The sequence below is a fragment of the Streptomyces sp. Je 1-4 4N24 genome, assembly GCF_026239515.1.
Classification (GTDB): Bacteria; Actinomycetota; Actinomycetes; order Streptomycetales; family Streptomycetaceae; genus Streptomyces; species Streptomyces nigrescens.
In genome coordinates this window covers 7,989,434-8,047,104 of the sequence record NZ_CP110836.1, presented here as the reverse complement: position 1 = coordinate 8,047,104, position 57,671 = coordinate 7,989,434, and the positions used below count along the sequence as shown (strand labels likewise).

Below are 57,671 nucleotides of genomic sequence, written 5' to 3'. Positions count from 1 at the left end.
GCCGAACTCACGACGGTCACCAGAAGTACGGTCCCGGGCAGCACCCGGCGCAGCTGCAACAGCAGCCCGGCAGCCAGAGCGACGGCCACGGTCTGTACCGCGCCCCCGCCGCGCAGGGTCTCGATCCCCGCCGCCAGCGTCCCCAGCACCACGCTCAGCAGCAGTTCGCCCGCGATGCGCCCGGGCGGCCACATCCCGGGATCGAAGAGAGTCCTGCCCGGATCGGCCAGCCGCCGGAACGCCCCACGCAGCCTCGCCGCCGGCGCCTGGCGAGCGCGCCTCACCCGCTCCATACCTTCCACACCTGTCACGCAGCCACGTTAAGCAACCCCTCCTGCCGGCGACACCACCTTTCGTCGCGATGTACCGCAACCAAAGTCGCACGCTCTTGTGCTGGGGAGGGTTCGTGACGTGCCGGCAGGGCAGGCCCGCTCGCTGAGCCAGGGCGGCACGGATCGCCGCCGGTATGGCAGTGGCGACGACGCCGGCGTCTCACTCCGTCAGTCGGGCGAGACGGGTGAGGTAAGGACAGCGCGTACGAGGTGATCCGCGTACGAAACGGTCAGTTGGCCCGGCCGGAACAGGATGCGGTACATCATCGGGGCCACGACGTGGTCCACGACTGCTTCGACGTCGACGTCGGGAACGGTCTCACCGCGCCCCCTCGCCCGGGCGAGGATGACTTCGATCTGGTCCGCGGCGTAGGCCGAGCACTGGCCGGCATTACTGCCGTCAGGGTCGCCGAGGAGCGCGTCGCGAATGTAGGCGCGTCCCGACGGTGACGCCATCTCGTCGAGGAACTGCCTGGCCCAGGACTCCAGATCCGTGTGGAGGCTTCCGTGGTCGGCGGGTGGCTCCTCGGGGCGCAGGCGTTCGACCGCCACGTCGGACAGGAGCTCGTGGAGGTCGCCCCAGCGACGGTAGATCGTCGACGGGGTGACGCCCGCGCGGGCCGCGACCGCCGGTACGGTCAGTGACGCGCGGCCCTGTTCGGCTTCGAGTTCGCGCACCGCGGCGTGCACCGCCTCCTGGACGCGGGCGCTGCGCCCACCGGGGCGAGCCATGGCCTTGGGACTCATGACACCACCTTAAAGCAAAATCGTTGCGTCAGGGGGTGGGGGCCCTCCCTCACGCCCCTTCTCGGCAGTAGCAGCCCTCGCCCACAGAGAGCCCAGCCTCCGACGAGGGCACAGGCGCACTTGCCGCCGAACCGGCTGCCGCACACAAGCACGCCCTGCGTCCGCCCCTCAGGCCGTCACCGCCGCCACCTCAGCCGGCTCACCCCGGACCGATTCGTAGGCATGCCCGGCCCGCAGCACAAGGGCTTCCCCCATGGGCGGCCCCATCAGCTGCATGCCGATGGGCAGCCCCGCGTGATCGCGGCCGACCGGCAGGGTCAGCGCCGGGACCCCGGTGATGTTCGCGGGCGCGGACAGACGGACATAGGCGTCGGAGACACTCTCCGTCGTACCGTCCGGCCATGCCACGGTGTCCTGGCCGGCCTCGGCGGCTGTCATCGGCACCGTGGGCGCAGCGATCACATCGACCTGTTCGAACAGGCGCCCCCACTCCCGGCGCATGAGGGTACGGGCCCGCTGGGCCCGCAGATAGTCACCGGCCGAAAGGAGCTCGCCGGCCTCCAGCAGCACCCGGACGTCCGGCCCATACCGCTCCGGGGCCGACCGTAGTGCTCGTTCGTGGTAGGCCGTCGCCTCCGGGACCATCAGGCCCCATTGGAGCGCCTGGATGTAGCGGGCCATCGGGATCTCGACCTCGACGAGGTCGGCCCCGAGGTCCGACATCTGGGCGATGGCGCCTCGTACGGCGGTTTCGACCTCGGGACCGACCCGGTCGAAGTAGTAGTTGGCGGGCACTCCGATCCGCAGGCCCTTCAAGTCCCTTTCCCGAGGGAGGGGGTGCTCGGGCCGCGCCGCGCCGAGGCCGGCCGGATACTCGTCGTGCCCCGCCAGCGCGGAGAGCACCAGCGCCGCGTCCCGCACCGTACGGGTGAGCGGACCGACATGATCCAGGGACCAGGACAGCGAGGTCACACCGTCCCGGGAGATGAGGCCGTAGGTCGGCTTGAGCCCGACGACTCCGTTCAGCGCCGCGGGTACGCGGATGGAACCTCCGGTGTCCGTACCCAGGGCGAAGGTGGCCGCTCCCGCGGCCACGGCGACCGCGGAACCACCGCTCGACCCACCCGCTACGCGGCCCGGGTCCCAGGCGTTGCGCGTCTGGGGTGTCGTCAGCCCGTAAGCGAATTCGTGCGTGTGCGTCTTCCCCAGGAGCACCGCGCCGGCATCGAACAGGCTCCTGGTCACCGCGCTGTCGGCCTGCGCGACATGCCCTTCCCTCACCCGGGAACTCGCCGTGGTCGGCAGGCCGGCGACATCGATGAGGTCCTTCAGCCCGAACGGTATGCCGTGCAGCGGGCCGCGGTACCGGCCGGTCGCGATCTCGCGCTCCGCCAACGCGGCCGACCTCCGCGCCACTTCGCCCGTCACGGCCACGTACGCCCCGAGCCGTTCTTCGACAGCGTCGATGCGTTCGAGCACGGAACCGGTCAGCTCCACCGGCGACAGCTCCCCGTTCGCCACGGCGTCGGCCGCCTCGGCGAGGGTCAGTTCAAAGGGACGCATCGTCGGCCTCCTCTTCAACGATGTGAGTGGCGGGGGGTGTCTCCCCGAAGTCCAGGTCACGCAAGGTGCTCACCACGGCGTGGATGTGGTTCGCGGCGGCGGCCACGTCGGCGTGACGCTCGCTCTCCAACGGGAGCCCGGCGCGGAGCGCCCATCGGGCGGCCTCCGCTGGGGTGAGTTCGACGGCGCTCATGGATGCCTTTCGTGTGCGTGCAGGGTGAGTTACGGAGCGGCGGTCCGGCGACCACCTCGTCAAAAGCAAAAGATTTGCCTTAGTCGACGGTAGAGGCTAGCGTCATCTAAAGCAAATAAATAGCGTTTACGGTGGAGCGGCCGAACCCACTGGGACCCCGTGAGGCCCCGTCAACGCTCACCGCCGACTCCTGCGTCTCCCCAGCAACAAGAGCCCGCCGCCCGTGCCCGTCCTGAACCCCACGACCACACCGCCACCTGCCCCTCCGGAGCCGGGCACCACCGGCCCTCACCGCCCCGCCCCCGACCCACATCCCAAGTACGAGCGAACGAACGGAAACGCCGCATGCCCAGCCACTCGACACCCTCATCCAGCAGCACGTCTCCGGCCTGGGACCTGGGGGACGTCAGCGTCCACCGCATCGACGAGGTGGCCCTGCCCCCGCAGACCGGCCCCTGGCTGCTGCCGGCAGCCACCCCTGACGTGGTGGCCCAAGCGCCCTGGCTGCGGCCCGACTTCGCCGACGACGCCGGCACCCTGCGGCTGAGCAGCCACAGCTTCGCGTTCTCGGTCGACGGCCTGCGCGTCCTCGTCGATACCGGTATCGGCAACGGCAAAACCCGCGCCAACCCCGCCTGGAACAACCTCGACAGCGATTACCTCGCGCGCCTCGACGCCGCCGGCTTCCCGCCCCGGACCATCGACCTCGTGATCCTCACGCACCTCCACACCGACCATGTCGGGTGGAACACGTATGCCGACGGCGACACATGGAAACCCACCTTCCCCAACGCCCGTTATCTGACGGCCCGAACGGAGTGGAACCACTGGGCGACGGCAGACATGGACGAAGCCCGGCGGCAGATGTTCCGGGACTCCGTCCACCCCATCAAGGACGCCGGCCTTCTCGACCTCGTCGACATCCCGGAAGCGGGCACCGAGATCGCGCCAGGCATCCGCCTGATCCCCACCCCCGGACACACCCCCGGCCACCTCGCCGTCGAACTGCACGGCCGCACGGCCACCGCCCTGATCACCGGCGACTGTATCCATCACCCCGTACAACTGCTCCACCCCGACATCGGCAGCTGCGTGGACAGCGACCCCCACCAAGCGGCCGCCACCCGACACCACCTCCTCGCCTCCCTGGCCGACACCGGCACCCTGATGCTCGGCACCCACTTCCCCTCCCCCACGGGCGGCCTGGTGCAATCCCACGGCGACTCCTACCGACTCGCCCCTCGCCCCGCGGCCCCGGCGCACCACTCCCCCACACCCCACTGACATGACACGGGCCTGGCGCTGGCGGGGCAGGATTGCGGCGCATTGGGGTGGCGTGAGATCGGGGCCGCCGTCGTCGGGGTGATCGAGAAGCGGCGTCAGCGTGGTGGAGACGCCACTCCAGGGGTGTCGTACCTCAGCGGCAAAAAGGGGATCGGTGCCCTGCCCCGGTGTGTGGCACCCAGGCAGGGCGCGTCCTGGTCAGCGGTTTCCGGGGCGTCCAGGCTTGGTGGCGAAAGGGACGGGCAGCGGGCGGGAGGAGGGCGTCGTGCCGCGGGCAGGTGAGTGCGGCGTTGACGCTTGCTGTCGTCTGGTCTGACACGCCGAGCGCGGGCGGTACTGCCCCAGCGCACCACGGCCGAGAGAGGGGACGACACCACGATGACCGGGCAACGGCTGGACGGCAAGGTCGCGTTGATCACCGGGGCGACGGGAGGAATCGGCGCGGCGACGGCCAGACTGTTCGCCCGGGAAGGCGCGCGGCTGGTTGTTACCGATGTCCGGCAGGAGCGGCTTGCGGCGCTCACGGAGGAGTTGGAGGAGACCGGGGCGGAAGTCGTCTCCGCTTGTCTGGATGTATCGTCCGCCCAGCAATGGGATGGCGTGATCACCACCGTCCGTGAGCGGTTCGGCGCTCTGGACGTTCTCGTCAATGTCGCGGGCATCCTGGACTGGCCGGGTATCGAGGACACCCGGGAAGACATGTGGGACCGCGTCATCGACGTGAACCAGAAGGGCACCTGGCTCGGGATGAAGGCTGCGTTGCCCCTGCTGCGCGCCGGCGGCAACGCCTCGGTGATCAATACCTCGTCCGTCCTGGGGCTCGTGGGTAGCGGAGCAGCCGCGGCCTACCAGGCGTCCAAGGGCGCGGTGCGTCTGCTCAGCAAGACCGCGGCAGTCGAGTACGCCCGTCAGGGAGTACGGGTCAACTCCGTCCACCCCGGTGTCATCGCCACGCCGATGATCCAGGAGCTCCTGGAGGAGCAGGGCGACCAGCAGCCGGACATCGTGCGTACCCCGATGCGCCGCGCGGGCCGCCCCGATGAGATCGCCTCGGCCATGCTGTTTCTCGCCGGCGACGAGTCCTCGTTCGTCACCGGTACCGAGCTGGTGGTCGACGGTGGTCTCACCGCCCACTGATCCACACGGCCCGTCCGCGACCGGGGAACGGTTCGGCGCGGACGGTGCCCGCGCCGAGCCGTCTAGGGGACGTCAGTCGAGATCCTCCGAATAGTCGGTCGTGGAGCAGCCCTCGATTTCGCCGTCGTCCGCGGTCTTGCCGGGGGGAGCCTTGAAGTCCGGGGTGCAGTTGAGGAACAGCAGCCCGGCCTTGAGGAGTTGATGCCGCTGGTCGTCGCTGCTCGGGTCGACGACGAAGTCGTCGCCGATCATGAGCTCGTCCTGTTCGTCGTCGTCCCCCTTGACGGCGGTCTGGAACGCCTCCATGTCCTCGATGGTGAGGAAGTCGACGTCACCGTCGTCGCCCGCCGGGTCCTTGCACTCGCCACCGCCGTTGATGCCCGTCATCCCCATGGCTTCCACCCGCTGGACCTCGGGGGGTGAGGCGATGTCGATGCTCTCGCAGTGGAGCGTCGACTTGAGGAAGTCCCCCGCTTCCTGGGGTGAACCCGCGGAGGGCAGGCCGCAAGCCGAGACCGACGCCAAGGCGACAACGGTTCCTGCGGTGGCAAGTATTCGGGCGAAACGCATGACGTTCCTTTTCAGATGTGGCTTTGAACCGGGCGCGCGCCGACCGGATACGGCGGGCGTGCCTCGGCTTCGAGGGTGAAGAGAGCCATCTGCTCTCTCCCCCGCTCCCCCGCCGTGAGCAATTGACGGGGACATGTTAAGCGGAGCGGCGCGTCAGAGGGGCACGTCGGAGCAGCACGTCAGAGGGGCGCGGTCACTTGGTGTGCCGGCCGCCGAGGGGGGCGCCGAGCCGTCGGCTGCAACTGTCCGGAGGTGCCGCAGTTCCCCGGTCGTGGTCGCAGCGCCATGACAGCGATGGCCGTTTTTCTGCGGATTCAAGGCTTGGATGGACATTCCCCTGCACCTCTCCGGAGATTTGCGCCGCCCCCTCGATAGTGGCGCACGCACACCGCCGACACGCTCCGGGACGAGAGGCAGACAGCAATGAAGGCACTGGAACGGAACCCGCTTCCGCTGGAGGGATTGCTGGGACGGGTCGAGCGATTGGTCAACCGGCTGCCCAATCCGTTCGTGCTCTTCGCCGGCATCTTCGGGCTGGTCGCCGTGGTGTCCACGGTGGTTGCCGCCTTCGACGTGACGGTGCAGGTGCCGGGGGAGAAGAAGCCGACGCCCGTGCTCGGTGCGCTGACGCCGGAGGGGCTCAGTCATCTTCTTGGCACGGCCATAGATTCGTTCATGGCCTTTCCCGCGCTCGGCCCGGTGCTTGTCATCGCGATGGGCATAGGCGTCGCGCAGGGTACCGGCGCCCTGGAATGTCTGATGCGGTTCGCGTTCCTGCGGGTGTCGCGGCGCTGGGTTCCCTACCTCGTCGCCTTCGTCGCCTGCCAGGGGCACGTACTGGCCGACTCCGCCTACATCCTGCTGCCGTCGCTCGCCGCGATCGTCTTCAAGGCGGTGGGACGGCACCCGGTGGCGGGCCTGCTCGGTGCCTTTGTGTGCGTGGGGAGCGGCTACGACGGAGGGATTCTGCTCGGCACTCTCGATGTGACCACGACCGGTATCACGCAGAGCGCGGCGCAGCTGCTGCCGGGCATCGAGGGCTATCACGTCCATATCGCCATGAACTGGTTCTTCACCGCGACGGCCGGACTGATCCTTCCGCTGGTCGGCGGCTTCCTCATCGACCGGGTCCTCGAACCGCGGCTGGCGGCCTGGAACCCGAAGCACGATCCGGCGCATTCCGGTTCGGAGGGGCCGGCCGCCGAGACGCTGGCGACCCCGGCGCAGCGCCGGGCGCTGCTGATCAGCGGCGGGGTGACGCTGGCGGTCGCCGCCGCGCTCGTCACCGCCTGGCTGCTGCCGGGCAGCCCGCTGCGCGGGGAGGACGGGGTGCTGGCTCCCTCCCCCTTCGTCGACAGCCTCGCCCTCGTGCTGTCCGGGCTGTTCTTCGTCTTCGGCGTCGTCTACGCCCGCTGTGGCGGGGTCGGCAAGGAAGCACGTGCCGTCTATCCGCACCTCATCGGCGCGGTCCGGGACATGTCCGGGTTCGTCGTGCTCGTCTTCGCGATCGCGCAGACCATCAATCTGCTGACGTGGAGCAACTTGGGCAAGCTCTTCGCCATCGGTCTCGCGGACGGTGCGAAGTCCGCCGGGCTGGGGGGCTTCGGGATTCTGCTCGCGGTCGTCCTGGTGACCTCGCTGCTGAATCTGCTGATCACCTCGGGCTCCGCGCTGTGGTCGATCCTGGGCACCGTCATGGTGCCGGCCGGGATGCTGCTGGGCCTGTCTCCCGCCGCCATGCACGCGGCCTTCCGGATCGGCGACTCCGTGACCGGGGCGATCACGCCGATGCAGGTCTTCCTGTATTTCGCGCTGGTCTCGGCGCAGAAGTACCAGCCCGAGCTGAGACTCGGCACGGTCATCTCCCGGCTGGTGCCGTTCGCCCTGTCCTTCGCGACGGTCTGGACCGTCATCCTCACCGGCTTCTACTTCCTCGACCTGCCGCTGGGCCCCGGCGCCCCCATCCATCTGCCGTAAGCACATCCCCCATCGACCAAGGCAAGGACTGCTGATCTTTGTGACCGAGAACGACCTCCTGTGGCTGCCGGCCCGGGAACTGGTGGAGCTCCAGCGGCGCCGTGAGGTGTCGGCGCGCGAGATCCTCGACGCCCACCTCGCCCAGATCGACGCGGTGAACCCGAAGGTCAACGCGATCATCACGCTCGCCGAGGACCACGCCCGTGCGCTGGCCGCCCGCGCCGACGCCGCCGTCACACGAGGAGAGCTGCTGGGTCCGTTGCACGGCCTCCCGGTCGCGCACAAGGACCTCGCCCCGACCAAGGGCATCCGGACGACCTACGGTTCGAAGCTCTACGCCGGCCATGTGCCGGACCATGACGCGCTGGTCGTCGAGCAGTTGGTGAACGCGGGTGCCGTGACGGTCGGCAAGACCAATGTGCCCGAGTTCGGTGCGGGCATCCAGAGCACAAACGAGCTGTTCGGCCCCACCCGCAACCCGTACGACCTGAACCTGACGGCCGGCGGCAGCAGCGGCGGTGCGGCGGCCGCCGTCGCGACGGGCATGGTGGCCCTGGCCGACGGCGGTGACACCGGCGGTTCACTGCGCAACCCGGCGACCTTCTGCAATGTCGTGGGGCTGCGGCCGTCGGTGGGCTCGGTTCCGATGTGGCCGGCCAACGATCCGTTCGCACCGCTGAGCATCCAGGGCCCTGTCGGCCGTACCGTCGACGATGTCGCGCTGCAGATGTCGGTGCTGACCCGGGCCGATCCGCGGTCCCCCTGGGGCCTCGGTGACACGTCCCGGTTCAACGCCGGTCTGGAGTACGACTTCTCGGACGTACCGGTGGCGTGGAGTGCGGACCTCGGCGGCCAACTCGCTGTCGACGACGCCGTGCGCACCGCGATGCAGCCGGTGCACGAGGCCCTGGCCGGAATCTCCCGCAAGGTCGCCGTCGCGGCCCCGGACATGACCGGGGCCGACGAGGCGTTCCGCACGCTGCGCGGCTGGTACCGGGCGCTCAACTACGGTGACCGGTACGCCGCGAACCCCGAGGCCTTCGGCATCAGGGTCCGCCAGGACATCGAGAACGGGCTGGCGACGACCTCGGCGGGTCTGATGCGCGCACACAAGCTCCGCGGGCTGCTCTTCCAGCGGTTCGCGGAGTTCACCCGCGAGTACCGCTATCTGGTGACGGTCACGACCCAGGTGGTGCCGTGGAGCGCGGATCAGCTGTGGCCGGAGCGCATCGGAGGCACCAGGAGCGAGAACTATCTCGACTGCATGCGTTCCATGTACTGGTTCACCGTGCTCGGCGTACCCGCCCTGTCGGTGCCGGCGGGCTTCACCGCGGACGGGCTGCCGGTAGGGGTGCAGATCGTCGGGCGCAGCGGCGACGACCTCGGCGTCCTGCGGCTGGCCCGGCAGATCGAGCGGGCGCTCGGTGCGGGCCTGCGGCGGCCGGCCGTCGCGGTTCCCGTGGTCGGCGGCCGTACGGGCACCACCCGCCTCACCGGCTGAGGCCGCTGGGACGCCAGATGTCGAGGGGGACGACGCCACGGCTTCGTCCCCACGCATCCAGCAGATGACCGCACAGCTTGTCCTGGCGCAGCACCACGGAACGGTCCGCGATGTCCGCGTACGGGAGCGCCTGGCGCAGTTGCACGGCCCAGTCGTGGAGCGCGTCCACCGAGTGCAGGGTGACCGTGACCAGCAGGTTGTTCGCGCCGGAGAGCGCCGCGCAGCTGCGGGTCTCCGGGAAGGCGCCGAGCGTACGGCCGGCCTCCTCCAGCCGCTCGTCCGGGACGTTGAGCCACAGCACGGCGCCGGTCGGCCAGCCCGCGAGGGGCTGCGCGACATCGCAGCGCAGGAGCAGGTCGCGGTTGCCCAGCAGCCGGTTCAGCCGGCGCTGCACGGTCCGGGGGGTGACACCCAGTTCCGTGGCGATATCGGTGTAGCGGATCCGGCCGTCGTTGCTCAGCGCGACGATCAGTTCGCGCTCCCAGGTGCTGTACGCCGTGGCCTCGGCACTCTGCGGTTCCGGACGGGTGCGGAGCAGGGCCCGCTCCTGGCGCTGGTTCAGCACGCCCAGGCGCCACTGCGATCCCGTACGGAAGTTGCGTGTCACCAGGTGGGAACGGACGCGGACGACGCCCTCCTGCCGGGGCAGGCTCGTGAGGAGGTAGTCGGACATCGAGGCGAAGTCCGGGGTGAAGGCGATCGCGAACAGGTCGTAGGTGCCGGCGACATGCTGGATGGTGAGCAGGTGGGGCTGACGGGACAGCTCGGCCGACACCTGGGCGGCACTGCCCGGTTCGCAGTGGATCTCGACGAAGGCCCGGCAGGTCCGGTAGAGGAGTCCGGGGCCCAGCGCGGGGGTGACCCAGGCCAGGCCCTTGCTGCTGAGGCGCTCCCAGCGGCGGGCCAAGGTCACCGCGTCCTGTCCGAGGACCTTTCCCAGCTCGCTCCAGGTCGCGCGGGGCGCGGCCTGGAGGGCGTTGGCCAGCAGCAGGTCGCCCTCGTCCAGCTGCTCCGGACGCGGCACCTCGGTTTCGCTGCTCACCGTTCGAGTCTATAGAGGAGGCACTTCCCTCTCCAGGCTGCCGCCCCGTGTGAGCGGCCCTCATTCCGCCGGGAAGGAAGGCGGCCCGCCCGCGGCGATACGGCGCGACCGGTGGAAAGGAATTCCCGTACGCAGAGTTGCCGGCCGGGCGGGACTGAAAGGGCGCAAAATACGCCGCGAACTCGTGGGCCAGATACCCCTGTATCTCCTTCAGGGGGTGTGCCGGAGTCTGCGGGTCCGGTTTTGTGAAGCCGGGGTCGGTAGGGGTTGCCGCGCATTGTGCGCGGAAAATAGGTTCCCACCGGGGAATACCGGTGACCGACGAGGAACTTCGTACGGCGCGTGCCGCCACTCCAATCTGCGGGAACGCCGACCCGAGTGGTACCGGGATCCGCTCCGACCGCGACCGATCGAGAGGTTTCCTCATGACCTTGGCCAGTTCGGAACGAGTGACCATGTTCGTACCGGATTTCCCGTTCGCCTATGACGACTGGCTACGACATCCGGCCGGGCTCGGCACCGTGCCCCGGCACCGGCACGGCACTCCGGTGGCGGTGATCGGCGGCGGGATGTCCGGGATGACCGCGGCCTATGAGCTGATGCGGCTCGGGCTGCGGCCGGTGGTGTACGAGGCCGAGCAGCTGGGCGGGCGGATGCGTTCGGTGCCGTTCCCGGAGCATCCCGAGTTGCTGGCCGAGATGGGCGCGATGCGTTTCCCGGTGTCGGCGACCACGTTGTTCCACTACATCGACGAACTCGGCCTGCGTACCTCCCCGTTCCCCAACCCGCTGGCGCCCTCCACCCCAGCCACCATGGTGCATCTGGAAGGACGCGCGCACCGGGCGCGGTCGGCGGCCGATCTGCCCTCGGAGTTCCAGGAAGTCGCGGATGCCTGGGCCAAGGCGCTGCAGGACCGCGCCGAACTCTCCAGCATGCAGGACGCGATCCGCCGCCGCGATATCCCCGTGTTGAAGGCGATATGGAATCAGCTGGTCAAGGAGTACGACGACCAGTCCTTCTACGGATTCCTCGCCACCAGTCCGGCATTCGCCTCCTTCCGGCACCGGGAGATCTTCGGCCAGGTCGGTTTCGGCACCGGCGGATGGGACACCGACTTCCCGAATTCCATCATCGAGATCCTCCGTGTCGTCTGCACCGCGGCGGACGACGACCAGATGACGATCGAAGGCGGCGCCCAGCAATTGCCCCGTGGGCTGTGGACGCACCGGCCCGACCGGCTCGCGCACTGGCCGGCCGGCACCTCGCTGGCCGGTCTGCACGGGGGGTCCCCGCGGCCCGCGGCCGTGCGCATCGGACGCGATGCCGAGGGCTACGAGGTGACGGACGCCGACGGCCGCCGGGACCGGTATCCGGCCGTGGTGTTCAGCCCGCACGTCTGGGCCCTGCTCAATCATGTGGACAGCGATCCGGACCTGCTGCCGACCGGCCTGTGGAGCGCCGTCGAACGCACCCACTACATGGGTTCCTCAAAGGTGTTCGTGCTGACCGACCGGCCCTTCTGGCTGGACACCGATCCGCACACCGGCCAGATGGCGATGGGTATGACCCTCACGGACCGGATGCCGCGCAGTGTCTACCTGTTCGACTCCGGACCGGACCGGCCGGGCGTGATGTGCCTGTCCTACACCTGGAACGACGACTCGCTGAAGTTCGCCACCCTGTCGGCGGAGGAGCGGCTGGAGCTTCTGCTGGCCAAGCTGGGCGAGATCTACCCCGGGGTGGACATCCGTTCGCACCTCATCAGCGCACCGCTGACGATCACCTGGGAGACCGAGCCGCGGTTCATGGGTGCCTTCAAGGCGAATCTGCCCGGTCACTACCGCTACCAGCGGCGGCTGTTCAGCCACTTCATGCAGCACGAGCTCGATCCGCGGCATCGTGGCTTCTTCCTGTGCGGCGACGACATCTCCTGGACCGGTGGGTTCGCCGAGGGTGCCGTGACCACCGCGCTGAACGCGGTCTGGGGTGTGGTCGACCACCTCGGCGGCAGCACAGCTCCGGAGAACCCCGGACCCGGCGATGTCTTCCACGAGATTGCGCCGGTCCGGCTTCCGGAGTGAGCGTGGGCCGGCTCCGGGCCGCATGAGGGGGGCCTGCACCGCCTGGTGCAGGCCCCCCTCATGCCGCCCTACCTTCTTGAGTGCGTCCCGGGAGTTCGCGACTCTGGGACAGCGCGGGTGGGGCAGGGATGGTTTTCATGCTGGCTGCCCTTGATGGCTTCGGTGGCTGATCCCCCTGCCCCGCCACTTCTTCCGGACTGCTGATTAGGCTCTGCGGACCATCGCTTGGTAGGGCGAGGACAGACGGAAGGAGTCGCGCCGCACGTTGTTGCACGGCGAGGGGAGCGTCACCATGTCCGCCCACGCAGGATTCGACATCGCCAAGGAATTCCACTGGCTGACGGTCATCGACGACCGCGCCCGGCTCCTGCTGCATCACCGAGTCGACAACGACTCCGCCGCCATCACCGAGGCGATCGAGGAATTCAACGCCGTCGAGGCCGAACACGGCCCTGTCACCGTCGGCTTGGACGTGCTCGGCGGCATCTCCGGCCTGCTGGCCGCGATGTTGCTGGCCCAAGGCTTCCGATGCGTCCACGTCCCCGGCCTGGCGGTCAACCGGGCCCGCCGCGGGACCCGGGGCGGGGAGAACAAGTCGGACCCCCGCGATGCCAAGGTCATCGCCGAACAAGTCCTGCTCCGTGACGATCTGCGAGTGGTCGAACTGCCCGAAGAGACCACCGTCGAACTGCGGCTGCTGGTCTCCCACCGCACCAATCTCGTCAAGGACACCACGATGCGCATCAACCGGCTGCGCGACCTGCTCACCGCCATCCACCCCGGCCTGGACCGTGTGGTCGAACCCCGGCACAAGGGCAGCCTTCTCCTGCTGTCCCGGTACGTCACCCCGGCCGAGATCCGCCAGGCCGGAACAGCCCGGATCACCAGCTACCTCACCCGACGCGGAGTCAAGAACACCACCGCGCAAGCCCTCGCCGAAGCCGCCGTCACAGCAGCCCGCAGCCAGCAGCTGGCCGTGACCGGCGAGCGCCGCACCGCCGCGCTCATCCGCGAGTTCGCCGACGAACTTCTGCTGCTGCGAAGCAGGCTCAAAGCCCTGGAGAACGAGATCGGCCAGCTGGTCGAAGCTCACCCTGACGGGGCCCTCATCCGCAGCCTGCCCGGGATGGGGGCCACCCTCACCGCCGAGTTCCTCGCGGCCATCGGCAGCATCCGCCGCTTCGCCGGCGGCGACGCACTCGCCGCCGCATCCGGCCTGGCCCCCGTCCTCACCCAGTCCGGCAAGACCCGCTACTCCCGCAGCGCGACCGGCGGCGACAAGACCCTCAAACGAGTCTTCTACCAATCCGCGTTCTGCGCGATCAAGAACGATCCGGCCTCGCGGACCTACTACGACCGCAAGCGAGCCGAAGGAAAACGACACACCACCAGGCTCTGATCGCCCTGGCCCGACGCCGCGTCAACGTCCTCTACGCAATCCTGCGCGACCGACGGCCCTACCAAGCCCGGCCGCCACTCCATCTCGTGGCTTGACAACAGCATTAGGCAGCCACCGTTATGCGGTGCCGGAAGTCGCCGACACCGCCTGTGAGATCGCGTCGATGATCCGGGGCGCCTGAGCGTTCAGGTAGAAGTGCCCGCCAGGGTAGGTCTGCAGCTCGAAGTGCTCCTTGGTGTGATCGCTCCAGGAGCGGGCTTCATCGATGCTCACCTTCGGGTCGCTCTCCCCGACCATCGCGTATACGGGGCAGTTCAGCGGCGGCCCCGGCTGATAGCGGTAGGTCTCCGCGGCCCGGTAGTCGCTGCGGATCGCGGGCAGCACCGCGCGCAGCATCTCCTCGTCGTCCAGCGTCTGGGACTCGGTGCCGTTGAGCGCCTTGATCTCGCGGACCAGTGAGGCGTCGTCGTACAGGTGCGCCGTTTCCTCGCGGTGGCGGGACGGTGCCCGGCGCCCGGAGGCGAACAGGGCCTGCAGGGTGATCTCGCGCTGTTCGAGGCGGAGCGCCACCTCGAAGGCGAGGGTGGCGCCCATGCTGTGCCCGAATATCGCCAGCGGCCGGTCGGTCCAGGGCAGCAGCCGCTCGGTCACCGCGTCGGCGAGATCCGCGATGTTGTCCAGGCAGGGCTCGTTCCGGCGGTCCTGTCGGCCGGGGTACTGAATTGCCAGCACGTCGATCGCCGGGGCGAGCGCCCTGGACACCGGGAAATAGAAACTGGCCGAGCCGCCGGCGTGGGGCAGGCAGACCAGCCTGGTCGCCGCCTCGGGCGCGGGATGGAACCGTCGGACCCACAGATCCTCATCGGCGTGCGCGTTCACGTGTGCATCCCCTCAGACTTCCGTACGTGGTGAAACCCTCGGACGACAGTGCTTGCCGGCCGTGCCGTCGGCAACCCCTAACCGTTCGCGTACGCCCCTATGGGCCCGTCACACGGTCGTCTGGCGTACGACGCCGCCAGGAGCTTCGGGACCTCGACCGCCTTCGACGTGCGCATATCGGATGCCCTTCAACGGGAGTGGAACCCACGATTTCCGGTCCGCTGTTGCGGACCGGAAATCGTGGCGGTGTATACCCCTGGACAGCGACGGTCACTGACCGCCGCCGACACACGGGGGAGGGGGATCCACCGGTTGGTCGCCTCACCCACGGAGCTGTATGGGCTCGGCGTTGCTATTCCCCGCGGGATTTCGCGGTCTCGACGTCCGCCGAGTCGCTCTCCCCGGATTCCTTCTGCTTGGGGTCCTTGTAATTCGGGTCGTAGAGTTTGCGCCGCCCGTCCACCTTGCGGACCGCCCAGATGCTGGTCATCACGGCGAAGAAGGTCAGCGGCCAGCCCATGACGAGCCGCGCGATGCCGAGCCAGGTGGTCTCGTCCATGTTGTAGAGCCACCGCTCCACCGCGAACCGGGAGAAGCTCAGCATCGACCAGAGCAGCGTGGCCAGGTCGTAGTAGAACTTCGACTTCCGGTCCCGGCGCCAGAACGTTCCCTGGAAGTTGGCCGCCGCCCAGACCTGACCGATCAGGGGCCGGCGCACCAGCACGGACAGCAGCAGAATGCTGCCGATACCGACCGTGATCCAGTTGCCGAGCAGGTAGTAGCCCTTGGCCTCACCGACGAAGACGGCGACGCCGGAGGTGATGAGCACCGTGCCGAGGCCGATGAAGGCGGCGGCCAGCTTCTCCTTGCGCAGCAGCTGGAAGATGCCCACCAGGACCGCGGTGCCGATCGAGGCCCAGATCGCCGGCCACATGCTGGTCAGCGCATTGACCACGATGTAGGTGATGACCGGCAGGATGGTCAGGATCGTGCCGTAGACCCCGCCGATGTACTCCCAGGCGTAGGCCAGCTGCTCCTGGAAGTTCTCCGGGACCTGCTTCTGCTCGTCCTTGGCATCCGTTTCCGGATGGTCGGTCACGGACGAGGAATGCGATTCGGCCGAGTGCTTCACGTCTCCCCCAGGTGCGGCGGACGGCCGGTGAGCTTCCCGGTCTGGGCTCGGTAGTGCTTATGCAGCCTGGTCACATCGGTGTCGTGCATGGTTCGGTCTCCCCACGAGGCTCTTCAACATGCTCCATGTTGGCCGGAGATGAGCCCTGGGACATCCCAGCTAGGTCCCAAGAAAAGGTGGAGCTATCTCTACCCCTGTTCGCCCGACGGCCCGCCGGGGGTGCCCGAGGCGGACGCCCCGCCGGCCGCACCGGCCCGGCCGTGCCCGCGGGGACGATTCACCTCATTGCGCCGGTGCTTCCCACCCCGTTCCGGCGAGATGATCAGGGGTTTTACGCTGCGCGGCGGACGGGTTTCCGATTATTCACCTGCCGTCGAATTGACGCCCGATATGGGCAATGCGGGTGCATTTCTTCGCCCGCCCTTCACCGAGCGGCAGGACGCTGTATGTGAAATTGAGAACCACCCCTATTCGCTGGGCAAAATCTTTTGAATCTTGACGGCTGTTCATCCCCGCAATAAGTTCCTGACCTGTCGCCTGATAATTACCTTGAGGGGAGAATTCCATGACGGATATTGACAGCAGCGGGTCGGTGCAGGAATTGCGCTTCCCCATGGCCCGGCGCTGCCCCTTCGCCCCGCCACCGGAGTACGCGGATCTGCGGGCGGACTCCCCGCTGGTGCGGGTACAGCTGCCGCACGGCGGTAGCGCCTGGGTGGTGACCCGGCATGCCGAGGCGCAGCAACTGCTGACCGACCCGCGGGTCAGCTCCGATGCGAGCCGGCCGGGCTTCCCGAGCGTCCGGCCGCCCGAGGAGCCGCCGGCCCACGAGGCCACGGGCGGCGGGGAGCCGCTCACCGCCGAGCAGCTCAACGAGCTGGCGGAGATCGCCCAGTTCCACGAGGGCCAGTTCATCAACCTGGACCCGCCGCGGCACAGCCACTACCGGCGCATGCTCATCTCCGAGTTCGGTGCGCGGCGGATGAACCAGCTGCGGCCGGAGGTCCAGCGCATTACCGACCGGCTGATCGACGACATGCTGGCGCGGGGCTCCCAGGGGGATCTCGTGGAGGATCTCGGTCTGCCGCTCTCCTCGCTGGTCATCTGTCAGCTACTCGGCGTCCCGTACGAGGATCACGAGTACTTCCAGTCCGCGACCAGGACACTGGTCCAGCTGAACGCCGAGCCCGAACAGGTCAAGGCGGCGATGGAGGGGCTGATCGACTTCCTTGACGAGCTGGTCAAGGCGGCGGTGAGAGCACCCGGCGACAACCTCATCGGCCGGTTGATCAACGAACAGGTCGGCACGGGCGAGCTGACCCGCGCGGCCCTGGTGGGCATGGCCTTCCTGCTGCTGACCGCCGGACACGAGGCGACCGCGAACATGCTCCCCCTGGGCATGCTGACCTTGCTGGAACACCCGGAGCAGCTGGCCGAACTCCGCGAGAACCCCGCGCTGCTGCCCGGTGCGGTCGACGAGTTGCTGCGGTTCCACTCCGTGTCGGACTGGGCCGCCTTCGACCGGGTCGCCGTTGACGACATCGAGATCGACGGCCGGAAAATCAGGGCCGGTGAGGGCATTTTCGTGCTGAGCGCCTCGGCCAACCGGGACGAGCGGGCCTTCGAACACCCCGACACCTTCGACATCCACCGCAAGGCCCGGCACCATATCGCCTTCGGATACGGGGTACACCAGTGCATCGGGCAGAACCTGGCCCGCGCCGAGCTGGAGATCGGGCTGGGCACGCTCCTGCGGCGGATGCCCTCCCTGCGGCTTGACAAGCCGATGGATGAACTGCCGTTCAAGTACCAGAACTTCGTCTTCGGACTGCATGCGATGCCGGTCCGCTGGTAGACGCGCCCACGGCATGTCATCGGTCCCCTGGGAGGCCGGGGAGCGATGACATGCCGTGGGACCGCTGGTCGTTACCTGCCGGCCTCCAGCTCGCTGTCGAGGATGTCGAAGAGTTCCTCGGCGGTGGCGGCGCCCAGTGCGGACTCCTGCGCCTGCTCTTCGGGGCGATGCGTTTCGGCCCATGTGGTGAGCAGTCCGCGCAGCCGGGCCGCGACCCCGGCGTACTCCTCCTCGTCCGGGGCGACGGCCGCCAGCTCCGCCTCCAGCAGGCGGATTCCGGCGAACACCGAGGCGGTCCGGTCCGCTTCGCCGGCGATGAGGCGCGTGGCCAGGTGCTCCGCGACCGCGTCGGGCGTGGGGTGGTCGAAGACCAGCGTGGACGACAGGGTCTCCCCGGTGGCGGCGGTCAGCCGGTTGCGCAGTTCGACCGCGGCGAGCGAATCGAGGCCGAGTTCGAGGAAGCCCCGCCCGCTGACCACCGCCTCCGGGCGGTCATAGCCGAGGACCTCGGCGACCTGGGCGCGTACGAGGCCCAGCAGGGTGCGCCGCTGCTCCTCGGCGGAGAGCGCCGCCAGCCGGGTGGCCAGGGAATCCGCGGCCGGAGCCGGGGCCCCGGCCTGGGCGGCATTGCGGGACGGCACCCGGACCACCCCGGCCAGCAGCGCGGGGACACCGCCGGGGCGGGCCCGGAGCACGGCCGGGTCGATCCGCAGCGGGACCAGAGTGGTCTCCGCGGTGGCGAGCGCCGCGTCGAACAGCGCCAGGCCTTCGGCCGGGTCGAGCGGCGGGAAACCGGACCGGGCGGCCCGGCGCAGACCGGCCTCGCCGAGCCGCCCGGCCATGCCGTCGGCCTCGTCCCACAGTGTCCAGGCCAGCGCGGTCGCCGGGCGGCCGGTGGCCCGCCGGTGCCGGGCGAGCGCTTCGAGGAACAGGTTGGCGGCCGCGTAGTTCGCCTGTCCCGCCCCGTCGAGCAGAGTGGCGGTGGAGGAGAACAGGACGAAGCGGGTGAGTGCGAGGTCCGCGGTCAGTTCATGGAGCAGCCAGGCCGCGTCCGCCTTGGGCCGGAAGACGCCGTCGAAGCGCTGCGGGGTCAGCGAGGTGAGGACCCCGTCGTCGAGCACACCGGCGGCGTGCACCACGGCGCGCAGCGGATGCGCGGCGGGGATCCCGGCGAGCAGTCCGGCCAGGGCCGTACGGTCGGCGACATCGCAGGCGGCCACGGTCACGGTGGCGCCGAGCGCGGCCAGCTCGGTGCGCAGTCGCGGCACGCCCGGGGCGTCCGGTCCCCGGCGGCTGACCAGGAGCAGGTGCCGCACCCCGTGTGCGCCGGCCAGGTGCCGGGCCACGAGCGCGCCGAGCCCGCCGGTGCCACCGGTGATCAGCACGGTGCCATCCGGGTCCCACTCCGCACCGGCGTCCGGTGGAGTGACCCGGGCCAGCCGCGGAAGCCGCAACTCACCGTCTCTTAACGCAAGTTGGGGCTCACCGGTGGCCAGCGCACCGGCGACGGCCGGCCCCGAGGCCGCCCAGGAATCCACATCGACCACGGTGATCCGGTCCGGGTGCTCGGCCTGCGCCGAGCGCACCAGGCCCCAGACCACCGAGGCGGCGAAGTCCTCGCCCTCGGTCACCAGGGCGAGCCGGGAGCCGGCGAACCGCTCGTCGGCGAGCCAGGACCGCAGCAGGTCGAGGACGCGGTGCGCGGTGTGGCGGGCGGCCTCGGGCGGCGCGCCCTCGGCGGGCGCACAGGGCACCACCAGAAGATCCGGTACGTCCATGGCGGAGAGCTCGGCGTGACTCCTCGGCCGGACCCCGCCGGCCCGCAGCGCCCGGCCGAGTGCGCCCTCGCCGTCGCCCAGCAGCGCCCAGTCACCGGCCGGTGTGCCCGGGGCGACCACCGTGGTCCAGTCGAGCCGGAACAGCGACCGGGCCACCATGCCCTTCCGGGCCGCCGCGGTCTGTTCGGCGGCGACCGGCCGGGAGACCAGGGAACGCACCGAGGCGACCGGGACGCCCGTGGCGTCGGCGAGGTCCAGCGTGACCGCCTGGTCCCCCGCGGCCGACAGCCGCACCCGCAGCGCCGTCGCACCGACGGCCCGCAGGCTCACCCCGGCCCAGGCGAACGGAACCCAGGGCCGGCCGTCCCGCGGGACGAACTCCCCCAGGTCGAGGGCGTGCAGGGCCGCGTCGAGGAGCGCCGGGGACAGGGCGAAGTCCGCGCTGTCGGCTCCCTCGGGGAGCGCGACCTCGGCGAACACCTCCGTGCCACGGCGCCAGGCCGCGCGCAGGCCCTGGAACTTGGGCCCGTAGTCGTAACCGCGCTGCGCCATACCGTCGTACAGCCCGCCGAGATCGACCGGTTCGGCCTCCGCCGGGGGCCAGACGCGCAGGTCGGGTCCGTCGTGGTCCGGGACGGTGGCGGTGAGCAGGCCGGTGGCGTGCCGGGTCCAGGCCACATCGGCCGGATCGTCCTCGGCGCGGGAGGACACGAGGACCTGGCGGTCGCCCTGTTCATCCGGCGCGGCCACCTCGACCTGCAGCCGCACCGCACCGGATTCCGGAAGCACCAGGGGGCTTTCCAGGGTCAGTTCGGCGAGGTCGGGGCAGCCCGCCCGGTCGCCGGCGTACAGCGCGAGGTCGACGAAGGCGGTGCCCGGCAGGAGCACGGCGCCGTTGATCGCGTGGTCGGCGAGCCAGGGGTGGGAGCGCAGCGAGAGGCGTCCGGTGTAGGCGTGGGTGTCCGCTTGCGCGGAATCGATCACCGCGCCGAGCAGCGGATGTGCGGCATCGGCCTGGCCGAGTGCGGCCGCGTCCAGCGCCGCGTCCCCGGAGTCCAGCCAGAACCGCCGCCGCTGGAAGGCATAGGTCGGCAGCTCCACCGGGTGGCCGGAACCGCCGTAGTACGCCGCCCAGTTCACGTCCGCGCCGTGCGCCCAGGCACGGGAGAGGGCACCGGTGACCTCCCGGGTCTCCGCGCGGTCGCGACGGAGGGTGGGCAGGAACACCGGCCGGTCCTGCCCGGACACACAGTCCGGTGCCATCGCGGAGAGCACCGCGTCCGGCCCCAGTTCCAGGAAGGTACCCACACCGTGGTCCGCCAGCGCACGGACCCCGTCGGCGAACCGGACGGCGCCGCGGACATGGTCCACCCAGTAGTCCGGTGAACACAGTTCCTCGCCGGTGGCGATCCGCCCGGTGAGGTTGGAGACCACGGGGATCTTCGGTGGCGCATAAGACATCACCCGGGTGACCCAGCGGAACGCGTCCAGCATCGGCTCCATACGGGGCGAGTGGAAGGCGTGGCTCACCCGGAGCCGTTGGGTCTTGTGGCCGCGCGCGGCGAGGGCGGCGGCGGCCTCGGTGACGGCGTCCTCGTCCCCGGAGAGCACCACCGAGGCGGGGCCGTTGACCGCGGCGATGCCCACCCGCCCCTCGAACGCTCCGAGTGCGGCGGTGACCTCCTCCTCGGTGGCGCGTACCGACACCATCGCGCCGCCGGCCGGGAGTTCCTGCATCAGCCGGCCACGGGCGGCGACCAGGGCGGCGGCGTCGGGCAGGGACCAGACCCCGGCCACATGGGCGGCGGTGACCTCGCCGAGGGAGTGACCCAGCAGGAAGTCCGGCCGCAGCCCCCAGGACTCCAGCAGCCGGAAGAGCGCGGCCTCCAGGGCGAACAGCGCCGACTGGGCGTAGAGCGTCCCGTCCAGCAGGGCGGCCTCGGGGCTGTCCGGCTCCGCCCACACCACGGCGCGCAGCGGGCCGGGCAGATGGACATCCAGCTCGGCACAGATCTCGTCCCAGGCACGGGCGAACACCGGGTAGGCGGCGTACAGTTCGCGGCCCATGCCGAGCCGCTGCGCGCCCTGACCGGTGAACAGCACGGCGACCGGGGCGGAGCCGGCCTGTCCTTGGCAGATGCCGGGCCCCGACGCACCCGCGGCCAGGGCGTCCAGGCCGGCGGTGAACTCCGTACGGTCGGCGGCGAGCAGCACCGCGCGGTGTTCCAGCTGGGCCCGGGTGGTGGCCAGCGTGCGGCCCAGATCGGCGAGGGCCGGCCCGTGGTTCCCCGCCAGGAAGGACGTGAGCCTGGCGGCCTGCGCCCGCAGTGCCTCCGGAGTCCGGGCGGAGAGCGGCAGCGCGAGCACCGGGGGGTGCTCGATCGTGGGTGGCGGCGCGGGCTCGGGCGGTGCCTGTTCCAGGATGACGTGCGCGTTGGTGCCGCTGAAGCCGAACGAGGAGATGCCGGCCCGGCGCGGTGGGTCCGTGCGGGGCCAGGGTCGTTCCTCGGTGAGCAGGGCGACCTTGCCCTGCGCCCAGTCGACGTGGGGAGTGGGTTCGGTGACATGCAGGGTGCGTGGCAGCAGTTCCTGCCGCATCGACATGATCATTTTGATGATCCCGGCCGCACCGGCGGCGGCCTGGGTGTGGCCCAGGTTGGATTTGACCGAGCCCAACCAGAGGGGTTCGGACCGTTCGGTGCCGTAGGCGGCGATCAGGGACTGTGCCTCGATCGGGTCGCCGAGCTTGGTGCCGGTGCCGTGCGCCTCCACCGCGTCAACCTCGTGCGGGGCCAGTCCGGCGGCGGCCAGGGCCTGGCGGATCACCCGCTGCTGGGAGGGGCCGTTGGGTGCCGTCAGACCGTTGGAGGCGCCGTCGGAGTTGACCGCCGAGCCACGGACCAGGGCCAGGACGGGATGCCCGGCCCGGCGGGCGTCGGAGAGCCGCTCGACGACCAGTACGCCGACGCCCTCGGACCAGCCGGTGCCGTCCGCGTCGGCCGAGAAGGCCTTGCAGCGGCCGTCCGGGGCGAGGCCGCGCTGCCGGGAGAAGGACAGGAAGGTGCCGGGCGCGGCCATGACGGCCACCCCGCCCGCCAGGGCCACGGAGCACTCCCCCTGCCGCAGCGCCTGGCAGGCCAGATGCAGCGCGACCAGGGACCCCGAGCAGGCGGTGTCCACGGTCATCGTGGGGCCTTCCAGGCCCAGGGCGTAGGCGACCCGGCCGGCGATGACGCTGGTGGTGTTGCCGGTGGAGAGATAGCCCTCGTGTCCGCCGGCCCGGGTCAGCCGGGGCCCGTACTCCTGTGGCTCGGCGCCGAGGAACACCCCGGCCCGGCTCCCGCGCAGCGCGGTCGGGTCGATACCGGCCCGCTCCAGCGCCTCCCAGGAGGTTTCCAGGACGAGCCGCTGCTGCGGATCCATCGCCTGCGCCTCACGCGGGCCGATCCCGAAGAACTCCGCGTCGAACTCCGCCGCGTCGTAGAGGAATCCGCCGCTGCGGACGTAGGTCTTGCCCGGGGCGTCCGGGTCCGGGTCGTACAGGGTCTCCGGGTCCCAGCCGCGGTCCTCGGGCAGCCCGGCGACGACCTCGGCCCCTTCGGCGACCAGCCGCCACAGCTGTTCCGGGCTGCCGATCCCGCCCGGGTAGCGGCAGCCGATCCCGACGATGGCGATCGGGTCCGCCTCGTCGGCCACGCCCGCCTGCCCCGGCGGCCCGGAGACGGTCTCCTCGCCGTCCCCGCCGTCGGCACCGAACAGTCCGGCCCGCACCTCCCCGGCCAGCCGCACCGGGGTCGGATGGTCGAAGGCCACGGTGACCGGGAGCGGCAGTCCGGTGGCCGCCACCAGCCGGACATGCAGATCGGCCGCGGTGAGCGAGTCGAATCCGAGGTCGGTGAAGGGGCGGTCCGGGGCCAGGGTCCGCGGTGCGTCGTCCGGCCGGACGCGGCGCAGCGCAGCGAGGGCGTGGTGGCACACCAGATCCAGCAGCGCCCGGTCCTGTTCGGGCCGGGACAGCCCGTGCAACTTCTGGATCAGCGAGGGGTTTTCGTCGAGGGCATTCATGCGCGGACTCCGACCGAGGGGGCTGTGGCGATCAGGTGAGCGTGTGGTACTCCGCGCAGTCCTTGAGGACGGCGACCGGCGGGTGGAAGGTGTTCATCGGGTTCTTCCGGTCGAACGTGCCGGTGTGCGCGAGCGCCACCAGCACCCCGTCGCGCTGCCGGACGAGCAGGTCGGGGTTGCCGTCCAGGTCGATATCGGTCACCGCGAGCGCGTCCTCCAGCGGGTTCCAGTCCGCGCCGAGGTTGCCGACGGTGTACCAGGTGCCCCGGTCCGCTCCGTCGCCGAGGAAGCCGTCGGGTCCGGGCGGGAATTCGTAGACGCACAGATCGCCGTTGTCGCGCAGGATCAGCAGGTCGAGCCGGCCGGTGCCGGTCACGTCGGCCATGCCGAAGGGGAAGTCGGTGGGCTCGGTGACGGTGAGCCGCTGCGGGGTCTTGTCGAAGGTGTCGTTCTCCACGACGTTGCCGGTGTTGCGGAACCAGTCCACATGACCGAGTTCGCTCTCCCGGCCGAAGGTGTCGTCCTTGCCGTCCCCGCTGACGTCGGCGACGCCGATGCTCTCCCAGATCCGGCCGTCGTCGCGGCGGCCCGACATCCGGATCGGCTCGCTCAGGGTGTTCAGACCGTTGAGGCCGCCCTTGTTCTCATAGAGGTAAACGCCGTGCGGATGCTCGGTGTTGACGGTTTCCTCGCTGCCGGCGAGCACACTGGCCAGTCCGTTGCCGCGGATGTCGATGGTCCGGATGATGAGGTGCTTCTCCCAGTGGAAGTCCTCACCGATCTTGACCGGTTCGAGAAAGGTGTCGGTGCCGTCGAACTTTCCGCTGTGCGGGAAGACCAGCAGTTCACCGTTGGTGTCGTGGCGGACGAGCAGGTCCTTCTTTCCGTCGCCGTTGAAGGACCTGCAATGGCCGTTCATGATCATCGCCGGCATTGTTCTTCACTCTCCTCGATCAGCCGTTCCTGTGCCTGGTGACGCGGGTACCTGGGGTGCTCAGCCGGTACCGGGCTCCACTCCGCGGGACCGCAGGAAGGCGGCGAGCCCCAGGGGGGTGGGCAGTGCGAAGAACTCGGCGAGGCGCATCTCCGCCCCGAAGGACTCCTGGATCCGCTGCACCAGCAGCGCGGCGAGCAGCGAATGCCCGCCCAGGACGAAGAAGTTCGCATCGGCGGTGACGTCCTCCCGGCCGAGCAGCTCGCGGAACATCGAGAGCAGCGCGTCGACCAGGGCGTCCTCGTGGTGCTCCGCCGCCGCGCCATGGCCGGCCGCGGCCCGGCGGGCGGTGGCCAGCCGGGTGAGGTGCGGATAGTCCACCTTCTCGTTGGCGTTGGTGGGGAGTTCGTCGGTGAGCACGAAGTCGTGCGGCACCGCCGACGAGGGCAGCTTCGTCCTGGCGTGTTCCCACAGCCGCTCGACGATGCCCTCGGTGGGGTGGGCCACCACGAAGGCCACCAGGACGGCGTCCGCGCTGAGGTCGCCGACGGTGACCACGGCGGCGCCGGTCACCTCGGGGTGCTCCAGCAACACCGCCTCGATTTCGGCGAGTTCAAGGCGGTTGCCGCGGAGTTTGATCTGTCGGTCCACCCGGCCAAGCACCTCCAATGTTCCGTTGTCCCGCCAGCGGGCCAGGTCTCCGGTGCGGTAGAAGCGCCCGTACTCGGGGTGCTCGCCGAACCGTTCGGCGGTCAGTTCCGGGCGGTTGTGGTAGCCGATCGCGACGCCGGCGCCCGCGATGCACAGTTCGCCGTGCACACCGAGCGGGAGTTCCCGGCCGGCCGGGTCCAGTACGAAGGCGGTGGTGTTCCGCAGCGGGGTGCCGGCGTGCACCGCCCCGTCACCGGCGCCGAGCTTCCCCGCGGTGGACCAGATGGTGGTTTCGGTGGGGCCGTAGACGTTGCGGACCTCGGCGGCGGTCTCCAGCAGTCGTTCCGCCAGGTCGGCGGGGAGCGCCTCACCGCCGCACAGCAACCGCCGGCCGGCCAGCTGGTCGCCCACCTGCTCGATCACCGTCCGCCAGGTGGTGGGGGTGGCCTGCACGATCGCGACATCGTGCCGGACCAGCAGTTCCCTCAGCAGGGTGCCGTTCACCCGGGCCTCGTCGGGCGCGACGGCCAGCGTCCCGCCGGAGGTCAGCGGGAGGAACAGCTCCAGTGCGGAGATGTCGAAGGCGAAGGTGGTCATCCACAGCGTGACCTCGCCGGGGCCCGGCTTCAGCTCGTCGAGGAAGTGCCGGACGAGATTGGCCAGGTTTCCGTGGGAGACCCTGGTGCCCTTGGGCCGGCCGGTGGAACCGGAGGTGTAGATCAGATACGCGCACGAGGCCGGGTCGGGGTCCGCCGGGAGTTCGGCGATCTGGCCCTGCGCGGCGCGGAGGCCGGCCATCTCCAGTCGTGGGGTGCCCTCGGGCAGGGTCACCGTGTCGCCGGCCAGTACGGCACGGGCACCGGAGTCCGCGAGCTGGTAGGAGATCCGGTCCGCGGGGTGGTCGGGATCGACCGGGAGGTAGGCGCATCCGGCCAGCCAGACGCCCAGGGCCGCGGCGGCGAGTTCGGGTCCGCGGCGGGCCGCCACGGCGACCACATCGCCCGCGGTCACCCCCGAGGCACGCAGCAGCTCCCGGGTGTCCGAGGCCGCCTGCCACAGCTCGGCGTAGGTCGTGTTCCGGTCGCCGTCCGCGAGGGCGACCGCGTCGGGTGCGGCGGCCGCCCGTTCGGCGACGGTGCGCAGCACGGACGGGGCCGGGGTGTCGGTGGCGGTGCGGTTGGCCGCGGCGATGACCGTACGGTCCCGTTCCGACCACGAGGACAGTTCGCCGACGGGCCGGTCCGGTTCGGCGCCGACCGCGACCAGCAACGCGTCATAGCGCTGGAGGAGGAGGGCGACATCGGCCCGGCGGTGGGATTCCAGCCCGTACAGCGCCTCGACTGTGATGCGGTCCTTCTCCGACAGGATGTCGAATTCGAGGTTCATCCGGCTGTAGCCGTTGCGGACCATCAGGGCCCGCGCCGGGAGACCGCCGATGGTCGTCTCCGCGGACAGCCCGCCGGGCAGGTAGTTGAACATATGCCGGAACAGCGTGGTGCTCCAGGCGGAGTTGACCCGCGGGATCTCCGGCAGCAGCAGGTCCACATGGACGTCCACATGGGAGACCGCCTCCAGGAACACGTCCCGGGCCTGTCGCACCAGCGCGCGGAAACTCTGGGCCGGATCGGTCCGGACGCGCAGCGCCAGGATGTTCACGTAGTAGCCGATGGCACCGGCGGCCTGCTGCCCGCGGATGTCCGCGGGCGAGCCGATCACGATGTCCGGCCCGGCGCCGTGCTGCGCGAGCAGCAGGTAGTAGGCGGCGAGCAGGATGACGGGTTCGGAGGCCCGCAGTTCCCTGCGCAGCCGGCGGACGACGTCCCGTGCCCCGTCGGAGAGGTCGTGGGCGACGGTGGCCCCTTTCAGGGTCGTCTCCGCACTCCCCTGCCGGGCCATCCACAGATCCAGCGAGCCGGCGTCGAATCCGCTCAGATGGTCGCGCCAGAACTGGAAGCTCTCCGGGCGCGGTTCGTCGGCGGCGACCGCCGCGACCGGAACGACCGCCTCGCCGGAGAGGTCCTCCCCGGCGAGGACCGCGTCGTAGAGCCGGGTGAGCTCACCCATCACGATCTGCGCGGACGCCACATCGAACACCAGGTGGTGGGCCACGACGCAGAGCACATCGCCCTCGGGTGCCTCGACCTGGCAGATCCGCAGCATGGGCCGGCCGTTGAACTTGAACGGACGGGCGGCGAGCGCGGTGAGATCGTCCGCCAGCCCGTCCGCGGTCGACCGGCTCACCTCGATGTCGATCGGGGCGTCCTCCGGGGACAGGATCGCCTTGCGCAGTCCGGCGCCCTCGTCATGGAAGACGGTGCGCAGTACCTCGTGCTTGCGCAGGAGCCGGGCGGCGGCCTCGCGCAGTGCCGTGGTCCGCAGCCGGCCCGCCACCTGGATGGCGGCCGGGATGTTGTTCACCCCGCTGTCCGGGACGAGCTTGTCGAGCAGCCACAACGCCTCCTCTTTCTGACTGGCCCGGGAGAGGGGCGTGCTCATGGGCTGCATGCGCTGTTTCCTTTCGACGTGCCGGGGTGAGGTCCGTCAGCTCAGCAGGCCGGTGACCGTGGTCGCGACGTCGGGCGTGCGCAGCAGATCGGCGTGCTCGACGGGGAAGCGGATCTCCTTGGCCACCCGGGCGGCCCGGTCGGCTTCGGACAGGGGGTTGAGGCCGCTGGTGGCGGTCGCGGAGGTCATCGCGGTCAGCGACTTCCAGCCGTTCGTCGGGTCGAGGTCGCTGCCCCGCACGAAGAAGTGCAGGAACAGGCCGAAGGTGGCGACGAACTCCTCGCTGCGCTTGGCGTCCAGGCCGACCCGGGCGAACGCCGCGCCGCCGACCTCACGGAAGATCGCGAGCAGCCGCTCACCGAACTTCTTGATGTCGCTCTCGCCGGTCAGTGCCTGCCCCGCGGCCTGCTGGGCGTGGGCGATCTCCTCCGGCTTGAGCAGCCCGGACATCCCCTCCATGGTGGTCAGGAAGTGGTGACAGACCACATCACGCCGGGGCAGCTCGGGGTCGAAGCCGATGAGGGCGGGCGTCTCGCCCTGGCGCTTCCCGATCCGCTCGGCCAGCGCCGCCGCGTACACCGCTCCGACGCAGTAGCCCATGACGGCCCGGACCGGCCGGCCCTCCCGGAGGACGTCCTCCGCCCAGCGTTCGACGTAGTCGGCGCCGGTCATGCCCGCGTCCTCCTCCGGGGCGGGCGGCAGCGTCTCCCAGAGCGAGAATTGCGGACGGGCGAGCGCGACGAATTCCGGAAAACCTGCCTGCGGCCTCCCGGTCACCGCGAAATCGACCGCGAGTACCACATCCTTTCCGTCCGAAGTCAACGATTTCCACGAGCCAGGAACTGCCATGTGGATTCACTCTCCGAGCTGAGCGTGTCGGTGCACGCAGCGTATTGGCCATCCCAGGAGCCGGAACACCCCTAAGGAACCCCTTAGTACCCCGAACCGGCCCAGGGGGTAGGCCGGTTCGCCGGACGGGAGGAACCCGTCCGGCGAGGACCTGATCAACACCGCAACGGCGTCAGGCGAGTTCGGATTCCAGGAACTCGACGACCGCATTGGGGGTCGGATAATCGTAGACAAGCGCGGCTGGCAGCGAGAGTCCGGTGATGCGGTTCAGTGCATTACGGAATTCCACCGCGGACAGCGAATTGAATCCGGCGTCGAGGAAATCGAGGTCGGGTTCGACCGCCGCGGCGCTTTCGTGCCCCAGTGCCCGGGCCGCCACTCCGCGGGCGATTTCCAGCAGTGTTTCCTGCCGGCCCGCCGCGTCGAGCTCCTTCAGGTAGGCCCGCAGCGCGTCGGGATCCACCTCGTCGCCGGTGTCCGCCGCGGACTCCTGGGCGAGCCGACGCACCTCGGGGAGGGCCCGCAGCAGCGAACCGGTCCGGGTGACGGCGAGTTCCGCCCAGTCCGCCTCGGCGACCGTGACGGACTGGTCGCCGTACTCGACCGCTCGGGCGAACACGGTCTCCGGGGACAGTGCACCGTCCCAGCAGAGCACCGTTCCGCTGAGCCCTTCGGCCCGGCGCCGGCGCACCAGCTCCTCGCGGTACGCGCCCGCCGCGGTGACCGCGGCCTGCGACGGATCGCCCCAGGTGCTCGCCGCCGGGGCGAGCAGGACGAACGCGGAGGCGTCGCGGGCGAGTTCGTGCAGATTCTCGGACTCGCGCACGGCCCGCTCCAGCACCTGGCCGAACTGTGCGACGGAGGCGGAGCCGGCCGGCTGGTCCACGGCGCTCCCGATGCCGTGCACCACGGTGCTCAGCGGATGCGCCGCGGGGACGCGGTCCAGCAGCCGGGCCACCGCCGCCCGGTCGGTGAGTGCCTCGTCGAGGACGGTCACCGGGATGCCGAGGGACTCCCCCGCGAGTGCGCGGGGCAGCATCAGATGCGTGGCACCGTTGCGGGCGAGCCAGCGGGCGACGGGGGCACCGGCGGCGCCCAGTTCACCGGCGACCAGCACCGTGCCCGTGGGCCGCCAGGGCTGGTGGGCGACGCCCCGGCCCGCGTGGACGAGCCTGCGGGCGAACACCCCGGAGGGGCGCAGGGCGAGCTCGTCCTCACCGTCGGCGTCGGCCAGCAGCTGGGCCAGCCAGGCCCCTTGGCGGGTGTCCAAGCCGTCCGGCAGATCGATCAGGCCGCCCCGGTGTCCGGGCCGGGCCGCGGCGACCGCCCGGCCGAGGCCCCAGAGCAGCGCCGCCGGGGTGCCGGCCGTGCTGCCCGTACGGGTCAGGGAGACCGCGCCCCGGGTCAGGGACCACAGCGGTGCACCCGGCTCCGCCTCGTCGAGCACCTGGGCCAGCAACAGGGTCCCGGCCACGCCGGACGGTACCGAGGGGTGCTCCGGATGCGGCTGTTCGTCCAGCGCCCACAGGGAGACCACCCCGGCAACTCCCGCCGGGAGTCCGGCGAGCAGTTCGGTCAGACGTGCCCGGTCGGCGTCCGCGCCGGTCACGGCGAGCTGCCGTACGTCGGCACCGTGCGCCCGCAGCGCCTCGGCCACCGACCGTGCGCAGTCCCCCGCCAGGTGCTCCTCCGGGACGAGCAGCGCCCAGGTTCCGGACAGTTCGGCGGTGGACCGTTCGGTCACCGCGTGCCAGTCGGCCCGGTAGCGCGTGCCGTCCATCGCGGACTCCCCGCGGCGGAGGGCGGAAAGGGCCGGCAGCAGCGCGCTCAGCGGCTGGTTCTCGTCGAGGTCCAGGGTGCGCAGCAGGGCGCCCAGGTCCTCCCGTTCCACCAGCTCCCAGAAGCGGGACTCGACCGGGTCGGACGCGTCCGGCCGGCCCTCACCGGCCGGGTCGTCGGCCTCGGGCCAGTACCGCTGCCGCTGGAAGGCGTAGGTGGGCAGCTCGACCCGGCGGCCGCCGCCGAACAGCGGGAGCCAGTCCACGGTGGCGCCGCGGACATGGGCACCGGACAGGGCCTGCAGCAGCGCCTCGCTCTCCGGCCGGTCCTTGCGCAGCGCGGGCAGGAACTCCCCGCCGGGCAGGCTCTCCTGGCCCATGGCGCTGAGCACTCCGCCGGGGCCGAGTTCGAGGAAGGTGTCCAGTCCCTCGGTGTGCAGCGCGTGCATGCCGTCGTGGAAGCGGACGGCTTCCCTGACGTGCCGCACCCAGTAGCCGGGGTCGCGCAGCTGGTCCGGCTCGGCGACCCGGCCGGTCAGGTTGGACACCACGGGGAGGTCCGGTTCGGCGTAGGTCAGGCTTTCGGCGACGGTGCGGAACTCGTCCAGCACGGGGTCCATCAGCGGCGAGTGGAACGCATGGCTGACCCGGAGCTGCTTGGTCCGGTACCCCTTGGCCTCCAGCGTTCTGACGAGTTCGGTCACCGTGGCCTCGGCGCCGGAGAGCACCACGGCCTCCGGCCCGTTCACCGCGGCGATGCTCACCTGGCCGGAGAGCAGCGGAAGTACCACGTCCTCAGGGGCCTGTACGGCGACCATCACGCCGCCTGCGGGCAGGCTCTGCATGAGCCTGCCGCGGGCCACCACCAGTTTCGCCGCGTCGGCCACCGACCAGACGCCCGCAAGATGAGCCGCGGTGACCTCACCGATGGAGTGGCCCAGCAGGGCGTCCGGGACCACGCCGAGGGAGACGACCAGCCGGAACAGTGCGACCTCGACGGCGAACAGCGCGGCCTGGGCGTACTGGGTCTGGTCCAGCAGAGCCGCCTCGGGAGAGCCCGGTTCGGCCCACACCACCTCGCGCAGCGGCCGGGGCAGCAGTGCGTCGAGTTCCGCGCACACCTCGTCCCAGGCCCGTGCGAACGCCGGGTAATTCTCGTGGAGTTCGCGGCCCATCCCGAGGCGCTGGGCACCCTGGCCGGTGAAGAGCACGCCGATCCGGCCCTCCCCCGCGACGCCGGAGACCACACCCGCCGGGGTCGTCCCCGCGGCCAGTGCCCGGATGCCGGTGAGCAGGGCGTCCCGGTCCCCGGTCACCACGGCGCGGTGCCGTAGCGCGGACCGGGTCGACACCAGGGAGAAGCCCACATCCACCGGGTCCGGGTGGCCCTCGGCGAGGGCGGCCAGCCGCCCGGCCTGCGCCCGCAGGGCCTGGGCCGAGTGTGCGGAGAGCACCCACGGCAGCACCGCGGGAGCCGTCCCGGGCCCGGCGTCGGCCGGAGTACGGGCCGCCGAGGGCTGTTCCAGGATCAGGTGCGCGTTGGTGCCGCTGATCCCGAAGGAGGAGACCGCGGCCCGCCTGGGCTGTCCGGTCTCCGGCCACTCACGTGCCTCGGTGAGCAGCTCGACCGCGCCGGCCGCCCAGTCCACGTGGGTGGAGGGCCGGTCCACGTGCAGCGTCCGGGGCAGCTCGCCGTGCTGCATGGCGAGGACCATCTTCATCACGCCGGCCACACCGGCCGCGGCCTGGGTGTGCCCGATGTTGGATTTGATCGAACCGAGCCACAGGGGGTGGTCCTCGGGCCGGTCCTGCCCGTAGGTGGCCAGCAGGGCCTGGGCCTCGATGGGGTCACCGAGGGTGGTGCCGGTTCCGTGCGCCTCGACCGCGTCGATCTGGTCGGCGTTCAGACGGGCGTTGGCCAGGGCCTGCCGGATCAGCCGCTGCTGGGACGGGCCGTTCGGCGCGGTCATCCCGTTGGAGGCGCCGTCCTGGTTCACCGCCGAACCCCGCACCACGGCGAGGACCGGGTGTCCGTTGCGCACCGCGTCGGACAGCCGCTCGATGAGCAGGACGCCCGCGCCCTCGGCCCAGCCCGCGCCGTCGGCCGCGTCCGCGAAGGACTTGCACCGTCCGTCCGGGGCGAGCCCGCGCTGGCGGGAGAAGTCGATGAACGTGCCCGGGGTCGCCATCACCGACACGCCGCCGGCCAGGGCGAGGGAGCACTCCCCCTGCCGGAGGGCCTGCACCGCGAGATGCAGGGCGACCAGCGAGGACGAACAGGCCGTGTCCACGGTGACCGCGGGGCCCTCCAGCCCGAAGGTGTAGGAGATCCGGCCGGAGACGGCGCCGCCGGCGACGCCCACGCCCACATAGCCGTCGAGCTGTTCGGCCGCGGCGGTCAGCATGCCGTAGTCGTTGTACATCACTCCGGCGAACACTCCGGTGCCGCTGCCCTTCAGTGCCGCCGGGTCGATGCCGGCGCGCTCGAAGGTCTCCCAGGAGGTTTCCAGCAGCAGCCGCTGCTGCGGGTCCATCGCCAGTGCCTCCTTGGGGCTGATCCCGAAGAAGCCGGCGTCGAACCGCGCCGCGTCGTAGAGGAATCCGCCCTCGGTGCAGTAGCTGGTGCCCGGGTGGTCCGGGTCCGGGTCGAAGAGGCGCTCCATGTCCCAGCCCCGGTCCGCGGGGAAGGCCGACACCGCGTCCGTACCCGTGGTCAGCAACTGCCACAGCTTTTCCGGTGAGTCGACGCCACCGGGGTAGCGACAGCTCATCCCGATGATGGCGATCGGCTCATCGGTGCGGACCGCGGCCGGTGCACCGGCCGTGGTGCCGACGGCCGCGCCCAGCAGTTCGTCCCGGACGAACCCGGCGAGATCCAGCGGGGTCGGATAGTCGAACACCAGGGTCGCGGGCAGCCGGAGGCCGACCGCCGCGCCGAGCCGGTTGCGGAGCTCGACCGCGGTCAGCGAGTCGAAGCCGATCTCCTTGAACGGCCGGGAGGATTCCACGGCCTGCGGACCGGCGTAGCCGAGCACGGCCGCGACCTGGGCGCGCACCAGATCGAGCAGGGTGCGGTCCCGTTCAGCGGCGGACATCCCGGCCAGGCGCTCGCGCAGTTCGGAGGTGGCGGCGCCGCCGCTGTCCACCTGCCGTCGGCCGGAGGTGCGGACCAGGCCGCGCAGCAGCTCGGGCACCATCCCGGCACCGGCCTGCTGCCGCAGTGCGGCGAGGTCGAGCCGCGCGGGGACCAGCAGCGCGTCCTCCGCGGCGCGTGCCGCGTCGAACAGCGCCACGCCCTGCGCCGAGGACAGCCCGGTCATGCCGGAGCGTGACATCCGGGCGAGCGCGGCCTCGTCCAGTGCCTCGGTCAGCCCGCTCGCCTCCGTCCAGCGGCCCCAGGCCAGGGAGAGCGCGGGAAGTCCGGCGGCCCGCCGGTGCGCGGCGAGGGCGTCGACGAAGGCGTTGGCGGCGGCGTAGTTCGCCTGGCCGGATCCGCCGAGGACTCCGGCGGCGGAGGAGAACACCACGAAGGCCGCCAGGTCGAGGCCCTGGGTCAGCTCGTGCAGATGCCAGGCGGCGTCCACCTTGGGCCGCATCACCGCGTCCAGGCGCTCCTGGGTCAGCGACTCCAGCACCCCGTCGTCCAGGGTGCCGGCGGCGCTGATCACTCCGGTCAGCGGACGGTCGGCGGGGACGGCGGCGAGCAGTTCCCGCAGGGCCTCCCGGTCGGCCGCGTCACAGGCGGCGATCTCCACCTCGGCGCCGAGTTCCCGCAGTTCGGCCTCCAGCGCGGCCGCGCCCTTGGCCGTGCGGCCGCTGCGGCTGGTCAGCAGGAGGTGCCGGACGCCGTGCTCGGTCACCAGGTGCCGGGCGAACAGGGCGCCCAGGGTGCCGGTGCCGCCGGTGATCAGTACGGTGCCGCCGGGGGTGAACTCGGGTGCCGTGGCGGCGGATACGCCCATCCTGGCCAGCCGCGGGAGCCGGATCTCACCGGCCCGCAGGGCGAGCTGTGCCGCGCCGAGGGCCAGTGCGGCGGGCAGGGCCCGAGCCGAGGTCTCCAGCCCGTCGGAGTCCAGGAGGACGAACCGGCCGGGGTGTTCGGACTGGGCGGTGCGCAGCAGGCCCCAGACCGGGGCGTGCACCAGGTCCGCGAGGGCCGCGCCGGGTTCGGTGGCCACCGCGCCCTGGGTGGCGATCACCAGCCGGGCGTCGGCGAACCGCTCCTCGGCCAGCCAGTCCTGGGCGAGGCCGAGCAGCCGGCCGCTCGCCTCCCGGACCGCAGCGGGGACGTCGGGCGCCTCCGGCGGGACGCAGGACACCATCACGACGTCGGGCACCGGCGCTCCGGCGTCCATGGCACGGAGCAGCGCGGCCAGTTCCGGGTACTCGTCGACCCGGGCGCCGGCCGCTTCGAGTGCCGCGCGGTGGTCCGGGCCGGCCGCGCCGAGCAGGGCGACCGTGCCGGCGGGAGCCTCCGCGGGGACCGGTGCCGGGGTCCAGTCCACCCGGAAGAGCGCGTCGTGGAACGTGGGGCCGGTCCCGTCCAGGGCGTCGGTGGTCAGTTGACGCAGCATCAGGGAGGCCACTGAAGCGACCGGGGCTCCGGTGGCGTCCGCGACGCTCACCGAGAGCGTGTTCGTCCCCGCCGGGGACAGCCGCACCCGCACCGTGCCGGCGCCCGCGGCGTGCAGGCTCACCCCGGACCAGGCGAACGGCAGCCACGGCCGGTCGCCGCTCCCGTCCTCGACGAACCCGCCGAGGGCCAGCGGATGCAGTGCCGCGTCCAGCAGCGCGGGGTGCAGCCCGAACGCGGCGCCCTCGTCCTCGGCCGCCTCGGGCAGCGCGACCTCGGCGAACAGCTCGGTGCCGCGTCGCCATACCGAGCGCAGGCCCCGGAAGACCGGGCCGTAGGACAGGCCGGTCCCCGTGAAGCGTTCGTAGAGCCCGTCGAAGGCGACGGGTTCGGCCCCCTCGGGCGGCCAGGCCTCCTCGCGGGGGCCGGCGGTCCCCGTGCCGGCGGTGAGGGTGCCGGTGGCGTGGGTGGTCCAGGGTTCCTCGTCGGGAGCGTCCTCCGGCCGGGAGCGCACGCTCAGCTGACGGCGGCCGGAGTCGTCGGGCCCGCCGACGGCGAGCTGCAGACGGACCCCGCCGCGGTCGGGCAGCACCAGCGGGGCCGCCAGGGTGAGTTCCTCCAGGACCTCGCAGCCGACCTCGTCACCGGCGCGCACGGCCAGTTCCACGAACGCGGTGCCGGGCAGGACCGCCCGCCCGGCGACCACATGGTCGGCCAGCCAGGCGTGGGTGGACAGCGACAGCCGCCCGGTGAACAGCACTCCTTCGTCATCGGCGAGGGTCACCACGGCGCCGAGCAGCGGGTGCCGGGCGGCGCTCAGTCCGAAGCCGGCGGCGTCACCGGCCGCGGTCATGGTGCCCTTGGGCCAGTACCGCTGCCGCTCGAAGGCGTAGGTCGGCAGGGCGACCGTCCCGTCCGCGGCACCGGCGAACACGGCGGCCCAGTCCGGGCTCTGCCCGTGGGCGTGCACCTGGCCGAGGGAGGTGAGGAACCGGGCCACCCCGCCCTCGTCGCGCCGCAGCGAACCGGTGACCAGCGCGGACCGGCCGGCCGACTCGACGGTGTCCTGCACCCCGAGCGCGAGCACGGGATGCGCGCTGACCTCGATCAGGGTGCTGAAACCGGCGTCGAGCAGACCGCGTACGGCCGGCTCGAAGAGCACGGTCTGGCGCAGGCTGCGGTACCAGTAGTCCGCGTCCATGGCCGCGGTGTCCAGCCAGTCGCCGGTGAGCGTGGAGTACACCGGGATCTCGGAAGCCCGGGGGCTGACCGGTGCGAGCACCTCCAGCAGCCGTTCCCGGATCTGTTCCACCTGGGCCGAGTGCGAGGCGTAGTCCACCTCGATCCGGCGGGCGCGCACCCCGTCGGCCTCGCAGCCGTCCAACAGCTCCTGCAGGGCCCGCGGTTCACCGGAGACGACCACCGAGGCCGGTCCGTTGACCGCGGCGACGGACAGCCGCTCGCCCCAGGCCCCCAGCCGCTCCTCGACCTGCTCCAGCGGCAGCGCGACGGACACCATCCCGCCGTGTCCGGCCAGTTCGATCAGGGTCTTGCTGCGCAGGGCGACCACCCGGGCCGCGTCCTGGAGGGACAGCGCCCCGGCCACACAGGCGGCGGCGATCTCGCCCTGGCTGTGTCCGACCACGGCGGAGGGGGTGATACCGCAGGACTGCCACAGCGCGGCCAGGGAGACCATCACGGCCCAGAGCGCCGGCTGCACCACGTCCACCCGGTCGAAGCCCGGTGCGCCCTCGGCGCCCCGCAGTACCTCGGTCAGCGACCAGTCGGTGAACTCCGACAGGGCGCGCTCGCACTCCCGGATCCGGTCGGCGAACACCGGTGAGGAGTCGAGCAGTTCCACCGCCATCCCGGCCCACTGCGATCCCTGGCCGGGGAAGAGGAAGGCCACCTTGCCGCGGCTGCCCACGACGCCCTCCACCAGGTTCCCGGCAGGCTCACCGTGTTCCAGCGCGGTCAGTCCGCTGAGCAGCTCCGCACGGTCCGCGCCTACCACCAGCGCCCGGTGCTCCAGGGCGGCCCGGGTGGTGGCCAGCGAATGTCCGACGGTGGCCGGGTCCAGCTCCGGCCGGTCCGCCACGAAGGACGCGAGCCGGGCGGCCTGTGCCCGCAGCGCCCCGGCGGTCGCACCGGACAGGACCCAGGGCACCGTGCCGGTCGCGGCGAGGCCCGGAGTCCGGGCCGGGGCCTCCTCGGTGGCCGGGGACACGGCCTCGGCGGTGGGGGCTTCCTCCAGAATCAGGTGCACATTGGTGCCGCTGATGCCGAACGAGGAGACACCGGCGCGCCGCGGATGGTCGGCGCTCTCCCACGGCTTCGCCTCGGTGAGCAGTTCCACCGCGCCGGACTCCCAGTCCACGTGCGGGGTGGGCGCGTCCACGTGCAGGGTCTTCGGCAGCACCCGGTGGCGCAGGGCCATGACCATCTTGATCACGCCGGCGATTCCGGCGGCCTGCTGGGCGTGCCCGATGTTGGACTTGACCGAACCGAGCCACAGCGGCCGTTCGGCGGTCCGTGCCTTGCCGTACGTGGCGAGCAGCGCCTGCGCCTCGATCGGGTCACCGAGGGTGGTGCCGGTGCCGTGCGCCTCGACCGCGTCGACCTGGCCCGCGGTGATGCCCGCGTTCTCCAGGGCGCGGCGGATGACCCGTATCTGGGACGGCCCGTTGGGGGCGGTCAGGCCGTTCGAGGCGCCGTCCTGGTTCACCGCGGAACCGCGCAGCACCGCGAGCACCGGATGCCCGTTGCGGAGCGCGTCGGACAGCCGCTCGACCAGCACCACCCCGACGCCCTCCGCCCAGCCGGTGCCGTCGGCCCCGGCCGCGAACGCCTTGCACCGCCCGTCCGGGGACAGTCCGCGCTGCCGGGAGAAGCTGGTGAACACACCGGGGGTGCCCATCACGGTCACCCCGCCGGCCAGGGCCAGGGAGCACTCCCCCTGCCGCAGCGCCTGGGCCGCCATGTGCAGGGCGACCAGCGAGGACGAGCAGGCGGTGTCCACGGTCACCGCGGGGCCCTCGAAGCCGAAGGAGTACGACACCCGGCCGGACAGCACACTGCTGGCCACACCGGTCATCGTGTACCCCTCGGACGCGTCCGGGAGCTGCTGGATCACCGGGACGTACTCGGCGCCGCTGGCACCGAAGAAGACCCCGGTGTCGCTGCCCCGCGCACTCGACGGGTCGATCCTCGCGTCTTCAAAGGCCGCCCAGGCGGCCTCCAGGACCACCCGCTGCTGGGGGTCCATGGCGAGCGCCTCACGCGGGCTGATGCCGAAGAACGCGGCATCGAAGTCGATCGCGTCGTAGACGAATCCGCCTTGTTTCACATAGCTCTTGCCGGATTTCTCCGGGTCGGCGTCGAACAGCTCGTCGGTGTCCCAGCCGCGGTCGGCGGGGAAGTCGGAGATCGGGTCCCCACCGGCGGCGACCAGGTCCCAGAGCTGCTCCGGTGTACCGGCCCCCGGGTAGCGGCAGTTCATGCCGATGATCGCGAGCGGCTGCCGGCCCTTCTCCTCGGCCTCGCGCAGGCGCTGCCGGGTGTCGTGCAGATCAGCCGCGACCCGCTTGAGATAGTCGACCAGCTTCTCTTCATCCGCCATCAGGCGCGCCTTCCTTGTCGGTCCCCAGCGTGCGCATCAGGAGAGTCCGAGTTCGTCGTTGATGAACGCGAAGACCTCATCGGTGCTCGCCGCTTGGAGCCTGTCCTTGACATCGGTCGTGCCGGCCGTGGACCGCCGGTCCTCCCACGCTTTGGTGAGGGCCTGCAGCCGGCTGGTGATGGAGGCTCCGGCGCCCTCGTCCGGGGAGACCGCGGCCAGGGCGCTCTCCAGCCGTTCGAGTTCGCCGAGCACCACGGCGGCCGGATCGGCGGCCGCGGGGGCCAGCGTCTCCTTGAGGTGCGCCGCCAGGACCTCCGCGTTGGGGTAGTCGAACACCAGCGTGGCGGGCAGCCGGAGCCCGGCGGCCCCGTTCAGCCGGTTGCGGAACTCGACCGCGGTCAGCGAGTCGAAGCCCATCTCGTTGAACGCCCGGCCCGGTTCCACCGCGGCCGGCGAGCCGTGGCCGAGGACGGCCGCGGCCTGTTCCCGGACGAAGTCCAGCAGGACCTGGTCGATCTCCTCGGCCGTCAGGCCCGTGAGCCGCTGGGCGAAGTCGTCCGCCGAGCGGGTGGCGGCCGCCACCGTGCGCCGGGCCGGTGCCTTGACCAGCCCCCGCAGCAGTGGGGGTACGGCCTCGGCGGGTGCGCCGCGGAACACCGAGACGTCCAGCCGGGCGGGCATCATCGCCGGTTCGTCGGCCCGCAGTGCCGCGTCGAAGAGCGTCATGCCCTCCTCCGTGGACAGCGGGGGCATCCCGGCCCGGCTCATCCGCCGGACATCGGCCTCGCCGAGGTGCCGGGTGATACCGCTGGTCTCGGTCCACAGGCCCCAGGACAGCGCGGTGGCGGGCAGGCCATGGGCCCGCCGGTACGCGGCCAGCGCGTCGAGGAACACATTCGCCGCCGCATAGTTGCCCTGCCCGGCGCCGCCGAAGGTGCCGGCGGCGGCGGAGTACAGCACGAAGGCGGCGAGGTCCTGGCCGGCAGTGAGCTCGTGCAGGTTCACCGCGGCGTCCACCTTGGGCCGCAGCACCGTGTCGAGCCGTTCCGGGGTCAGGGAGCCGATCACCCCGTCGTCCAGCACTCCGGCGGTGTGCACCACCGCGGTCAGCGGACGGTCGGTCGGGATGGCGGCCAGGAGTTCCCGCAGGGCCTCCCGGTCGGCCGCGTCACAGGCGGCGATCTCCACCTCGGCGCCGAGTTCCCGCAGTTCGCGCTCCAGCTCCGGTGCGCCGTCCGCGGCCCGGCCGGTGCGGCTGGTCAACAGGAGGTGCCGGACGCCGTGTTCGCGCACCAGGCGCCGGGCGGCCAGTCCGCCGAGGGTGCCGGTGCCACCGGTGACGAGCACCGTGCCCCGTTCGTCCAGGGTCTCCGGCATGGTCAGCACGATCTTCCCGGTGTGCCGGGCCTTGGCGATGTACCGGAAGGCCTCGGGGGCCCGGCGGACATCCCATGTGGTGACCGGGATCGGCCGCAGCGCACCGGAGTCGAGCAGGCGCACCACCTCCCGGAGCACCTCGCCGACCCGCTGCGGACCGGCGCCCATCATCAGGTCGAAGGCCTGGTACTCCACACCGGGGTAGGCGGCCGCGACGTCCTCGGGGGCACGCATATCCGTCTTGCCCATCTCCAGGAACCGGCCGCCGCGGGGCAGCAGCCGCAGTGAGGCGTCCACGAACTCACGGGCCAGTGCGTCCAGGACGACGTCCATCCCGCGGCCGCCGGTGGTGCGGCGGAACTTCTCCTCGAAGTCGAGGTCACGGGAGGAGGCGATGTGCTCCTCGTCGAGGCCGCTCTCGCGCAGGGTGTCCCATTTTCCGGTGCTGGCCGTGCCGAAGACCTCCGCCCCGAGGTGCCGGGCCAGCTGCACGGCGGCCATGCCGACACCGCCGGCCGCATTGTGCACCAGCACCGACTCCCCGGCCCGCAGCCGGCCGAGTTCCACCAGGCCGTAGTAGGCGGTGGAGAAGACGATCGGCACCGAGGCGGCCTGGACGTAGGACCAGTCGTCAGGGAACCGCGCCAGCATGCGGTGGTCGGTGACGGCCACCGGTCCGAACGCGCCGGCGAACATGCCGATCACGCGGTCGCCGGGGGCGAAGTCGCTGACGTCGGGGCCGACTTCGAGGACGACACCGGCGGCCTCGATGCCCATCTCCGCCTTCTCCGGGTACATCCCGAGCGCGATCATGACGTCGCGGAAGTTCAGCCCGGCCGCGCGCACCCCGATCCGCACCTCGCCGGGGACCAGGGCGCGGTCCGCGTCCGAGGGCACCAGCGCGAGGTTGTCGAACGTACCGGCGCTGGTGACGTCCAGCTTCCAGGCCGGGCCGCGGGCCGGTGGCACCAGGGTGCCGCCGGAGGCGAGCGACGCCAGCCGCGGGGTCCGCAGTGCGCCCGCGCGCACGGCGAGCTGTGGTTCTCCGGAGCCGAGGGCGGCGGCGAGCATGTCCGGACCGCCCGAACCGTCCGCGTCGATCAGGACGATCCGTTCCGGGTTCTCCGACTGCGCGGACCGGAGCAGACCCCAGACCGGGGCGGCGGCGAGATCCGCGATGCCCTCGTCGGCGTGCACCGCGACCGCGCCGCGGGTGACCACGGCCAGTGTGGTGTTCTCCAGACGTGCGTCGGCCAGCCAGTCCCGTGCCAGTGACAGCATCCGACCGGTCAACTCCCGTATAGCAACGGGTAGTTCATCGGAGCCGGCGTCGGCGGCACACGGGACGAGCACCACTTCCGGCACCGGGGTCCCGGTGTCGAGCGCGGTGGTCAGCGCGGCCAGGTCGGCGTACCGCGTGGCCGTCTCCGGCGCCCCGTCGAGCTCGCCGAGGAGCGCCCAGGCGGCGGTGTCCGCGGGTTCGGCGGTGACCTCCGGCCAGTCGATCCGGTACAGCGAGTCGGGCAGGGACGGCGCGGTGACCGTGACGGCCGGGTCCTGCCTGCGCAGGACCAGGGACTCCACGGTGGCGACCGGGGTGTTCGTCTCGTCCGCGGCGGCCACCGAGACGGCGTCCGTACCGGCCGGTGCGATCCGCACCCGCAAGGTGGCGGCGCCGGCCGCGTGCAGCGTCAGACCGCTCCAGGCGAACGGGAGCCGTGCGCCCCCTTCGTCGGCGAAGAAGGAGCCCAGTCCGGCCGCATGCAGCGCGGCGTCCAGCAGGGCGGGATGGAGACCGAAGGCACCGGCGTCCTCGGCCGCGGCCTCGGGCAGCGCGACCTCGGCGAAGACCTCCTCGCCACGCCGCCAGGCCGCACGCAGCCCCTGGAAGACCGGTCCGTAGTTCATCCCGGCCCCGGCGAGCTGCGGGTAGTAATCCGCGGTGTCGACGGGCTCGGCACCGGCCGGGGGCCAGGCCGTTTCGGCGAACCCGCCGGTGGCGCCGGCGGGGGCCAGTACGCCGGTGGCGTGCCGGTTCCAGCCCTGCTCGGCGGCGTCCGACTCCGGCTGGGAGTGCACGCTCAGCGCACGGCGGCCGTCGTCGTCCGCGGCACCGACCACCACCTGCAGCCGGACCGCTCCCCGCGCGGGGAGCGCCAGCGGCGCCGCCAGCGTCAGTTCCTCCAGCAGCCCGCATCCGACCTCGTCACCGGCCCGTACGGCCATCTCGACGAAGGCGGTGCCGGGCAGCAGGACCAGGTCGCCGATGGCGTGGTCGGCGAGCCAGGGGTGGCTGTGGGTGCCGATCCGCCCGGTGAACAGGACCTCGTCGGAGCCGGCCACCGCGACGGCGGCGCCGAGCAGCGGATGACCGGCCGCGCCCAGTCCGGCTGCGGCGACATCACCGGCCGTACCGGAGGGCCGCGGCCAGTAGCGCTCCCCCTGGAAGGCGTAGGTGGGCAGGTCCACCCGCCGTGCCCCGCGTCCGGAGAAGAAGGCCGGCCAGTCGACCGGGACGCCCCGCAGATGCAGCCGGGCCAGCGCGGTCACCGCGGCCCCGTCCTCGGCGCGGTCCCGGCGCAGCGAGGGCACCAGCACGGTGTCCTCGCCGGTCACACACTCCTGGCCCATTCCGGACAGCACACCGTCCGGGCCGATTTCGAGGAAGGTCCGCACCCCGGCGTCCTCCAGGGCGCGCACCCCGTCGCAGAACCGCACCGCGCCGCGGACATGCCCGGCCCAGTAGTCCGGCGAGCAGGCCTCCTCCGCGGTGAGGGGCCGGCCGGTCACATTGGACACGATCTCCATGTGGGGCGGCCGGAAGGTCAGCTTGGCCACGGCCTGCCGGAAGTCGTCCAGCATCGGTTCCATCAGCGGGGAGTGGAAGGCATGGCTGACGGCCAGGCGCTTGGTGGTGACCCCCGTGGCGGACAGGGATTCCGCGACCTCCAGTACGGCCTTCTCGGCTCCCGAGATGACCACGGAAGCGGGGCCGTTGACGGCCGCGATACCGACCTCGTGCTCACGCCCGGCGAGCAGGGCGGCGACCTCGGCCTCGGTAGTGCGTACCGACACCATCGCGCCGTCGGCGGGCAGTTCCTGCATCAGCCGGCCGCGCGCGGCGACCAGGGCGCAGGCGTCGGGCAGGGACCACACCCCGGCCACATGGGCCGCGACCACTTCACCGATGGAGTGGCCGACCAGCCGGTCGGGGCGGACGCCCCACGACTCCAGCAGCCGGTACAGGGCGACCTCGACCGCGAACAGGGCGGCCTGGGTGTACTGAGTGTGGTCCAGTAACGCGGCGTCCGGGGAACCGGGTTCGGCCCAGACGATCTCGCGGAGCGGACGGGGCAGCCACCGGTCCAGTTCGGCGGCGGCCTCGTCGAAGGCCTGCGCGAAGACCGGGTGGCGACGGTGGAGTCCGGCCCCCATGCCGACCCGCTGGGCGCCCTGGCCGGTGAACATCACCGCGAGCGAACCGGTGGCGGCCGTGCCGGTCACCACCTCGGCGCCCGCGGCACCGGAAGCGAGCGCCGCCAGTCCGCGCCGCAGGTCGTCCTGGTCGGTGCCGATCACCGCGGCCCGGTGCTCGAAGGCCGACCGGGAGGTGAGCAGCGACCAGGCGAGGTCGGCGAGCCCGGTGTCCGGGGCGTCCGTGAGGTGCTCCGCCAGCCGTGCGGCCTGCGCGGCCAGTGCCTGCGGGGTCCTGCCGGAGAGCACCCAGGGCAGCGGTCCGTCCGCCACCGCATCGTCCGTGGGGGGCGCCGGGAGGTCCGGGGCCTGCTCCAGGATCAGATGGGCGTTGGTGCCGCTGAAGCCGAAGGAGGACACCCCGGCCCGCCGGGGCCGGTCCAGCTCGGGCCAGGCCCGGGACGCGGTCACCAACTCCACCGCGCCGCTGGACCAGTCCACATGAGTGGAGGGCGCGTCCACGTGCAGGGTCTTCGGCAGCAGTCCGTGCCGCATGGCGAGGACCATCTTGATCACGCCGGCGACCCCGGCGGCGGCCTGGGTGTGCCCGATGTTCGACTTCACCGAACCGAGCCACAGCGGCCGGTCGTCGGCGCGCTCCGCCCCGTACGTGCTGAGCAGCGCCTGTGCCTCGATGGGGTCGCCGAGGCGGGTTCCGGTGCCGTGTGCTTCCACGGCGTCCACGTCGGACGCTCCGAGACCGGCGGAGGCGAGGGCCTGCCGGATCACCCGGGCCTGGGAGGGCCCGTTGGGTGCGGTCAGTCCGTTCGAGGCACCGTCCTGGTTGATCGCGGAACCCCGCACCACGGCGAGCACCGGATGGCCGTTGCGCACCGCGTCGGAGAGCCGCTCGACGAGCAGAACACCGACGCCCTCACCCCAGTTGGTGCCGTCGGCGCCCTCGGCGAAGGCCTTGCACTTGCCGTCGGGGGCGAGTCCGCGCAGCCGGCTGAACTCGATGAAGGAACCTGGGGTGGTCATCAGCGTCACCCCGCCGGCCAGTGCCAGTGAGCACTCCCCCGACCGCAGTGCGGCGGCCGCGAGATGCAGTGCCACCAGCGAGGAGGAGCAGGCGCTGTCGATGGTCATCGTGGGGCCTTCGAGGCCCAACGCGTAGGCGACCCGGCCGGACATCACGCTGTAGCTGGTGCCGGTGCCCAGGAACCCGTCGGGGCCCTGTCCGGCGCCGGCCAGGACGCTCATGTAGTCGTTGCCGTTGGCGCCGACGAACACGCCGGTGTCGGTGCCGTGCACGGTCGCCGGGTCGATCCCGGCGGCCTCGATGGCCTCCCAGGCCACTTCGAGCAGCAGCCGCTGCTGTGGGTCCATCGAGATGGCCTCGCGCGGGCTGATCTCGAAGAAACCGGCGTCGAATTCGGCCAGGCCGTCGATGAAACCGCCGTGCCGCACATAGCTGGCACCGGCCTGGTCGGGGTCGCTGTCGTACATCCCCTCGGTGTCCCAGCCCCGGTCGGCGGGGAACGGGGTGATCCCGTCCCGCCCTTCGGCCAGGAGCTCCCACAGCTGCTCCGGGTTCCGTACGCCGCCGGGCAGCCGGCAGCCCATCCCGACGATGGCGATCGGTTCGTCGGATGCCGCGACGGCGGTCCGGGTGGCCGACGGGGTGCCGGCGGAATCCGTGATCTCGTCCCGCAGATGGCGGACGAGGACCGTCGGGGTCGGATAGTCGAAGATCATCGTGGCCGGCAGGGTCAGCCCCGACGCGGTGGTGAGCCGGTTGCGGAACTCCACCGCGCTCAGCGAGTCGAAACCCAGGTCCTTGAACGCCCGGGCGGGATCGACGAGTTCGGGGCTGTCGTAGCCGAGGACATCCGCTATCTGGGTGCGGACGAAGTCCAGCAGCGCCTTGTCGCGGTCGGCGTCGGTCAGCCCGGTGAGTTCCCGGCGCAGCGCCGAGTCGGTGACCGCCGGGCCGTCACCCCCGCTCAGCAGCCCCTGCGCCTCGGGCACCCCGGTGAACAGCGGGCTCGGCCGGTGGAAGGTGAAGCCGGGGATGAAGCGGTCCCAGTCCACGTCGGCGACGGTCAGACAGGTCTCGTCCTGGCCGAGCGCCGCTGCCAACGCGGCGATGGCCAGTTCCGGCGCCATCGCGGGCAGTCCGCGCTGACGGAGCTGGTCCTGTACGGCGGCGTCCTCCGCGAGGCCTCCCCCGCCCCAGGGGGCCCAGGCCACCGAGGTGGCGGTGAGTCCGCGGGCCCGGCGCTGTTCGGCGAGGGCGTCGAGGTAGGCGTTGGCCGCGCCGTAGCCGGCCTGGCCACCGCTGCCCCAGACCCCGGCGACCGAGGAGAACAGCACGAACGCGTCCAGCTCCCGGTCCCCGAGGAGGGCGTCGAGGTGGGCCGCACCGGCGACCTTGGAGGAGAGGACCCCGTCGAGGTCAGCCCCGCCGAGTTCGGTGACCGGCCCGACCGGCCCGCCGGTGCCGGCGATGTGCAGCACCGCGGTGGGCGGTTCGGGCAGGCCGTCGAGCAGCCGGGCGAGGCCTTCCCGGTCGGCCGCGTCGCAGGCGGCGAGGGTGACTTCGGCGCCGAGCGCGGTGAGTTCCGCGGTGAGTTCGGCGCTGCCGGGGGCGTCCGGGCCACGGCGGCTGGTGAGCACCAGGTGCCCGGCCCCGTTGGCGGCGAGCCAGCGGGCGCACGCGGCGCCCAGCGCGCCGGTGCCGCCGGTGATCAGCACGGTGCCGCGGGGCTTCCAGGGCGTGGCGTCCCGGTCGAGGCGGGCGCGTACCAGACGGCGGGCGAACACCCCGGCCGGCCTGATGGCGAGCTGGTCCTCGTCCCCGGCTCCGGTGAGCAGGGCGCAGAGCCGGGCCGCCGCGGTCCGGTCCAGTTCAGCGGGCAGGTCGATGAGCCCGCCCCAGCGGTCGGACTGCTCCAGGGCGACGGTGCGGCCGAGCCCCCATACCTGGGCGAGTTCCGGCTCCCGCAGCGGGTCCGCCGCACCGGTCGACACCGCCCCGCTGGTGACGCACCACAGGGGTGCGCTGATGTCCGCGTCGCCCAGCGCCTGGACCAGGGCCAGTGCCTCGGTGACCGTGGGCCGGGCCAGTACTCCGGCGATCTCTCCGTCGAGTGCCGCCAGGCCGGTGGCGAGTTCCTCGCGGCTGCCGCCGAGGGCGAGACGTACCACCTGGGCGCCGTGCGCGGTGAGTGCGTCAGCGAGGTGGTCGTCCTCGTCCGGTCCGGCGAGGATCCAGGTGCCGGTGAGCGCGGCGGCGCCGGCCGGGACCGGTTTCCAGGAGATCCGGTAGGCCCACTTGTCCACCGTGGACTGGTGCTCCCGGCGCCGGCGCCAGGCGGACAGCGCCGGCAGGATCGCGCCGAGCGGCTGGTCCTCGTCCAGCTCCAGGGTGTGCAGCAGTTCGGGGAGGTCCTCGCGGGCGACCAGGTCCCAGAACCGGGCGTCGTCCGCGGCGGCCGGACGGTCCTGCTCGCCGGTGACGGCCGTCTCGTCCAGCCAGTACCGCCGCCGCTGGAAGGGGTAGGTGGGCAGGTCGACCCGTCGGCAGCCGGTGAGGAGCGGGTTCCAGTCCACGGTGGCGCCACGGGCGTAGGCCCCGCCCACCGCCTCCAGCAGCGCCACGGGTTCGGTGCGGTTCTCGCGCAGGGCGGGCAGGAACCGGACCGTGTCATGACCGGGCAGGCAGTCCTGGCCCATGGCGGAGAGCACCCCGCCGGGCCCGAGTTCGAGGAAGGTGGTCACGCCCTCGGCGTGCCCGGCGAGGAGACCGTCGTGGAAGCGCACCGCCTCGCGGATGTGCCGCACCCAGTACTCGGGGTCGCACAGTTCCTGAGCGGTGGCGAGCCGTCCGGTCACGTTGGACACCACGGGCAGCCGGGGCTCGGCGTAGGTGATCTGCTCCGCGACCGCGCGGAAGGCGTCGAGCACGGGTTCCATCAGCGGCGAGTGGAAGGCATGGCTGACCCGTAGCTGCTTCACCTTGCGGCCGCGCGACGACAGCTCGGCGGCGATCCGCGCGACCGCGTCCTCGGCGCCGGAAAGCACCACGGACTCGGGCCCGTTGACGGCCGCGAGACCGACCTGGTCCTGGTCCGCCAGCAGGGGAAGGACCTCGTCCTCGGTGGCCCGTACGGACACCATGGCGCCGCCGGCCGGGAGTTCCTGCATCAGCCGGCCACGGGCCGCGACCAGGGTGGCGGCGTCCGCCAGGGACCACACGCCGGCCACATGGGCGGCGGTGACCTCACCGATGGAGTGGCCCAGCAGAAGGTCCGGCGCCAGGCCCCACGATTCGGTGAGCCGGTACAGCGCGACCTCTAGGGCGAACAGGGCGGCCTGGGTGTACTGCGTCTGGTCGAGGAGGTCGCCCGCACCGTGCACGACCTCGCGCAGCGGCTTCGGCAGCCGGCCGTCGAAGGCGGCACAGACCTCATCGAAGGCGCGGGCGAACACCGGGTACGCCGCATACAGTTCCCGGCCCATTCCGAGCCGTTGGGAGCCCTGCCCGGTGAACAGCACGCCGAGCTTGCCGTCGGCGACGACATCGGCGACCACCCCGGCCGGGCGCCGTCCGGCGGCCAGCCCCCGGGCACCGGACAGCAGACCGTCCCGGTCGGCGCCGAGCACCACCGCGCGGTGTTCCAGCGCGGAGCGGGTGTGCACCAGCGACCAGCCGATGTCCGCCGGAGCGGTCTCCGGACGGCCCTCGGCGAACGACGCGAGTCGGTCGGCCTGGGCGGCGAGCGCCTCTTCGGAACGGGCGGACAGCACCCACGGCACCGGTCCGGCGGCCGGCACGGGCTCCGCCGCGGCCTCGGTCCCGACGGCGGCCTCCGCTTCGGCCTCTTCCAGCACCACATGCGCGTTGGTGCCGCTGAAGCCGAAGGAGGACACCGCGGCACGGCGGGGCTGCCCGGTCCGCGGCCACTCCTGCGCCTCGGTGAGCAGCTCCACCGCACCCTCGGTCCAGTCCACATGGGTGGAGGGCCGGTCCACGTGCAGCGTCTTGGGAAGGACGCCATGGCGCATGGCCAGGACCATCTTCATGATGCCCGCGACTCCGGCGGCGGCCTGGGTGTGCCCGATATTCGACTTGACCGAGCCGAGCCACAGCGGCCGCTCCCGGTCCTGTCCGTACGACGCCAGCAGCGCCTGGGCCTCGATGGGGTCACCGAGGGTGGTGCCGGTGCCATGTGCCTCGACCGCGTCGATCTGGCCGGGGGCCAGTCCCGCGTTGACCAGGGCCTGTTCGATGACCCGTTGCTGGGCGGGGCCGTTCGGGGCACTCAGCCCGTTCGAGGCGCCGTCGGAGTTCACCGCGGTACCGCGCACCACGGCCAGGACCGGGTGCCCGTTGCGCCGGGCGTCGGAGAGCTTCTCCACCAGCAGCACACCGGCGCCCTCGGCCCAGCCGGTGCCGTCGGCCGCGTCCGCGAAGGACTTGCACCGGCCGTCCGCGGCCAGGCCGCGCTGCCGGGAGAACTCGATGAAGGTCCACGGGGTGGACATCACGGTCACCCCGCCGACCAGGGCCAGCGAGCAGTCGCCCTTACGGAGTGCATGCCCGGCCAGGTGCAGCGCCACCAGCGAGGAGGAGCACGCGGTGTCCACGGTGATCGCGGGGCCCTCGAAGCCGAAGCTGTAGGCGACCCGGCCGGAGAGCGCGGACCCGGAACTCGTACTGCCGAAGTAGTCGTGGTACATGAGCCCGGCGAACACCCCGGTCCGGCTGCCGCGGAGGCTCGCCGGGTCGATCCCGGCCCGCTCCAGGACCTCCCAGGACGTCTCCAGGAGCAGCCGCTGCTGCGGGTCCACCGCGGGCGCGTCCTTGGGGCTGATCCCGAAGAAGGCGGGGTCGAAGTCGGCCGCCTCGTGCAGGAAGCCGCCTTCCTTCGCATAGGACGTGCCCTCGGCCCGGCCCGTCGGGTCGTACAGACCCTCCGTGTCCCAGCCGCGGTCGACGGGGAATCCGGTGATTCCCTCGCCACCGGAGTCGAGCAGCCGCCACAGGTCCTCGGGCGAGGCCACCCCGCCCGGGTACCGGCAGCTCATCCCCACGATGGCGAGCGGTTCATGGCTCTTCTCCTGGGCGTCCTGCAGGCGTTGACGCGTCTCGTAGAGATCGGCCGTCATCCGCTTGAGGTACTCGCGGAGCTTCTCCTCATTCGCCATCTGCTGCGGCCCTCCAGGTGACGCCCGCGACGTGTGCACGTGCCATATCAGGAACTCCCGAACTCTCGCTCAATGAAGTCGAAGACCTCGTCGTCGCTCGCCGCGTCCAAGGTCGCGGCGACCGTCCCTGCCCCGTCGTCCTGCGCACCGCCCAGCCCCGCCAAAATGCTCTGCAGCCGGACGGCCAGCCGGTCCCGGGCGACCTCGTCCGTGGCGATCTCGGGCAGCGAGAGTTCCAGCCGGTCGAGACCGGCGAAGACGGAGAGGAGGCCGGACTGTTCTTCCCGTTCGCCGAGCAGTTGCGCGCACAGCTTCTCGGCGAGGACTTCCGAGGTCGGATAGTCGAAGACCAGGGTGGCCGGCAGCCGCAGCCCGGTGACCGTGGTCAGGATGTTGCGCAGCTCCACAGCCGTCAGCGAATCAAAGCCGAGTTCGCTGAACGGCCGCCCGCCGGGGACCTCTTCCGGCCCGGCATAGCCCAGGACCGCGGCCACCTGCGTACGCACCACGGTGAGCAGCAGCTGCTGCTGCTCCGGGTCGGTGAGCCCGGCGAGACGACGGCCCAGATCCTCGGCGGCGGCCTTCCCGCCGGCGGCGGAGCGGCGGACGCGCGCCCGGACCAGGTCCCGCATGACCGGCGGCAGCATCCCTTCGGCGGCACGGGCGTGCAGCGCTGCGGTGTTCAGCCGTACCGGAATCAGCAGGCTTTCCGCCGACGCGGTCGCGGTGTCGAACAGGGCGAGCCCCTCGGCGGAGGTCAGCGCGTCGATGCCGCCGCTGCTCATCCGCCGCAGGTCGGCCTGGTCGAGACCGCCGGTCATCTCACTGGTGTCGGCCCAGCGTCCCCAGGCGAGGGAGACCGCGGGCAGACCCAGTGAACGCCGGTACCCGGCAAGGGCGTCCAGGAAGCTGTTGGCCGCCGCGTAGTTGGCCTGCCCGGGGGCTCCGAGCACCCCGGCCGCGGAGGAGAACAGCACGAACGCGGAGAGCTCGCGGCCCTCGGTGAGTTCGTGCAGGTTCACCGCGGCGTCCACCTTGGACGCCAGCACCGCGTCGAGACGGTCCGGGGTGAGCGAGCCGATCACCCCGTCGTCCAGGACGCCTGCCGTGTGCACCACTCCGGTGAGCGGCGCTTCGGCGGGCAGGTCGGCGAGGACCCGGGCCAAAGCGTCCCGGTCGGCCGCGTCGCAGGCGACGATCTCCGCGCTCGCACCGAGCCCGGCGAGTTCCGCGCGCAGCTCCCCGGCGCCCTCGGCGGCCGGTCCCTGACGACTGATCAGCAGCAGCCTGCGCACCCCGTGTTCGGTGGCCAGATGCCGCGCCACCAGAGCACCCAGGGCGCCGGTGCCCCCGGTGATCAGCACGGTGCCCTCGGCGTCCCACCTCGGCGCACCCTCCTGTCCGGGCGCGGCGAACCGGGCCAGCCGCGGCACGAAGACGCTCCCGCCGCGCAGCGCCACCTGCGGTTCACCGGAGGCGACAGCGGCACGCAGCGCACGGCCGGCCCCCTCATCACCGTCGGCGTCGGCGTCGCCATGGGCATCGACACGGGCATCGACGTCGATCAGCACGATCCGTTCCGGATGCTCCGACTGCGCGGACCGGACGAGCCCCCAGACCGCCGCCGCGGCCGGGGAGACCGTTTCGCCGTCGAGCAGGACCGCACCACGGGTGAGGATCACCAACCGCGTGTCCTGATACCGCTCCTCGGCGAGCCAGCTCTGAAGCCGCTCCAACACCCGACGCGCAAGGTCGTGCGCACCGTCGGCCAGGCCCTCCCGCGTGGTCTCCGGTACGGACCACAGCACCACACCCGGGACATCGTCCTGCTCGGCGAGCGAAGGCCAGTCAAGCGCAGATGCGTCGAGGACGGCCTTCAGACCGATCTCGTTCTCGTCCAGCACGGCCCAGTCCTCGGCCGCGACCATCGTGGTCTCCGGCACCGGCATGTCCGGCACCGACAGCGAGGCCCAGCGCAGCTGCAGCATCGAATCCCCGCGGCCACCGGCCAGTTGCTCGGCACGCACCGGCCGGACGGTCAGCGAGTCGACGGTGGCCACGACCGCACCGGTGTCGTCGGAGACCATCACCCGCACTCCGTCGCCGCCCCGGGTGAGCGTGGTGCGCAGCGAGCGGGCGCCCACCGCGTGCAGCCGGATCCCGCGCCAGGCGAACGGCAGCCCCGATACGGCGTCGTCGAGCAGTCCGACGGTCTGCAGCGCGGCATCGAGCAGGGCCGGGTGCAGCGCGAACTTCGCCGCCTCGGCGGTCGCGTCCTCGGGCAGCGTGACCTCGGCGTACACCTCGTCCCCGTGCCGCCAGGCAGCCTGGACTCCTTGGAACATGGGGCCGTAGCCGAATCCGGCGGCGGCCAGTTCGTCATAGAAGCCGTCCACGGCGACGGGCTCGGCCCCGGCCGGCGGCCAGCTCTCCGCACCGTCGCCGACCGGCGCAGCGCTCCCGGCGGCCAGGACACCGACGGCGTGCCGGGTCCAGTTCTCCTCCTCCGCTTGCTCCTCCAGCCGGGAGTACACGGTCAGTTGCCGGCGATCGTCCTCATCGGGCTCCGCGACGACGATGCGCAGCTGCACTCCGCCCCGCTCCGGCAGAACCAGCGGCTCCTGGAGGGTCAGCTCCTCGATGAGCTCACATCCGAGCTGGTCTCCGGCCTGGAGGGCCAGTTCGACCAGGGCGGTTCCCGGCAGCAGAACGGTGTCCATGACGGCGTGATCGGCCAGCCAGGGGTGCGTGGTCAGGGAGAGCCGCCCGGTCAGGACGACGGCATCCGGCAGGGTCACGGTGGCGCCGAGCAGCGGGTGATCGGCATTACCCAGACCCGCGGCCGTCACGTCGCCGGCTCCGGTGGCGCCCTCCAACCAGTAACGCCGACGCTGGAAGGCGTAAGTCGGCAGCTCCACGGTGCGGGCACCACGGAACAGCGGAGTCCAGTCCACCGTGACCCCGCGGGCATGGACGACGCCGAGGGCATACAGCAGGCTGACGGGTTCGGGGCGGTCCTTGCGCAGGCTCGGCTGGAGGGTGGCGCTGGCGGTCTCCGGCAGAGTGTCCTGTCCCATGGCGGAGAGCACGCCGTCGGGGCCGAGTTCGAGGAACGTGGTCACGCCTTCGGCGTGGGCGGCCTGGATGCCCTCGTGGAAGCGGACGGCTTCCCGGACGTGGCGCACCCAGTACTCCGGGTCGCGGAGTTCGGTGGGCTCGGCGAGACGGCCGGTCACATTGGAGACCACCGGCAACTTTGCCTCGGAGTAGGTGAGTTGCTCCAGGACCGCGCGGAAGTCGGCCAGCATCGGTTCCATGAGGGGTGAGTGGAAGGCGTGGCTCACGCGCAGCCGCTTGACCTTGCGGCCCTCCGCCTCCAGGGCGGTGATGACCTGCTCCACCTCGGCCTCGGCACCCGAGAGGACTATGGACTCGGGGCCGTTGACGGCGGCGATGCCGACCTGGGCCCGTCCCTCCAGCAGCGGTACGACCTCGCCCTCGGAGGCACGCACCGACACCATCACGCCACCGCTCGGCAGGGCCTGCATCAGTCGACCACGCGCCGCGACGAGCTTCGCCGCGTCCGCCAGGGACCAGACGCCCGCGAGATGAGCCGCCGTGACCTCACCGATGGAGTGGCCCAGCAACACTTCCGGCGTCACACCATGGGACTCGACCAGACGGTAGAGCGAGACCTCCAGTGCGAACAGTGCCGCCTGGGCGTACTGCGTCTGGTCGAGAAGCCCCTCCTGCCCATCGTCGGCCGCCGCCCAGACCACCTCACTCAGCGGCCGCGGCAGCAGACCATCCAGCTCCGCACACACCTCATCCCAGGCCCGCGCAAACACCGGATAGGTCTCATACAACTCCCGACCCATGCCCAGCCGCTGCGCACCCTGACCCGTGAACAGCACACCGAGTCGGGGGTCGCCGATGACCTCTGCGTCCGGGGTCACCTTCCGGAGGGCGGCGAGGAACTCCTCACGGTCGGTGCCCAGCACGACGGCGCGGTGGTCCAGAGGGGTGCGGGTGGTGACCAGCGAGTACCCGATGTCGACGGGGCTCAGCTCCGGCTGTGCTTCCACATAGGACGCCAGCCGTTCGGCCTGTGCGGCGAGGGACTCCGCGGAGCGGGCGGAGAGCACCCAGGGCATGACACCGGTGTCAGAGGCGGTGTCAGTGACAGAGGCGGTGTCCGAACCGGAGCCGGAGCCGGAGCCGGAGCCGGTCGCCGTGGGCTCCTCGGCTACCGGTCGGGGCGCCTCTTCCAGCACGACATGCGCGTTGGTTCCGCTGATTCCGAAGGAGGACACGCCCGCCCGGCGCGGCCGCCCGGTGGTCGGCCAGTCGCGGGCCTCGGTGAGCAGTTCGACCGCGCCGGCCGACCAGTCGACGTGCGAGGAGGGCTCATCGACATGCAGGGTCCGCGGAAGGACACCGCGCCGCATGGCAAGGACCATCTTCATCACACCGGCGACGCCGGCCGCGGCCTGAGTGTGCCCGATGTTCGACTTGACCGTGCCCAGCCACAGCGGCTCTTCCCGGTCCTGCCCGTAGGTCGCGAGCAGCGCCTGGGCCTCGATGGGGTCGCCGAGGGTCGTACCGGTGCCGTGCGCCTCCACCGCGTCCACCTCGGACGGCGACAGATGGGCGTTGGAGAGTGCCTGCCGGATCACCCGCTGCTGCGACGGACCGTTGGGGGCAGTGAGACCGTTGGACGCACCGTCCTGGTTCACCGCCGAACCCCGCACCACCGCCAGGACCGGATGCCCATGACGTACCGCGTCGGAGAGCCGCTCGACGAGGAGCATCCCGGCGCCCTCGGCGAGGGTGGTGCCGTCGGCTGAGGAGGCGAAGGCCTTGACCCGGCCGTCGCTCGCGAGGTTCCGCTGCCGCGAGAAGTCGACGAAGGTGCCCGGGGTCGCCATCACCGAGGCGCCACCCGCCAGCGCGAGCTCGCACTCCCCCGCCCGCAGCGCCTGCATTGCCTGATGCAGCGCCACCAGCGAAGAGGAACAGGCGGTGTCCACGGTGACCGCGGCCCCTTCGAGACCGAAGGTGTACGCCACCCGGCCGGAGGCCACACTGCCGGACGTCCCCGTGCCGAGGTGTCCTTCGACCTCCTCCGGTATGGAGTCGGTCTGCAGGCCGTAATCGTGGTACATGATGCCGGCGAAGACACTGGTCCGGCTGCCGTGCAGAGAGGCCGGGGCGATCCCGGCCCGCTCGACGGCCTCCCAGGAGATCTCCAGCAGGAGCCGCTGCTGCGGGTCCATCGCCAGCGCCTCGCGCGGGGAGATCCCGAAGAAAGCGGGGTCGAACTCGCCCGCGCCGTAAAGGAATCCGCCCTCACGGGTGTAGGTCTTGCCGGGCAGACCAGGCTCGGGATCGTAGAGCCGGTCCATGTCCCAGCCACGGTCGGTGGGAAACTCCCCGATGGCGTCGGTACCGGCGGCCAGCAGCTGCCAGAGCTCCTCGGGCGAGGTGACACCACCGGGGTATCGGCAGGCCATACCGACGATCGCGATGGCCTCCTCGTCCGTGGCGCCGGCCCGCGCGACGGGGACGACCGCTGCTTCTTCCTCCAGCAGTTCACGACGCAGGTAATCGGTGAGCGCGCGTGGTGTCGGGTAGTCGAACACCAAAGTGGCGGGCAGCCGCAGTCCAGTGGCCCCGGTCAGCCGGTTCCGCAGTTCCACGGCGGTCAGCGAGTCGAATCCGAGGTCCTTGAACACCTGGTCGGTACGGACCGCACCGGAGTTGTCGTAGCCCAGTACGGCCGCGACCTGCGTGGTCACCAGGTCGAGCAGCAGCTCCTCGCGGTCCTCGGCCGGCAGTCCGGCCAGCCTCTCCCGCAGCGACGCGGCCTCCCCGGCCGCGGCGGTGGCGCGCCGCACCGGAACCCGTACGACGTTCCGCAGCACTGCCGGCACCGCACCGGAAGCGGCCAGACCCCGCAGGTCGAGCCGGATCGGTACGAGCAGACCGGAGCCGGGCGCGGCACAGGCGAGATCGAACAGGGCCACGCCTTCGGCCTGGTCGAGCGCAAGCGCACCGCCGCGGGCCATCCGCCGGACATCGTCGGAGCCGACCTCGCGGGTCATCGCACTGCGTTCCGCCCAGAATCCCCAGGCCAGGGAGGTACCCGGCTGACCGCTGAGGCGACGGTGCTGAGCAAGCGCGTCGAGGAACGTATTCGCCGCGGCGTAGTTGCCCTGTCCGGCGCTGCCGAGCACACCGGCAGCGGACGAGAACACCACGAACGCCGACAGGTCCAGGCCCTGGGTCAGCTCGTGCAGGTTCCAGGCCGCGTCGACCTTGGGCCGCAGCACGGTGTCGAGACGCTCCGGGGTCAGCGACCCGATCACGCCGTCGTCCAGGACACCGGCCGTGTGCACCACACCCGTCAGCGGCATGTCGGTCGGGATGTCGGCCAGCACCGCGGCCAGTGCCTCCCGGTCAGCCGCGTCGCAGGCGACCACATCTACCCGGGCACCCAGCTCGGTCAGCTCGGACCGCAACTCGCTGGCGCCGTCAGCCTCCAAGCCACGCCGACTGGTCAACACCAGGCTGCGAACGCCATGTTCAGCGATCAGATGCCGGGCGAACAGGGCGCCCAGCGTTCCCGTGCCACCGGTGATCAGCACCGTTCCCTCGGTGTCCCACACCGGCGCACTGTCCGACTCGGACGACACGGTCCGCGCCAGCCGCGGCACGGAAACCACCCCGTCCCGGACCGCCAACTGCGGCTCACCCGAAGCAACCGCCGCGGCGATGGCGTCCACCGAGGCCGGACGCTCATCAAGGTCAAGCAGGACGAACTGGTCCGGGTTCTCGGTCTGTGCGGAGCGCAGCAGGCCCCACACGGCGGCACCCACCGCGTCCAGCGGCTCTCCCGCCACCGAAACGGCACCGCGAGTGGCCACTATCAGCTTCGAACGGACACAACGTTCATCAGCCAGCCAGGACTGGACGCTCTCCAGCGCCCGGCCCACCACGGCACGCACCGCCGCCGGCACGTCCAGCGCACCCTCCGCGCCATCCGAGCCCTCCGCTCCCTCCGTGCCAGGCACCGCAAGCACCACACACTCCGGCACCTCCACAAGCTCACTCAGCACGTCCGCAGTCGACGCACCCAACGCCGCAGCCAACGCCACGTCATCACCCAGCACCGCCCACGAACCCGCCACCGGCCCGGACCCGAGCGGCAACACCGGCCACTCCACGGTGAACAGGGCATCGGTACCCGTGCCTTCGCTGAGCTGGCCGGCTGTCACCGGCCTGGTCACCAGGGAGTCCACAGAGGCGACCACGGTGCCGGTGCCGTCGGCGACCAGGACCGAGAAACCGCCGCCGGCCCGGGTCAGTTTCACCCGCAGTGCGGCCGCTCCTACTGCGTGCAGGCGGACCGTGTTCCAGACGAAGGGCAGCTGGGCCTGTCCCCCGGCCGCGGTGGCCGGGTGGAGTCCGATCGCATGCAGCGCCGAGTCGAGCAGGGCCGGATGCAGCCCGTACTTCGCCGCGTCCGCGGCCACGTCCTCGGGCAGCGCGACCTCGGCGAAGATCTCCTCGCCACGCTGCCAGGCAGCGCCCAGGCCCTGGAACACCGGGCCATAACTCATACCCACGGCGGTGAACTCGTCGTATACGCCGGTCACGGAGACCGGCTCAGCGCCGAGGGGAGGCCAGCTCTCCTCACCGAAGTCCACCGGTTCGGCACCCATGGCGAGGACACCGGTGGCATGCCGGGCCCACTGTTGGTCTGCCGGAGCCTCCTCGACACGGGAGTACACGGCGAGTTCACGGCGGCCGTCCGCATCGGACTCGGCGACGGTGACCCGGAGTTGCAGACCTCCGGTCGCCGGGATGATCAGCGGGGCCTCAAGGGTGAGCTCCTCCAGCAGATCGCAGCCCACCTGGTCCCCGGCCCGGATGGCCAGTTCCACCAGCCCGGTCCCAGGGAGCAGCACAGTGTCCAGTACGGAGTGATCGGCCAGCCAGGGGTGCGTGGTCAGCGACAACCGGCCACTGAACAGGAAACCGTCGGAGTCCGGAAGCGCCATCGCGGCACCGAGCAGCGGATGATCGGCCGCATCGAGTCCGAGTCCCGAGGCGTCTCCGCCGAAGAACACACCGGAAGGCCAGTAGCGCTGGCGTTGGAAGGCGTAGGTGGGCAGGTCGACCCGACGTCCGGACGGCAGCAGGGTGCCCCAGTCCACCGGG

The 57,671-nt window shown here is 71.7% G+C and carries 23 protein-coding genes (2 of these 23 running past the window's edge); 7 read left to right on the top strand and 16 right to left on the bottom strand.

The features are described from left to right. The 4 genes from SLV14N_RS34855 to SLV14N_RS34840 form a co-directional block, all read right to left on the bottom strand. Positions 1-194: the 5' portion of a sensor histidine kinase gene (locus tag SLV14N_RS34855; protein ID WP_263273379.1), read on the bottom strand. 1,543 nt of this gene lie to the left of the window's left edge; the window shows 194 of its 1,737 coding nt (coding positions 1-194); its start codon is at positions 192-194; its stop codon lies beyond the left edge, outside the window. Between the two features lie 306 nt (positions 195-500). Next, positions 501-1,079: a TetR/AcrR family transcriptional regulator gene (locus tag SLV14N_RS34850; RefSeq protein WP_259670602.1), complete on the bottom strand. Its 579-nt coding sequence runs from the start codon at positions 1,077-1,079 to the stop codon at positions 501-503. Between the two features lie 168 nt (positions 1,080-1,247). Continuing rightward, positions 1,248-2,642: an amidase gene (locus SLV14N_RS34845; RefSeq protein WP_263272511.1), complete on the bottom strand. Its 1,395-nt coding sequence runs from the start codon at positions 2,640-2,642 to the stop codon at positions 1,248-1,250. After that, a complete protein-coding gene (locus tag SLV14N_RS34840) occupies positions 2,629-2,835 on the bottom strand; it encodes a hypothetical protein (RefSeq protein ID WP_208686547.1) in 207 nt (68 codons plus the stop codon). The genes SLV14N_RS34845 and SLV14N_RS34840 overlap by 14 nt, the downstream gene beginning before the upstream one ends. 345 nt (positions 2,836-3,180) lie before the next feature. On the opposite strand from SLV14N_RS34840, the gene SLV14N_RS34835 reads away from it, so the two are divergent. Together SLV14N_RS34835 and SLV14N_RS34830 are read left to right on the top strand one after the other, a co-directional pair. Continuing rightward, positions 3,181-4,119, top strand: a complete 939-nt coding sequence (locus tag SLV14N_RS34835; RefSeq protein ID WP_263272510.1) for an MBL fold metallo-hydrolase — start codon at positions 3,181-3,183, stop codon at positions 4,117-4,119. A 378-nt stretch (positions 4,120-4,497) separates the two neighbouring features. Continuing rightward, entirely contained in the window at positions 4,498-5,256 is a 759-nt protein-coding gene (locus tag SLV14N_RS34830) for an SDR family NAD(P)-dependent oxidoreductase (RefSeq protein WP_208686543.1), read from the top strand. A gap of 72 nt (positions 5,257-5,328) precedes the next feature. Here the strand turns inward: SLV14N_RS34830 and SLV14N_RS34825 are convergent, their stop codons facing one another. Continuing rightward, a complete protein-coding gene (locus SLV14N_RS34825; protein WP_208686541.1) occupies positions 5,329-5,826 on the bottom strand; it encodes a hypothetical protein in 498 nt (165 codons plus the stop codon). 423 nt (positions 5,827-6,249) lie between these two features. On the opposite strand from SLV14N_RS34825, the gene SLV14N_RS34820 reads away from it, so the two are divergent. Beyond that, on the top strand, positions 6,250-7,803 hold the full coding sequence (locus tag SLV14N_RS34820; RefSeq protein ID WP_208686539.1) for an AbgT family transporter: 1,554 nt from the start codon (positions 6,250-6,252) through the stop codon (positions 7,801-7,803). A 40-nt stretch (positions 7,804-7,843) separates the two neighbouring features. Then, positions 7,844-9,304, top strand: a complete 1,461-nt coding sequence (locus SLV14N_RS34815; RefSeq protein ID WP_208686537.1) for an amidase family protein — start codon at positions 7,844-7,846, stop codon at positions 9,302-9,304. On the opposite strand, the gene SLV14N_RS34810 is transcribed toward SLV14N_RS34815, so the two are convergent. After that, positions 9,294-10,346, bottom strand: a complete 1,053-nt coding sequence (locus tag SLV14N_RS34810) for an Lrp/AsnC family transcriptional regulator (protein WP_208686535.1) — start codon at positions 10,344-10,346, stop codon at positions 9,294-9,296. The genes SLV14N_RS34815 and SLV14N_RS34810 overlap by 11 nt on opposite strands. A gap of 455 nt (positions 10,347-10,801) precedes the next feature. Between SLV14N_RS34810 and SLV14N_RS34805 the strand changes: the two genes are divergently transcribed. Beyond that, complete coding sequence (locus tag SLV14N_RS34805; protein ID WP_259670601.1) at positions 10,802-12,427, top strand: NAD(P)/FAD-dependent oxidoreductase; 1,626 nt, start codon at positions 10,802-10,804, stop codon at positions 12,425-12,427. Positions 12,428-12,719: 292 nt separating this feature from the next. Next, positions 12,720-13,826 carry an IS110 family transposase gene (locus SLV14N_RS34800; RefSeq protein ID WP_263272509.1) on the top strand — a complete coding sequence of 369 codons (1,107 nt, stop codon included), beginning with the start codon at positions 12,720-12,722 and terminating at the stop codon, positions 13,824-13,826. Between the two features lie 117 nt (positions 13,827-13,943). Here the strand turns inward: SLV14N_RS34800 and SLV14N_RS34795 are convergent, their stop codons facing one another. The 3 genes from SLV14N_RS34795 to SLV14N_RS34785 all read right to left on the bottom strand — a co-directional run bounded on the left by SLV14N_RS34795 (position 13,944) and on the right by SLV14N_RS34785 (position 16,404). Further along, positions 13,944-14,705, bottom strand: coding sequence for a thioesterase II family protein (locus SLV14N_RS34795; protein ID WP_263272508.1), 762 nt, complete (start codon positions 14,703-14,705; stop codon positions 13,944-13,946). A 352-nt stretch (positions 14,706-15,057) separates the two neighbouring features. After that, positions 15,058-15,804: a DUF3159 domain-containing protein gene (locus SLV14N_RS34790; RefSeq protein ID WP_208686529.1), complete on the bottom strand. Its 747-nt coding sequence runs from the start codon at positions 15,802-15,804 to the stop codon at positions 15,058-15,060. A gap of 396 nt (positions 15,805-16,200) precedes the next feature. After that, positions 16,201-16,404 (bottom strand): hypothetical protein, encoded by a 204-nt coding sequence (locus SLV14N_RS34785; RefSeq protein WP_263272507.1) that lies wholly within the window; start codon positions 16,402-16,404, stop codon positions 16,201-16,203. Here SLV14N_RS34785 and SLV14N_RS34780 point away from each other — a divergent pair. Beyond that, positions 16,403-17,692: a cytochrome P450 gene (locus tag SLV14N_RS34780; RefSeq protein ID WP_263272506.1), complete on the top strand. Its 1,290-nt coding sequence runs from the start codon at positions 16,403-16,405 to the stop codon at positions 17,690-17,692. The genes SLV14N_RS34785 and SLV14N_RS34780 overlap by 2 nt on opposite strands. 71 nt (positions 17,693-17,763) lie before the next feature. Here the strand turns inward: SLV14N_RS34780 and SLV14N_RS34775 are convergent, their stop codons facing one another. The 7 genes from SLV14N_RS34775 to SLV14N_RS34745 all read right to left on the bottom strand — a co-directional run. Next, positions 17,764-23,535, bottom strand: coding sequence for a type I polyketide synthase (locus tag SLV14N_RS34775; RefSeq protein ID WP_263272505.1), 5,772 nt, complete (start codon positions 23,533-23,535; stop codon positions 17,764-17,766). 31 nt (positions 23,536-23,566) lie between these two features. Next, entirely contained in the window at positions 23,567-24,469 is a 903-nt protein-coding gene (locus tag SLV14N_RS34770) for a VCBS repeat-containing protein (protein WP_208686523.1), read from the bottom strand. Positions 24,470-24,529: 60 nt separating this feature from the next. Continuing rightward, positions 24,530-27,625, bottom strand: a complete 3,096-nt coding sequence (locus tag SLV14N_RS34765) for an amino acid adenylation domain-containing protein (RefSeq protein ID WP_263272504.1) — start codon at positions 27,623-27,625, stop codon at positions 24,530-24,532. A gap of 36 nt (positions 27,626-27,661) precedes the next feature. Next, on the bottom strand, positions 27,662-28,447 hold the full coding sequence (locus SLV14N_RS34760; protein ID WP_263272503.1) for a hypothetical protein: 786 nt from the start codon (positions 28,445-28,447) through the stop codon (positions 27,662-27,664). Between the two features lie 199 nt (positions 28,448-28,646). Next, on the bottom strand, positions 28,647-38,444 hold the full coding sequence (locus SLV14N_RS34755; RefSeq protein WP_263272502.1) for a type I polyketide synthase: 9,798 nt from the start codon (positions 38,442-38,444) through the stop codon (positions 28,647-28,649). A gap of 36 nt (positions 38,445-38,480) precedes the next feature. Then, positions 38,481-49,448 carry a type I polyketide synthase gene (locus tag SLV14N_RS34750; RefSeq protein ID WP_263272501.1) on the bottom strand — a complete coding sequence of 3,656 codons (10,968 nt, stop codon included), beginning with the start codon at positions 49,446-49,448 and terminating at the stop codon, positions 38,481-38,483. Positions 49,449-49,495: 47 nt separating this feature from the next. Then, positions 49,496-57,671 carry the 3' end of a type I polyketide synthase gene (locus SLV14N_RS34745; protein WP_263272500.1) on the bottom strand. 8,951 nt of this gene lie beyond the right edge of the window, so 8,176 of the gene's 17,127 nt are visible here — the last part of the coding sequence; the start codon falls outside the window, past its right edge — the gene reads right to left on this strand; it ends in the stop codon at positions 49,496-49,498.

Excerpts from the sequence above, each read along its gene's own strand:
- SLV14N_RS34835 (WP_263272510.1), top strand. The coding sequence starts at position 3,181 with ATGCCCAGCCACTCGACACCCTCATCCAGCAGCACGTCTCCGGCCTGG.
- SLV14N_RS34775 (WP_263272505.1), bottom strand. The coding sequence starts at position 23,535 with ATGAATGCCCTCGACGAAAACCCCTCGCTGATCCAGAAGTTGCACGGG.
- SLV14N_RS34830 (WP_208686543.1), top strand. The coding sequence starts at position 4,498 with ATGACCGGGCAACGGCTGGACGGCAAGGTCGCGTTGATCACCGGGGCG.
- SLV14N_RS34820 (WP_208686539.1), top strand. The coding sequence starts at position 6,250 with ATGAAGGCACTGGAACGGAACCCGCTTCCGCTGGAGGGATTGCTGGGA.
- SLV14N_RS34750 (WP_263272501.1), bottom strand. The coding sequence starts at position 49,448 with ATGGCGAATGAGGAGAAGCTCCGCGAGTACCTCAAGCGGATGACGGCC.
- SLV14N_RS34840 (WP_208686547.1), bottom strand. The coding sequence starts at position 2,835 with ATGAGCGCCGTCGAACTCACCCCAGCGGAGGCCGCCCGATGGGCGCTC.
- SLV14N_RS34770 (WP_208686523.1), bottom strand. The coding sequence starts at position 24,469 with ATGCCGGCGATGATCATGAACGGCCATTGCAGGTCCTTCAACGGCGAC.
- SLV14N_RS34845 (WP_263272511.1), bottom strand. The coding sequence starts at position 2,642 with ATGCGTCCCTTTGAACTGACCCTCGCCGAGGCGGCCGACGCCGTGGCG.
- SLV14N_RS34755 (WP_263272502.1), bottom strand. The coding sequence starts at position 38,444 with ATGGCGGATGAAGAGAAGCTGGTCGACTATCTCAAGCGGGTCGCGGCT.
- SLV14N_RS34850 (WP_259670602.1), bottom strand. The coding sequence starts at position 1,079 with ATGAGTCCCAAGGCCATGGCTCGCCCCGGTGGGCGCAGCGCCCGCGTC.
- SLV14N_RS34800 (WP_263272509.1), top strand. The coding sequence starts at position 12,720 with ATGTCCGCCCACGCAGGATTCGACATCGCCAAGGAATTCCACTGGCTG.
- SLV14N_RS34825 (WP_208686541.1), bottom strand. The coding sequence starts at position 5,826 with ATGCGTTTCGCCCGAATACTTGCCACCGCAGGAACCGTTGTCGCCTTG.
- SLV14N_RS34805 (WP_259670601.1), top strand. The coding sequence starts at position 10,802 with ATGTTCGTACCGGATTTCCCGTTCGCCTATGACGACTGGCTACGACAT.
- SLV14N_RS34780 (WP_263272506.1), top strand. The coding sequence starts at position 16,403 with ATGACGGATATTGACAGCAGCGGGTCGGTGCAGGAATTGCGCTTCCCC.
- SLV14N_RS34765 (WP_263272504.1), bottom strand. The coding sequence starts at position 27,625 with ATGCAGCCCATGAGCACGCCCCTCTCCCGGGCCAGTCAGAAAGAGGAG.
- SLV14N_RS34785 (WP_263272507.1), bottom strand. The coding sequence starts at position 16,404 with ATGGAATTCTCCCCTCAAGGTAATTATCAGGCGACAGGTCAGGAACTT.